The sequence below is a fragment of the Banduia mediterranea genome (assembly GCF_031846245.1).
In the GTDB taxonomy this organism is placed as follows: domain Bacteria; phylum Pseudomonadota; class Gammaproteobacteria; order Nevskiales; family Nevskiaceae; genus Banduia; species Banduia mediterranea.
Window position 1 is genome coordinate 1 of sequence record NZ_JAVRIC010000016.1, and the last position, 54188, is coordinate 54188.

The window sequence follows — 54188 nt, forward strand, 5'->3', positions numbered from 1 at the left end:
AATCGCGATGGAAGATGGCCTGCGCTTCGCGATTCGCGAAGGCGGCCGTACCGTTGGCGCCGGCGTCGTCGCCAAGATCCTGCAGTAGGCGCATTGCGCTTACCTGCAGACCTTCGTTCTTTAAGTAAAATCGAGTAGAGACGCATGGCCGCAACCAGCCAGTCCATACGCATCCGGCTTAAGGCCTTCGACCACCGCCTGATTGACAAATCGGCACGTGAGATCGTTGAGACCGCAAAGCGCACGGGTGCCGTCGTTCGCGGGCCGATCCCGCTGCCGACGCGCAAAGAGCGTTTCACCATCCTGGTGTCGCCGCATGCCGACAAGGATGCGCGTGATCAGTATGAAATCCGCACGCACAAGCGCCTGATGCAGATCGTCGACCCGACCGAAAAGACGGTCGACGCGCTGTCGAAGCTGGATCTTCCAGCCGGCGTCGAAGTGCAGATTCGCGTCAACTGAGGCCCGACGAAATGACGATTGCAATCATTGGTCGCAAGGTCGGCATGACCCGGATTTTCACCGAAGCCGGTCACTCCATTCCGGTCACGGTGATCGAATGCACGCCGAACCGCGTGACCCAGCTCAAGTCGCTGGAGTCCGACGGTTATCGCGCGGTGCAGGTCGCCGTTGGTGAACAGAAGGCCAGCCGGATCAACAAGGCCGCCACCGGTCATTACGCCAAAGCGGGTGTGCCGGCGGGACGTGGCCTCTGGGAAATCCGTCTGGTCGAGGGCGATCCCGATCTCGAGCCCGGCGCCGAGCTGAGCGTCGAGCAGTTTACCGACATCAAGCGGGTCGACGTGACCGGCACCAGCATCGGCAAGGGTTTTGCCGGCGTGCAGAAGCGCTGGAACTTCGGAGGTGGCCGTGCGAGTCACGGTAACTCGCTGTCGCACCGCGTCCCCGGCTCCATCGGTCAGCGCCAGAGCCCGGGCAAGGTGTGGAAGGGCAAGAAGATGGCGGGCCACATGGGGAACGAGCGTGTCACCACGCTGAACCTCGATCTGGTCAAGGTTGACGCCGATCGCAATTTGTTGCTGGTCAAGGGTGCCGTTCCCGGCTCCAAGAACGGTGACGTCATCGTCCGCGCGGCGGTGAAGTAAGGACGTGACAACGATGGATATCCAACTACATAACAGTCAGAACACGCTCGCCGTGTCCGACGCCGTCTTCGGTGTCGACTTCAACGAGGCGCTGGTTCACCAGGTGGTGACGGCCTACCTCGCGGGCGGCCGTGCCGGCACCAAGAAGCAGAAGACGCGCGCTGAAGTGCGTGGCGGTGGCCGCAAGCCGTGGAAGCAGAAGGGCACCGGGCGTGCGCGCGCCGGTACCATCCGCAGCCCGTTGTGGCGCACCGGTGGTGTGACCTTCGCGGCGCGCCCGCGCAGCTTCGAGCAGAAGGTCAACCGCAAGATGTACCGCGGCGCGATCCGCTCGATCGTGGCCGAGCTCAACCGCTCGGGTGTGTTGATGGTCGCCGACGCGTTCACGGTCGATGAGCCGAAGACCAAGTCGCTGATCGCCAAGCTCAATGAACTGGGTACGCAGAACCTGCTGATCGTGACCGAGTCGGTCGACGCGAATCTGGTGCTGTCCGCGCGCAACCTGCCGCACGTCGACGTCAGCGATGTCGAGGCGATCAACCCGGTCGCGCTGCTGTCCTTCGACAAGGTGCTGATGACCGAGGGCGCGATCAAGAAGCTGGAGAGCTGGCTGTCATGAACGTCGATCGTCTGCATTCCATCATCCTTGCTCCGGTGATTTCGGAGAAGGCCAACCGCGTCGCGGAAAAGCAGAACCAGGCTGTGTTCAAGGTGCTGCCGAATGCCGAAAAGGCGGAGATTCGCGAGGCGGTCGAGAAGCTCTTCAACGTCAAGGTCACTTCGGTGCAAACCTTGAACGTGAAGGGCAAGACCAAGCGCTTCGGCCAAATGATGGGCCGTCGTTCCGATTGGAAGAAGGCCTACGTGACGCTCGCCGAAGGTGAGCAGATCGACTTCCTGGGCCAGAGCTAACTAGAGCTATCGCCATGCCGTTGCAGAAAGCCAAACCGACATCCGCTGGCCGTCGCCACGTTGTCAAGGTCACACATCCGGATCTCTACAAGGGCCGTCCGCACGCGCCCCTGCTTGAGAAGAAGTCCGGCAATGGTGGCCGCAACAACGCCGGTCGCATCACTACCCGTCACCAGGGTGGTGGTCACAAGCAGCACTATCGTGTCGTCGATTTCAAGCGGACCAAGGACGGGGTGCCGGCCAAGGTCGAGCGGATTGAGCACGATCCGAATCGCAGCGCGCATATTGCTCTGCTGTGCTACGCCGACGGTGAGCGTCGCTACATCATCGCGCCCAAGGGCGTGAGCGCCGGCGATCAGCTGCAGTCCGGTCGTGATGCGCCGATCAAGCCGGGCAATGCCCTGCCGCTGCGCAACATTCCGCTGGGCTCGACGATTCACTGCATCGAGCTGCGCCCGGGCAAGGGCGCGCAGGTTGCGCGATCCGCCGGTGCGGCCGTGCAGCTCGTGGCCCGTGATGGTGAGTATGTGACGCTGCGTCTTCGCTCCGGCGAAATGCGCAAGGTGCATGGCGATTGCCGCGCAACGCTGGGTGAGGCCGCCAATGGCGAGCACAACCTGCGTTCCTACGGCAAGGCCGGCGCGAAGCGCTGGAAGGGCATCCGCCCGACCGTCCGTGGTGTCGTCATGAACCCGGTTGACCATCCGCACGGCGGTGGTGAGGGCAAGTCCGGTCAGGGCAACCCGCATCCGGTGTCGCCGTGGGGCCAGAAGGCCAAGGGCCTCAGAACCCGCAACAACAAGCGCACGGAGAAGTTCATCGTGCGTAGCCGCCACAAGCGCTAACAGTACTGCTTGGATTTAAGCCATGCCTCGTTCGATCAAGAAGGGCCCGTTCATCGACCACCATCTCGCAAAGAAGGTGAGCGATCTTCAGGGCGCCCGCGTCAAGAAGCCGATCAAGACCTGGTCGCGCCGCTCCATGGTGTCGCCCGACATGGTCGGCTTGACCATTCAGGTCTATAACGGCCGCCAACACATGCCGGTGTTCGTCACCGAAAACATGGTGGGCCACAAGCTCGGTGAGTTTTCGCCGACCCGCACCTTCAAAGGCCATGTGGCCGACAAGAAGGGTTGAGGAATAACGCCATGCAGACGCAAGCAGTTCTTCGTTTCGTGCGCCTCTCCCCGCAGAAGGCGCGGCTGGTCGCTGACCAGGTCCGTGGCCAGAAGGTTGAGCAGGCGCTCAATCTGCTGAAGTTTTCGAACAAGCGCGCCGCCGACATCATCCGCAAGGTGCTGGAATCGGCGATCGCCAATGCCGAGAACAACGATGGTGCCGACGTCGACGAATTGAAGGTCAAGGAGATCTTCGTCGATCAGGGCCCGGTAATGAAGCGCATCCAGCCGCGTGCCAAGGGCCGCGCGGATCGCATTCTCAAGCGGACGTCGCACATCACGATCCGCGTCGCGGACGAGTAAGCGAGAGCAAACGGAAACGATCATGGGTCACAAAGTACATCCCACTGGCATTCGCCTCGGTATCACCACGCGCTGGAAGTCCAACTGGTACGCCGAGCGCGCGACCTACCGTGAGAACCTCGGTACCGATCTGGAAGTGCGCACTTTCCTGCGCAAGAAGCTGGCGAACGCGTCGGTTTCGCAGATCTATATCGAGCGTCCGGCGAAGTCGGCACGCATCACCATTCATACCGCGCGTCCGGGCATCGTCATCGGCAAGAAGGGCGAGGACATCGAGAAGCTGAAGCGTCTCGTGGCCGGCAAGATGGGGCTGAAGCCCGACAGCGTGCACATCTCGGTCGAGGAAATCCGCAAGCCGGAACTCGATTCGCAGCTGATCGCTGAATCGGTGGCTCAGCAGCTCGAACGGCGCATCATGTTCCGCCGCGCGATGAAGCGCGCCGTGCAGAATGCGATGCGCCTGGGTGCCGGCGGCATCAAGATCCAGGTCAGCGGTCGTTTGAACGGTGCCGAGATCGCGCGCACCGAGTGGTATCGCGAAGGTCGTGTGCCCCTGCACACGCTGCGCGCCTATATCGATTACGGCTTTGCCGAGGCCAAGACGACGTACGGAATCATCGGCGTCAAGGTCTGGGTGTTCCAGGGTGAACAGTTCGAAGCCGACGGCAAGGCGGCTTCGAAAGCCGCAGAAGCCGCCTGAGGAGTTTCGACACCATGATGCAGCCCAAGCGCACCAAGTACAGAAAGCAGATGAAAGGCCGCAATCGCGGCCTGGCGACGACCGGCAACAAGGTCTCGTTCGGTGAGTTCGGTCTCCAGTCCTTGGAGCTGGGCCAGGTCACCGCACGTCAGATCGAAGCCGCGCGTCGAGCGATTTCGCGTCACATCAAGCGTGGCGGCAAGCTCTGGATCCGTATTTTTCCGGACGTGCCCGTAACCCGCAAACCGCTCGAAGTCCGTATGGGCAAGGGCAAGGGTAACGTGGAGTGGTGGGCCGCCAAGGTTCAGCCGGGCCGCATGCTTTATGAAATGGAAGGCGTTCCCGAAGAGCTCGCACGCGAGGCATTCCGCCTTGCGGCCGCGAAGTTACCGGTGAAAGTCCAGTTTGTTACCCGGACGATCATGTAATGAAGACCACGGATTACGTTAAGGAGCTGAGCGGCAAGAATGCTGAGCAGCTCAATGAAGAACTCGCGGCGCTGCGCAAGGAGCAGTTCAACCTGCGCATGCAGTCGGCGACGGGCCAGTTGACGCAGACTTCGCGAATCGGCGAAGTGCGCAAGAAGATCGCGCGCGTCAAAACGTTTATGCAGAAGCAGCAGGCGCAGGCCTGAACCGCAGGATATGGCGATGAGCGAGCAGACCGAAAAGACCCAGCGCATTGTTGTCGGACGCGTGGTGTCGAACAAGATGGACAAGACGATCACCGTGCTGGTCGAACGTCGCGTCAAGCACGCGATCTATGGCAAGTACATGCGTCGGTCGACCAAGATCAAGGCGCACGATGAAGCCAATACGTGCAACGAGGGTGATCTGGTGTCGATCACCGAATGCCGTCCCTTGTCCAAGGACAAGAACCACCGCCTGGTTGCAGTGCTTGAACCGGTCGCGGGCGTGACCACGGGAGCCTGAGGCCATGATTCAGCAAGAATCGATGCTGGCAGCCGCTGACAACAGCGGGGCCAAGACCATGCTGGTGATCCGTGTGGCGGGCTCGACCCATCGGCGTTACGCCGGTGTGGGCGACATCGTCAAGGTCACGATCAAGGACGCAATTCCTCGTGGCAAGGTCAAGAAGGGTGAGGTTCACAATGCAGTCGTGGTGCGTACGCGTCACCCGGTGCGTCGTCCGGATGGTTCCGCCATTCGTTTCGACAGCAACGCGGCGGTACTGCTAGACGGCAAGTTCGAACCGATTGGTACACGTATTTTCGGGCCGGTTACCCGAGAGCTGCGCGAGAAGTTCATGCGCATCATCTCGCTGGCCCCCGAAGTTCTTTGAACGAATTAGAGCGTTTGGACGGTCTTTACCGATGAACAAGATTCGCAAGGGCGACGAAGTCGTCGTCATTACCGGTCGCGACAAGGATCGCCGCGGCACCGTTTCGCAGGTTCTGGCGAATGGCAAGCTGATGGTCGACGGTATCAATGTCGTGAAGAAGCATCAGAAGCCGAACCCGAATTCGGGCGTGCCCGGCGGAATCGTCGAGAAGGAAATGCCGCTCGACGTGTCCAACGTGATGCTGTGGAACGCGGCCGCCGACAAGGGTGACCGGGTCGGATTCAGGTTCGAGGGCGAAGGCAGCGAGCGCCGCAAGGTGCGCGTGTTCAAGTCCAGCGGCGATGTCGTCGGCCGTTAAGCGAGAGGACTGAGCAATGTCAACGATGCAAAGCTATTACAACGATACGGTACGCGCGCAGCTGCAGGAAAAGCTTGCCTGCAACGTGATGTCCGTGCCGCGTCTGAGCAAGGTCACGCTGAACATGGGCCTGGGCGAAGCGGTGAACGACCGCAAGGTCATCGAACACGCCATGAAAGACCTCACGACCGTCGCCGGCCAGAAGCCGGTGGTGACCAAGTCGCGCAAGGCCATCGCGGGTTTCAAGATCCGTGAGGACTATCCCGTTGGCATGATGGTCACGCTGCGCTCCGTGCGCATGTATGAGTTCATGGAGCGTCTGATCAACATCTCGCTGCCGCGAATCCGCGATTTCCGCGGAATTTCGCCGAAGGGCTTTGATGGCCGCGGCAACTTCAATTTCGGCATTACCGAACAGATCATCTTCCCGGAAATCGATTACGACAAGATCGATTCTATCCGTGGCATGAACATTTCAATCACGACGACGGCGAAGAACAACGAAGAAGGTCGGGCCCTGCTCGACGCCTTCGGCTTCCCGTTCCGCAAGTGAGGCGCGAGTAACCCCATGGCCAAGACCAGCATGATCAACCGCGAGATTAAGCGTCAGAAGCTCGCGAACCGTTACGCCAAGAAGCGCGCCCAGCTCAAGGAGATCATCTCCAGCCATAACGCGGATTTTGACGACAAGGCAGCCGCCGTCGAAGCGCTGTCGAAGCTGCCGCGTGACTCGTCGCCGGCGCGTCAGCGCACGCGCTGCGCCATCACCGGCCGTCCGCGTGGTGTCTACAAGAAGTTCGGTCTGGCCCGTAACAAGCTGCGCGAGTCGGCGATGAACGGCGAAATTCCCGGCCTCAAGAAAGCCAGCTGGTAAGAGACTGTCGATATGAGCATGAACGATCCCATCGCCGATTTCCTGACCCGTATCCGCAACGGTCAGGCGGCGCGCAAGAAGACGGTCACCGGTCCTTCGTCGACGACGAAAGAGTCCATCGCCGCAGTGCTGAAGCAGGAAGGCTACATCAGCGACTATTCGGTGCAGACCGATGGCGTGAAGAAGACGATCACGGTGAATCTGAAGTATTTCGAAGGCAAGCCCGTCATTGCCCGTCTGGAGCGCTACAGCCGTCTGTCGCTGCGCGCCTATCGCGGCAAGGACGAACTTCCGCGGGTTCTCGGCGGCCTGGGCGTGGCGATCGTGTCGACGTCCAAGGGTGTCGTGACCGACAAGCAGGCGCGCGCGGCCGGTGACGGCGGCGAAGTGCTGTGCGTCGTGTCCTGAGGTGAATTGAAATGTCACGAGTTGCCAAATTTCCATTGACGTGGCCCAAGGGTGTCGAACTCAAGGTCAACGGTAGCGAGGTCACGGTGAAGGGCGCGAAAGCGCAGCTGTCGCTGAGGCTGCCAAACGGCATCGCGCTGGACCTGAACGAAAGTGGTGCGACGATCGCGTCTGAATCGGTCGAGAAGCAGCCGGCGATGTCGGGCACCACGCGCGCCAACATCAATAACCTGATCGTGGGCGTTTCGGAAGGTTTCGAACGCAAGCTGGCGCTGGTTGGCGTCGGTTACCGCGCCGCGGCGCAGGGCAAGAGCCTGAGCCTGTCGCTGGGCTTCTCTCACCCTGTCGACTATCCGGTGCCGGAAGGCATTACCGTCGAAACACCGACCCCGACCGAGATCGTGGTCAAGGGTGCCGACAAGCAGAAGGTCGGGCAGGTGGCCGCCGAGATCCGAGCCTACCGTCCGCCCGAGCCATACAAGGGCAAGGGCGTGCGCTATGTCGGTGAACGCGTGGTGATGAAGGAAGCGAAGAAGAAGTAAGGCCAGTTTAAAGCCTGCGGCCATCGGGCCGCGGTTGGACACATGAACTATGAACTCGAAGAAAGCAACACGCATCCGCCGCGCGACCAAAACGCGCGCCAAGATTCACGAACTGGGCGTACATCGCCTGTGCGTGAACCGTACGCCGCGCCACATCTATGCGCAGGTCATCGCGCCGGACGCGGGCAGCACGCTGGCGGCCGCCTCCACGGTGGAGAAGGTGCTGGTCGAGGGCCTGAGCTCGACGGGCGGCGTTGAAGCGGCCAAGAAGATCGGTGAAGAGATCGCCAAGCGGGCGAAGGCAGCAGGAATCACGACCGTGGCGTTCGATCGTTCCGGTTTCAAATACCACGGTCGCGTCAAGGCACTTGCCGACGCGGCGCGCGAAGGCGGTCTGGAGTTTTAAGAAATGGCGAATCCGAACAGAGCGAACTCGAATCGTAGCTACGACGACAACCAGGGTGGCGATTTCAAGGAAAAGCTGGTCACCGTCAACCGGGTCTCCAAGACCGTCAAGGGCGGCAAGCAGTTCGCGTTCACCGCGCTGACGGTGGTAGGCGACGGCGCCGGTAAGGTCGGCATGGGTTACGGCAAGGCACGCGAAGTGCCGGTTGCGATCCAGAAGGCGATGGAGCGTGCACGCAAGTCCATGGTTTCCGTGGCCCTGCGCGGCCAGACGCTGCAGCACGAAATCGAGGGCAACCACGGCGCCACGCGAGTCATCATTCGCCCGGCCTCCGACGGTACCGGCGTCATCGCCGGCGGCGCTATGCGCGCAGTGTTCGAAGTCGCCGGTGTGCATAACGTGCTGGCCAAGTCCTTCGGTTCGCGCAATCCGATCAATCTGGTACGCGCCACGATCGATGGGCTGAGCCGCATGAACCTTCCGGACGAGATTGCCGCCAAGCGTGGCAAGACCGTCGAAGAGATCCTGGGGTAAGCCATGGCTGATAAGAAGATTCGTGTCACCCTGATCCGTTCGCCGTTCGGCCAGCTCAAGCAGCACCGCAACAACGTCAACGGTCTCGGTTTGCGCAAGATGCATCAGAGCCGTGAACTCGTGGCCACGCCTGCGGTCATGGGTATGGTCAACGCCTCGGTCCATATGCTGAAGGTCGAAGAATTGTCGTAAGGCGTGCAGGGTGAGGGGGAAGGCGCAAAAGCTTTTACTCCACTCGCCGCATGTCTCACACCTCACCTGAGTCAACAGATGAAAAAGCTCAACGAAATCAAACCTGCCGATGGTGCCAAGACGTCGAAGAAGCGCGTCGGTCGCGGCATCGGCTCCGGCCTGGGCAAGACTGCCGGTCGTGGCCACAAGGGTCAGCGCGCGCGCTCCGGCGGTTATCACAAGGTCGGTTTTGAAGGCGGTCAGATGCCGATTCAGCGCCGCCTGCCGAAGCGTGGCTTTCGCTCGACGACCGTCAAGCAGACCGCCGAGGTTCGTCTGTCCGAGCTGGAGAAGCTGGGCGTGGACGAGATCGATCTGACGGTGCTCAAGGCGGCCAATGTGGTTCCGGCGACGGCGCTGCAGGCGAAGGTCATCAAGTCCGGTGAGTTGAGCCGCAAGCTGCAGCTCAAGGGTGTTCTGGTCACCAAGGGCGCGCGCGCGGCCGTCGAAGCCGCTGGAGGCTCGGTTACCGATATCGATACGACGCCGGCGGCAGATGCCAGCAGTCCGGCCTCCGACGCGAGCCCGGCGGAGTAATTCGAGAACATCATGGCGAGAGGCACACCACAAGTCGGCGCTGGCATGGATCTCACCAAGATTGGTGAGATCAAGAACCGTATCTGGTTCCTGCTGGGCGCGATTGTCGTGTTTCGCATCGGCACGTTCATTCCGGTACCGGGTATCGACCCGGTGCAACTTGAGCAGCTGTTCGATGCCAATCGCGGCACGATCCTGGACATGTTCAACATGTTTTCGGGTGGTGCGCTGTCGCGCCTGTCGATCTTCGCGCTCGGCGTGATGCCGTACATCTCGGCGTCCATCATTGTGCAGCTGATGTCCTCGGTGGTTCCCGCCCTGAAGGAACTGCGCAAGGAAGGCGAGTCCGGCCGGCGCACGATCACCAAGTACACGCGCTACGGAACGCTCGGGCTTGCAACGTTCCAGTCCATCGGTGCTGCGGTCGCGCTGCAGAACTCCGGCGTGGCGCTGGCCCCGGGTTTCGGCTTCCTGTTCACCGCTGCGGTGAGCCTGGTGACCGGAGCGATGTTCCTGATGTGGTTGGGCGAACAGGTGACCGAGCGCGGTATCGGCAACGGTATCTCGATACTGATCTTCGCCGGCATCGTGGCTGGACTTCCGACCTCGCTGGGCTCGATGGCGCAGCTGGTCAGTCAGGGCGAGATGAGTCCGTTCATGGTCATCGGCGTGGTCCTGTTGGTCGGCGCCGTGGTCTACGGCGTGGTTTACGCCGAACGCGCCCAGCGCCGCATTCCGGTGCACCATGCGCGCCGCCAGCAGGGCCGCAAGATGTTCGCCGCGCAGACCCAGCACCTGCCGCTGAAGCTGAACATGGCGGGCGTGATTCCCCCGATCTTCGCGTCGTCGATCATCCTGTTTCCAGCATCGATGATCCGTTTCTTCGGAGACAGCGGCCCTTCGTGGCTGCAGCAGGCGGCCAACGCCCTGTCGCCCGGGCAGCCGGTGTACATGCTGTTGTACGCCTCGATGATCATCTTCTTCTGCTTCTTCTATACGGCCCTGGTTTTCGACTCGCGCGAAACCGCGGACAATCTGAAGAAGTCGGGTGCCTTCATTCCCGGTGTGCGGCCTGGCATTCACACCGCCAAGTACATTGATCTGGTGCTGACGCGCCTTACCGTTGCCGGTGCGGCCTACATCACCGCGATCTGTCTGCTGCCGGAGATTCTGTACTCGCAGTTTTCCGTGCCGTTCTATTTCGGCGGAACCTCGCTGTTGATTACCGTGGTGGTGGTTATGGATTTCATGGCGCAGCTGCAGGCGCACCTGATGTCGCACCAGTATGAAAGCCTTCTGAAGAAGGCCAATCTTAAGTCGTTGAACCGGCCCGGCGTGGTCCGCTGACCCACTGGCCATTCAGAGGAACAAGTCATGAAAGTCCGTGCTTCCGTCCGCAAGATGTGCCGGAACTGCAAAGTCATCCGTCGCAATGGTGCCATCCGTGTGATCTGCACGGATGCCCGTCACAAGCAGCGCCAGGGTTGATCGGGTTTCGAGCAGGCTTGATTTCTGCTCAGAATCCTATAAACTTCCGCGCCTTTTTCGCGTCGCCCAGTTTCAGGAGTAGATAAGCGCATGGCCCGTATTGCTGGCGTCAATGTACCGGCGAATAAACACGCTGTGATCGCGATTCAGTCGATCTACGGCATCGGCTCGACTCGAGCCAGGAAGATTTGCGCCGCCGCGCAGGTCGACCCGGCCCAGCCGGTCAAGAATCTCACCGAGGCCGAGCTCGAACAGCTTCGCGCTCACATCGGGAAGTACACCGTCGAGGGCGATCTTCGCCGCGAGGTGTCGATGAACATCAAGCGCCTGGTCGATCTGGGTTGCTATCGCGGTCTGCGTCACCGTCGCGGTCTGCCGGTTCGTGGTCAGCGTACCCGTACCAATGCGCGGACCCGCAAGGGACCGCGTCGTCCGATCCGCGGCAAGTAATCGAAATCGAGAAGCAGCAGCTCTATGGCCACAACCCAGACCTCAACGAAGCGTAAGCGCGTCAAGAAGAACATTTCCGACGCGGTTGCCCATATTCATGCGACGTTCAACAACACGATCGTGATGATCACCGACCGGCAGGGCAACACCCTGTCCTGGTCCACGGCCGGCGCCTGCGGGTTCAAGGGCTCGCGCAAGTCGACGCCGTTCGCTGCGCAGGTCGCGGCGGAGCGCGCCGCAACCGTGGCTGCCGAGCACGGTGTGAAGAACCTCGAAGTTCGCGTGAAGGGTCCTGGCCCCGGCCGTGAGTCCGCCGTGCGTTCGCTCAACTCCGCCGGTTTCAAGGTGACCAATATCACCGACGTGACCCCGATTCCGCATAACGGCTGTCGCGCGCCCAAGCGTCGTCGCGTCTAAGGTTGAGATACAAAAATGGCTAAATACGTAGGACCCAAGTGCAAGCAGTCGCGCCGTGCCGGCATGGATCTGATGACCAAGGGGCGTGGCCGTTCGCTTGAGTCCAAGTGCAAGCTCGACTCGCCCCCGGGCCAGCATGGCGCGCGTCGCCAGCGTCTGTCCGACTATGCGCTGCAGCTGCGCGAGAAGCAGAAGCTCAAGCACATGTACGGTGTTCTGGAGCGTCAGTTCCGTAACTACTACGCCAAGGCATCACAGAAGAAGGGCTCAACCGGCTTGTTGCTGTTGCAGCTGCTCGAAGCCCGGCTCGACAACGTTGTGTACCGCATGGGTTTTGGGGCCACGCGTTCGGAATCGCGTCAGCTCGTGAACCACAAGGCCATCCTGGTCAACGGCAAGACGGTCAATATTCCGTCCTACCAGGTTCAGAGCGGCGACATCGTCGAAGTCCGTGAGAAGTCGCGCTCCCAGAACCGCATCGCGCAATCGCTGTCGATTGCCGCTCAGGTGGGATTCCCGGACTGGGTCGAGGTCGATGAGAAGGGCATGAAGGGAACATTCAAGTCGGTTCCAGATCGCGAGCAGTTCCTGCCCGACATCAATGAAAATCTGGTAGTCGAGCTCTACAGCAAGTAATTGCTGACCGTCGGCCGTCACAAACGGCTGACGAGGTGGCGCCGCGGACTCGGAGCTTGTTGAGCCAGCGAGTCACAAGAAGGTATAGGCCGCCTCGAAACATTCTTCGAGGCGGCAACACAAAGTTGAAGAATTGCGAGGTAATTGACCCATGCAAGGGTTCGTCGCTGATTTGTTGAAACCGCGGAATATCGATGTCGAGATGCAGGGCAGCAATCGTGCGCTGGTCTCCCTGGAGCCCATGGAGCGCGGCTTCGGCCACACGCTGGGCAATGCCCTGCGCCGCATCCTGTTGTCGTCGATTCCGGGTGCCGCCATTACCGAAGTTCAGATCGATGGCGTGGTGCACGAGTATTCGGCTGTCGAAGGCGTGCAGGAGGATGTCATCGACATCCTGCTCAATGTCAAGAACATTGCACTGCGGATGCATTCGCGGGACGAGGCCACACTGAGCCTGTCGAAGTCCGGTGACGGTCCGATCACGGCTGGCGACATCGAGCTCGATCACGACGTCGAGATCGTCAACCCGGACCTGGTCATTGCCAACCTCACGGGTGGCAAGCTCAACATGACGCTCAAGGTCACCCGCGGTCGTGGCTACCAGCCGGTGGTCAATCGCCTTGCTGCCGACGAGGATTCCATGTCTGTCGGCGTGCTGAAGCTGGATGCCAGCTACAGCCCGGTTCGTCGCGTCAGCTACAGCGTCGAGCGCGCCCGCGTCGAGCAGCGCACCGACCTCGACAAGCTGATTCTGGACGTTGACACCAACGGCGGTATCGATCCGTCGGAAGCGGTTCGTCTCGCTGCGCGCATTCTGCGCGATCAGCTGGCGGTGTTCATGGACCTCGAGGCCGAGGAAACCGCGAGCCCCGAGACCCGCAAGAAGGATATCAATCCGATCCTGTTCCGCCCGATCGACGATCTTGAGCTGACCGTGCGCTCGGCGAACTGCCTCAAGGCCGAAAACGTCTACTACATCGGTGATCTGGTGCAGCGTTCGGAAACCGAGCTGATGAAGACGCCGAATCTCGGCAAGAAGTCGCTGAACGAGATCAAGGAAGCGCTGCGCGCCCACGACCTCGACCTCGGCATGAAGCTGGAAAACTGGTCGCCGCCGAAAACGGCGACGGTCTGATCCAGCCAGATCTAGCTATCAAGGAATACCGCGATGCGTCATCGTAACGCCGGCAAGCGAGTTGGGCACACCAGTGCTCATCACAAGGCCAATCTGCAGAATCTGGCGAATGCCCTGTTCCGTCATGAGCTGATCCGCACCACGGTGCCGAGAGCCAAGGAACTGCGTCGTTTCGCCGAGCCGTTCATCACGCGTGCCAAGGAAGACAACCTGGCCAATCGTCGCCTGACGTTCAATCGTCTGCGTGATCGTGAAATGGTGACCAAGCTTTTCAACGAGCTTGGGCCTCGTTACGCGACCCGTCCGGGTGGTTACCTGCGGATCATGCGTTGCGGCTTCCGGCCCGGTGACAGTGCGCCGATGGCGTACATCGAACTCGTCGATCGTCCGGCCGCGGATGCCACGGACGACGCGTCCGAATAAGGTCCGCCTGCCAGCCAAGCCTGAAAGCCCCCGCGTTGCGGGGGCTATTTCGTTTCGGATACCCGAAACTGCCGGATGGAGCCGGTCAGTCGTGATGACTCGGCGTCTCCGTCGGCTTGCGCTAAAGTAGCGCACATGCAGATCGCACCCCAGCAACTGGTCTCCCAACTACAACGCGGATTGCAGGCGCTCTACGTGGTGGCGGGCGAGGAGCCACTGCTGATTCAGGAGTCCTTGGACGCAATCCGTACGACCGCCCGGGCGCTCGGTTACGATGAGCGCGAAGTCCACGACGTGGACCGCGGTTTTGACTGGTCGCAGCTGTTGGAAGCGGTGTCTTCCGGCTCGCTGTTCTCGAGCAAGCGGATCGTTGAGTTGCGCCTGCCCGGCGGTTCGCCTGGCGACGAAGGCGGCAAGCTGTTGCGGCGCATCGCCGAATCACCCCCACCGGATGTATTGCTGTTGCTGAGTGCCGGCCCGCTCGACGCGCGTCAACGCAAGTCCACCTGGTACACGGCGCTCGAAAGCGCTGGCGCCGCCGTGTATTGCTGGGGCGTGCGGACTGAGCAGTTCGGTGCCTGGATCGAGCAGCGCCTGCGTCAGGCCGGTCTGAGTGCCGATGCGCAGACGCAGCGTCTGCTCGCGGAGCGCACCGAAGGCAATCTTCTGGCCTGCGCGCAGGATATCGAGAAGCTCAAGTTGCTGTGCCCCGACCGCCGCGTCAGCGTCGAAGCCTTGGGCCTGGCGGTGGCCGACAGCGCACGTTTCGACGCCTTCGATGTCTTCGACAAGATCCTCGTCGGCGATGCGGAAGGGTCGGTGCGCGGCCTGTCACGACTGCGAGACGAAGGCGTGGCGCTGCCGGAGATCATCGGTGCCTTTGCATACAACCTGCGCAGCTGGGCGCTGGCGGCCGAATACTACGCTGACAGCGGGAATGTTCAGAGTGCCTGCAACAGCGCAAAAATCTGGCGTAATCGCCAAGGGCCGATGAGCGCTGCATTGACGCGCGTGCGCCTGGGCGCCGTGCGTGGCTGGTTTGCGCAGCTGTCGCGTATCGATCTTGGCTCGAAGACCGGCGCAGCAGAGGCGGCCTGGGACGAATTGCTGAGCTGGGCCCTGCTCGCCAGCGGCGCAGCTCCGGCGCGATTGCTGCCCCGCCGCTCCTGATTCGGCTCACGACTGCCCGACTCCGGCGGATTTCAATACACTTGACCGCGGTGCCACGACCGGCTCCGCTCATGGCTTCCTACGACAGAGTTTGCATACCTTGAAATCCGATGCACGCCGCAAGAGCGGCCCTTCACAGATGATGATGGAGCGTGGTCAGTTGGCGCGCCTGGCCGCGCGGCGGCTGGCCGTGGCCGAGACTGGCCAGAAGAATGCCGCGCTGTTCGCCCTCAGCGACATCCTCATCGAGGACGCCAAGTCGCTGCTGGCCGCCAATGCGCGGGACCTGTCGAGTGGCCGGGAGCGCGGCCTTGATGCCGCCTTGATGGATCGCCTGGAGCTGACGCCGCAGCGCATCGAGGCCATGGTCAGTGGCGTGCGCGAGATTGCCGAATTGCCGGACCCGGTGGGCGAGGTCTTCGACATGAAGACCCGGCCGAGCGGCATCCAGGTTGGTCGCATGCGTGTGCCGCTGGGTGTGGTTGGCATCATCTATGAATCGCGACCCAATGTGACGGCCGACGCCGCGGCGCTATGCCTGAAGTCCGGAAATGCGTGCATTTTGCGTGGCGGTTCCGAGGCCTTGAATTCCAATCAGGCGATCGCCCGCTGCATCGATCGCGCCCTGCGCAGCGTCGGTCTGCCGACGGACGCGGTGCAGGTGATCGACATCACCGACCGCGAGGTCGTCGGCGATCTGCTGAGCATGCCGCAGTACGTCGACGTGGTGATTCCGCGAGGCGGCAAGGGTCTGGTCGCATTCGTGTCGGACAATGCCCGTGTGCCCGTGATCAAGCATCTGGACGGCATCTGCCACGTCTATATCGACGCGTCGGCGGATGTGGAAAAGGCGCTCGCGGTCGCGGTCAATGCCAAGACCCAACGTCTGGGCACCTGCAACACCATGGAAACTTTGCTTGTCGATCGGACACTGGCTGCGGCCATCCTGCCGGAGCTGGAGAGGATCTATATCGAGCACGGGATCGAACTGCGCGGTTGTGAGCAGACCCGGCGGATCATCGGCTCGGCGCGGCCGGCCACCGCCCAGGACTGGGATACCGAATATCTGGGACCGATACTGTCGATTCGGGTGGTCGAAGGCCTGGACGAGGCGATTGAGCATATCGACCGGCACAGCTCCAAGCATACCGATGCGATCGTCACCGAGAATCTGTCGCATGCGCGCCGTTTCGTGCGCGAGGTCGATTCGAGTTCGGTGATGGTCAATGCGTCCACGCGTTTCGCCGATGGTTACGAGTACGGCCTGGGCGCCGAAATCGGAATCAGCACCGACAAGTTTCACGCGCGCGGTCCGGTGGGGCTCGACGGCCTGACCTCGGTCAAATGGATTGTGTTCGGCGACGGTCATGTTCGCTGAACGGCTTCGAATCCGGCCGTTGCCGACGCGTGCCGGGGCCTGAACTGAAAGCGCCGATTGGCATTTTCGGCGGTACCTTTGCGCCGATCCACAACGGTCACCTGCGGCTGGCGATCGAACTTCGCGAACAGCTGGGACTTGAACGTGTCCTCGTGCTGCCGGCCGGATCGCCGCCGCATCGGGCTGCGCCGTCGGTGCCGACGGCGCGCCGTGTCGAATGGACGCGGCTTGCGGTTTGCAGCGAGCCGGGTCTGGAGATCGATACCCGCGAAACCGCTCGCGGAGGGCCATCGTATTCCTATGACAGCGTTGCGGCCCTGCGCAGGGAGCTGGGCGCGGACCGTCCCTTGTGTCTGCTGCTCGGCGACGATGCCGCCAACCAGTTCCATACCTGGCATCGCTGGCGCGAGATGCTGGATCTGGCGCATCTGATTTTTGTGGAGCGCCCCTACGAGCCGCCGTCACCGTCGCCGGATCTCGTCGCCCTGCTGCGCGGACGCAGGGTCAGTGACGCGAAAGCGCTGGCGCAGGCTGCACATGGATGCTGGATGGCCTGTAGCATTCCGCCATTGGCGATTTCCTCGACACGCATCCGACGCTTGCTGGCCGCGGGCCGTTCGATTCGCGGACTGGTGCCGGACGCCGTGGCGGACTCCCTCAGCGTGGCCGATATCGATGCGCTGAGCCGGGATGAAGACCCGGCCTATGATTGAGTGCCGCCCATGAGTCGCCGGTTGGACATTTTTTTTCGTTGCGCGCAGGCTTGCAATCGTAGTGGCGCATTCCCGTCCGTTCCGGATTTACTGGCCCCGAGCCGCTGCCCAAGGAGTCCCGCGACCGCATGAACCAAGCCGAACTCGCCGCCGAAGTCGTTTCCGCGCTGGAAGACGTCAAGGGCCAGGACATCCGATTGCTGGACGTCCATGAGCTGACGACCATTACCGACTCGATGGTGTTTTGTACAGGCACCTCCTCGCGACATGTCAAGTCTCTGGCTGACAGCGTGATCGACCGGGTCAAGCAGTTGGGCCGCAGGCCGGCCGGTGTGGAAGGTGCGGAGACTGCCGAATGGGTGCTGGTGGATCTTGGTGATATCGTGGTTCACGTGATGCAGGCGCAAACGCGCGCGCACTATCAGCTTGAAAAGCTCTGGGACCTTCAGGACGCACCGCGCGAGTCCGCCCGCCCGGGCTGAGTCGCTGCCGTTCATCGAATGAAAATCCGTCTGATCGCGGTCGGCACCCGTATGCCGGCCTGGGTCGAGACGGCCTATGCCGACTACGCCAGCCGCCTGCCGCGCGAACTGCGTCTGGAGCTGACGCAGATTGCGGTCGCCACGCGCCGCAAGAACTCCGATATCGCACGGCTCAAGCAGCAGGAAGGCGAGCGCATGCTCAAGGCCGTTTCCGAGCGTGATCGCGTGATCGCGCTCGATGAGCGCGGACAGGCCTGGAGCAGCGAAGAACTGGCGCAGCGCCTCGCGCGCTGGCAGCAGGACGGCCTCGACGTCGATCTGCTGGTCGGTGGGCCGGACGGACTTGCCGACGGCTGCCTGCAGCGCGCCGAATCGCGTTGGTCGCTATCGCCGCTGACCCTGCCGCATGCCTTGGTCCGGGTGCTGCTCGCCGAGCAGCTTTATCGCGCCTGGAGCCTGCTCGCGAATCATCCCTACCATCGCGCCTGAGCCCGAACCGGGCGCAATCAGGCGGGCTTGGCGCAGGCGGCGATCCAGATTGCGGCAATGCGTTCCAGGCCCAGGCGGTCGGCTTCGTCGAAGCGATGGGCCAATGGACTGTCCAAATCCAGCACACCGAGCAGTCGCTCGCCATCCAGCAAGGGAATCACGATTTCGGAATTCGAGGCCGCATCGCAGGCGATGTGTCCCGGAAAGGCGTGCACGTCTGCCACCACCTGAGTCTGACAATGGCTCGCCGCCGTACCACAGACTCCACGCCCGAGCTGTATGCGAATGCAGGCCGGTTTGCCCTGGAAGGGTCCGAGCACGAGCTCGCGGCCATCAAAGAAATAGAATCCCGCCCAGTTGAGATCCGTCATGCCGTTGAACAGCAATGCCGACAGATTGGCGGCATTGGCGATCAGGTTTTGCTCACCGTCGAACAGGGCCTGCGCCTGTTGCGCAAGCAGCTCATAGCTCTCGGCCTTGTCCGCGCCACGGGCGGGCTTCGATGTTTCAAACATGGGCGCTCCGGCTGTTATCGATTGGGGCAATCGGACCCAAAAGAAAAGGCGATCGCTGGGGGGCGACCGCCTTTTACATGCCGCTCAGGGGGGGGAGGGGAAGAGCGGCGTGCCTGAATCCGCAGGGGAGAGGATCCGGCGAACAGAAGTATGAGCTGTCATGAAAGCGAAAAATAGCGGAAAGATTTGAGATCGAACATCAAATCACTTGAAGGTATTTTCGTGGCGCTTGCGTCCGGATTCAATGCGGCGCATGGCCACGTGGTAGCAGCAGGCTGTGGTTATAGCGGGCCACCTGAGCCAGTGCGGGCAGATGGAAACCGGCAGTTCCGGATGCCAGCGGTGTGGTCGCGGCCGCGGTAATGAGGCCGGCATAGCGCATTGCGTCGTCGGCGAAATCCCCAAGCGCATGGGCATTTTCGCGCCGCAGCCGATCGATTGCATCGACCAGCGCCAACATACGAGTCACGGCGTCGTCGCGCTGGCGATCGTCGCCGCTCAGCTCGTGGCGGATCGAGGTGGCTGCGGCGTCGATCGGATGACGATCGTCCGTGATGATCGCGGTCAGGCGGCCGTCGCGGCTCAGCGCGGCAACCGGCATGTCATCCGCCTGACGCTTGGAGACGTCCTCGACCATGCGCAGGAAATGATCATGAAATTTGTCCGGACGGATCACACAAGCCGGTGGCCGGGAGGCGGCGTCGGTGGTGCTCAGCAGCTGGGCGGCGGCATCGATGTGATTGATCAGGGCGCGCAGCGTCACCAGGCCACGCGCGCTGGCGGTCTCGTCCCCGTTGCCGAGCCCGGCGTAGAGTTCGTGGATCGAATCGGCCAGGCGGATTTCGGGGCGCTCGCCATCGTGTTCGGCCTCGGCCACGTAGGTTGACAGCCGGTCGGCGTGGCGAAACAGTGCCGCCGTGGTCTCGATCAACTCGGGATAGACCGTGATCAATACGTCGATCGCCTCGATCGGACTCGGCTCGTCGAGCAGACGTCGATAGGCATTGCAGGCCGCCCGTGTCAACAGCACCAGGATCGCACCGCGCAGGCCGCCGTCGCGAGCCGCTTTGACAATCAGGCCGCGTGCGTCTGCGCTCGGCATCTCGCCGTCGCTGAGTACGCCGTCGAGATCGGCCAGAAGCTGTGAAATCAACTGGCCGGAAAATTCGGCTGGGCTCGGAGTATCGTCCACCATGCGGCTCAGGCTGGGAATCGGAGCGCGAGTTTACGCCAACAGCTGGCTAAGGCCTGTCCGGAATGAATTGAGCAAGGAATTCCTGGGCATCGATGCGCAGCAGGGTTTCGGCGCTCAGCGAGCAGGCGTCCGCATCGTAGCTGATGGCCTGGACCACCCAAAGTCCAAGCGCCCCGTCCCAGTGCAGATCACAACTGTGTTCCGCGGCCAGGCTCATGGCGTCTGCGACTTGCATGGACCTAGCTTACGACGAGGCTGGCGTCCTTGCCACACAGTCCGCAAAATGCGCGTCCCATGCTCAAGCCTCTGAAAATCGGGCCGTATGTTATCGATCCGGCCCTGGTGCTGGCGCCGATGGCCGGGGTCACCGACCGACCGTTCCGTATCCTGTGCCGCGAGATGGGTGCGGGCATGGCCGTGTCCGAAATGACGATCGCCGATCCAAGCTTGTGGCATACCGACAAATCGCGCCTGCGCCTGGACCATCGCGGCGAGTCTGTGCCGGTCAGCGTGCAGATCGCCGGCTACGATGCGGCGATGCTGGCGCATGCGGCGCGTCATTGCGTGGAACACGGCGCGCAGATCGTCGATATCAACATGGGTTGTCCGGCGAAGAAGGTGTGCTCGCGCGATGCGGGCTCGGCCTTGATGCGCGACGAATCCCTGGTCGCCGAAATATGTCGCGCCGTGGTCTCGGCCGTCGAGGTTCCGGTGACGCTCAAGATTCGCACCGGTTGGGCGCGTGCGCATCGTAATGCCGTGGCTGTGGCGCGATTGGCCGAAGATGCCGGTATCGCCGCGCTGTCGGTGCACGGGCGTACCCGGGAAGACCTTTATCGCGGTGAGGCGGAGTACGCCACGATCGCCGCCGTGAAGCGGGCGGTATCGATTCCGGTGCTGGCCAATGGCGATGTCGATTCGCCGGACAAGGCGCTTGCGGTGCTGCGCGCCACCGGCGCGGACGGTCTGATGATCGGCCGTGCGGCGCAGGGGCGGCCGTGGATCTTCGGCGAGATCGCAGAGTTTCTGCGTAGCGGGCGAGGTCTCCCGTCGCCCTCGGCCGATCAGGTTCGTGCGGTGTTGCTGCGTCACGTGTCGCAGTTGCACGAGTTCTACGGCGAAGGCCGCGGCGTACGCGTGGCGCGCAAGCACATCCGCTGGTATTGCCAGGATCATTCCGGACGTGAGTGTTTCTGGAAGCGGGTGTCGCGCCTGGAGTCTGCATCGGCGCAGCTCGATGCGATCGAAGCGGAATTTGCGGCGCCCGAGCCCTTGGCGCTGGCCGGCTGAAACGAAAAGGCGGCCCGCAGGCCGCCTTTTCGTCATACCGTCGCCGGCCGCGCTCAGATGCGCGCTTCGATGCCGAACTCGGAGAAGCCCTTCTTCTCGAAGTTGGCGCGGAACATGTCGCGCAACTTCATCGCCGCCTGATCATAGGCATCTCGGTCGCCCCAGGTGTTGCGCGGATTGAGCATCTCGCTCGGTACGTCCGGGCAGGTCTTGGGCATCTTCAGGTTGAGGATCGGATGCACCTCGCAGTCCACCGCGTCGAGCTGCCCGTTCAGCGCGGCATTGAGCAGCGCGCGCGTCAGCTTGATCGAAATGCGCTTGCCGATACCGTAGGGGCCGCCGGTCCAGCCGGTGTTGAGCAGAATGCAGCGCGCCTGATGCTTCTGCATTTTGGTGGCCAGCAGCTTGGCGTACACGTTCGGCTTGTGCGACATGAACGGGCCGCCGAAGCAGGCCGAGAACGTTGGCTGCGGTTCGGTGACGCCGACTTCGGTGCCGGCCACGCGTGAGGTGAAGCCCGAGACGAAGTGGTACATCACGTCCTTGGGCTCCAGGATCGAGATCGGCGGCAGCACGCCGAAGGCATCCGCCGTCAGCAGCACGATGGTCTGCGGGTGCGGCCCCTGGCCGTTCGGCATCACATTCGGATTGGCCTCCAGCGGGTACGAGAAGCGCGTGTTTTCGGCGATGGAATTGTCGGTCAGGTCCAGCTCGTCGGGATGGCATTCGGCCATCGTCCTGCCGGGCAGCGGCGGCACGTTTTCAATGATGGTGCCGGGCTTGGACAGCGCCGCCGCGATCACGGGTTCGGCTTCCTTGTCGAGGTCGATCAGCTTGGCATAGCAGCCGTCTTCGAGGTTGCACAGGCCGTTGTCGGACCAGATTGTTTCATCGTCGCCGATCAGACGACGCTCGGGATCGGCCGACAGCGTGGTCTTGCCGGTGCCGGACAAGCCGAACAGAATCGCTGCATCGTCCTTGGCGCCGACGTTGGCGGAGCAGTGCATCGACAGACGGCCTTCGTTCGGCATCAGGAAATTGCCAACCGTGAAAATGGTCTTCTTGACCACGCCACAGTAGTCGGCGCGCCCGGCGACCAGACAGATACGGTTCTTGATGTCGATGATCACGGCGGCTTCGGAACGGCTGCCGTCGCGTTCTGGTTCGCAGAAGAAACTCGGCACGTTGAGCATGGTCCAGCGCCGCGCCTCGACGTCCTTCACGCCGTCGAGGTTTTTCGGGAACATGTTGTGCGCGAACATCGCATGGGTGGCGTACTCGCCGACGAAGCGGTACGGCACGGCGAAGTCCGGGTCGGAGCCCATGAACACGTCTTTGACATACAGCGTGGACTGCTTGGCGTTGACGTGCTCGACGACGCGCTTCAGCAGCCCTTCGTATTTGTCCGGATCGTAGGTATTGAGGTCGGGCTTGAACCAGACCTCGTCGGCGAGGCCGGGCCATTGCACGGCGTAGGTGTCCTTGGTGCGGCGGCCGGTGCAGTCCGGGTCGGTGTAGTAGACCAGCGGGCCTTTGTCGCCAAGGCTTGTGGCATAGGCCTTCTGCTCATCGGAAGGGCCATCGGAGCGCACGCGACCGCGGTCGTTGGCGATGGCTTCGGCAAAGAGTTCCTCCTTGCTCAGATTGTCCTTATAGTGGACGGTCGTCAGCCCGAACAGCGTTTCGAGATCGGCCTTTAAGCTCATGCGGAGGTCCTCGGGAATCAAAAAGAAGCGGGGGCCGCGCAAAAAATCGGCGGCAAATAGTCGGCTAGGATAGTTCGTGGCGAAATGGCACAGCAAGTCCGTCCGCCGGCAATTCTCGCCGATTGTGGCTAGGGCTGAATGACGCTGCGCTGTACGCGGAAGGCCCGTTGGGCGAGAATCAGGCCGTGAACAGACGCCATCAGCTTTGGGTTTTCGTCGCCAGTGCCGCGCTCTCCAGCGCGGCCACCGCGCAGATTGCGCCGGGCTCCACGGAGCAATACGGCGATCGTACACGCGGCCAATTCGGCGATCCCGCCGACGGCAATTTCGGCGACCCATCCAAGGGGTTCTTCGGTGGCCGTTTCCCGGCCGAACCACCGTGGGAACCGCGCCCGCCCTCCGATACCAGTGCCGTGGACAGTGCGCCTTATGTGGTGCTGCCGGGGCCTTCGGACCCGCGTACCGACCGTATCGACCGGCCGCCGGAGCGTGACCCGCGCGCGGACGGACCGTAGCGCCTCCGACGGCAGCGGCTATTCGATCTCCTTGGGCAATTTGAAGCCGCTGACCGACTGACGCAGCTTTTCCGACAGCACATTGAGTTCACCGACCGCTTCGGCGGTCCTCGCGGCGGAGCCGGAGGTTTCCGTCGCGATCTCGCGGACCACCTGCATGGTTCCTGAAACCACCTGAGCTTCGGCCGACTGTGCGCGCGCCGCCCGCGCGATTTCGCTCATCAGACGCGACAGTTCCTGCGAGGTCGATTCCATCTGGGTCAGCGCCTGACCGGCCTCCTCGGCGGCGCGGGCGCTGCCGACCACGTTGCCGGTGGAGCGCTCCATCGAGATGATGGCCTCATTGGTATCGGCCTGAATCGTCTTGACCAGGGTTTCGATCTGACGCGTTGCACTGGCGGCACGTTCGGCGAGCCGCTGGACCTCGTCGGCGACCACGGCGAAGCCGCGCCCGGCCTCACCGGCCATCGCCGCCTGAATCGAGGCGTTCAGTGCCAGCGTGTTGGTCTGTTCGGCGATGTCGTTGATCAGCTCGGTAATGTTGCCGATTTCCTGCGAGGACTCGCCGAGGCGTTTGATGCGCTTGGAGGTGTCCTGAATCTGTTCGCGCAGCGCGGCCATGCCCTGGATCGTGCGGCCGACCGTGGTGGCCCCGTTGTGCGCGACCTCGACCGAAGTCTGCGCCTGCGCCGAGACCTGTTCGGCGCGGCCGGCCACCTGCGACAGCGAGTCGCTCATTCGCGCGACGACGCTGCTGGCACTGGCGATCTCCCGGGTCTGGCGCTCGGAGGCGGCGTTCATGCGCCGCGCGGTTTCCTGGGTGCTGCTGGCGGCGGCCGCGATCTCCACCGAGGTATTGGTGATCGTGCCGACCAGCGATCGCATGTTGACCACGGTGTAGTTGATCGAGTCGGCGATGGCGCCGGTGAAGTCCTCGGTCACCGTCACGTCGACCGTGAGGTCGCCGTCGGCGAGGTTGGTGATTTCGTCGAGCAGTTCGAGAATCGCCTGCTGCTGCCTGGCGTCGCGGACGTCGGCGCGAGATGAGCGTCGGCGCACTGCCTCGAGGAACAGATAGACAAAAAGCGCCAGCAGCGCCAGCGCCGCGGCACCGGCTGCGTACGACAGAGTGGGCGGCCCGCTGTTGCGCTCGACTTCCTGGAGCACGCCCTGCTGCACGACGTTGGCGGCGCGTACCATGGGTTCCACCTGCCCAAGGAAGCTGGCGGCGGCGGCATTGAAGGCCGACAGTGCCGGCGCGTTGTCGACGATCAGATCGACCTGCGAGATCAGTGTGTCGAACTGTGTTGCCGCGGCGCTGGCCTGGGCGGCGGCATCGCCGCTGAGCCCGGCCTCGGCCAGCGCACGATGGCTGCGCAGGAACTCGTCGGAAAGGCTTTGCAGCGTCTGCACCAGCGGCGTGGTATCGACCGCGATGTCGGTGATGCCGCGCGCGGCCACGGCCATGCGCTCCAGACGCACCAGCTGGATCGTCGCGACCACGCTGCTGTTGGCGCTGCGTTGGCGCAGTTCGCCGACCAGCTGCTCGTAACTCGGCTTGAGCTGATCGAGCGTGGAGATCAACGAATTGGCGGCGTCAGCGGTGATGCGATAGGTGCCAAGGGTGCTTGCCAGGGTCGAGATCGTGGGGCTGATTTCGCTCCAGCTGGCGACGAGGCGGTCCACATCCGCTTGGAATTCATCGGAGATCGGTGCGATCCCGATCGAGGCGTCGCCCTCGCGCAGCGTCTGACTGAAATACTCGAAATCATTGCCAAGCGCCGTCAGCACGCGGCCATTCGGCTCAAAGCCTTGAGTGGTCTCGCGGGAAACCTGCGTCAGCGAGTCCGAAAAGCGTTCGATGCCGGCCGCCAGTCCGCGCCAGCCGTCGATGCGCGCGACCCGCTGCTGATAAACGAACAGACCAGCCACGGCGGTCGCGAGCGCGACCAGGGCCAGGACTAGAACCAGGGTCTCGCGTCCCGAAACGGCGGACACCAGTCCGCGGGCTTGCTTCGCCATGATGATCTCTAGATTTTTATCCGGGCGGTGTGTCTCGCCGTGATTGCGCTGCGATACGGTGTGAGCCTCAGTGACCCAGCACGTCGCCGACCTTGGACAGCAGCTCGGAATCGCGCAAGGGTTTGACGATGTAGTCCCTGGCGCCCTGGCGCATCGCCCAAAGCCGGTCCGTTTCCTGACTTTTGCTGCTGACCACGATGATCGGAATGTGCGCGGTGTCCGGGCTCTTGGACAGCGTACGTGTGGCCTGGAAGCCGTTGACGCCCGGCATCACCACATCCATCACGATGCAATCCGGATGCCGCTCACGGACCTGCGTGATCGCATCCTGGCCGCCGCTGGCCTCGATCACTTCGTGTCCGGCCTTGGACAACACAGTCTTCAGGTAAGCGACATCTGTAGGCGAATCGTCGACGACAAGTATCCGTGCCATATCCCCAATCTCCCCAATCACTTGGCGACGCAAGTTGGTCGAAACTATACACGCTAAACGGCAACGATAGTCTGCACCGAACGGTGCTGCGAATCGGGAGCTGCCGAAGTCTACCTTTCGAAAACGCGACGTCCCGAGAACCAGGTTCCGAGCACCCGGCCGCGCAGGCTGCGTCCCAGAAACGGCGTATTGCGGCCGCGGCTGAGCAGGGTCTGCGGACCGACGTCCCAGCGGGCCTGCGGGTCGAGCAGAACGAAGTCGGCGCGTGCGCCGGGCGTGAGCGAACCGCTGGCGCGGCGCAGAATTCGCGCGGGCCCCGATGTCAGCCGCGCCACCAGATCGATCGGCTCGATCACGCCCTGGTCGATCAGCCCCAGTCCCAGCGACAGCAGCGTGTCGAGGCCCGAGATTCCGGGTTCGGTCAAGGGGAACGGATTGGTCTTGGCGTCGCCTTCATGCGGCTGATGGTCCGAGCAGATCGCGCCGATGGCACCCGAGGCGACCGCGTGGCGCAGCGCTTCGCGATCGTCCGCTTCGCGCAGTGGCGGAATCACGTGACAGTGCGGGTCGAAACCTTCGAGATCGGCATCGCTCAACCACAGCGCGTGCATCGCCACGTCGGCGGTGACCGGCAATCCTGCGGACTGCGCCTGGATCAGCATGGTCGCGGCGCGGGCCGATGACAGACGCCCGAAATGCAGGCGTGCCCCCGTGGTTTCGGCCAGCGCCAGCCATTGCGCCATCGCGGTGGTTTCGGCCGCGACAGGAATTGCCGGCAGGCCCAGGCGCGTGGCCACCGCGCCTTCATGCGCGCAACCATTGCCGGCAAGCGCGCCCGACATCGGCACGATATGCACGCTCAGGTCCAGGGTCGCGGCGTATTCGAGCGCGCGGCGCATCAGCAGGCTGTCGTCGAGCGGCGCCGTCGCCTGACTCACGCCGACGCAACCGGCCGCCGACAGCGCCGCCATCTCGGCCAATACCCGGCCTTCGAGACCGCGCGTCAGCGCGCCCAGGGGCAGCAGCTCGAAATCGCCGAGCTCCGCAACCCGTGAGCGCAGCCAGTCGAGCACGGCCGGGGAATCGATCGCCGGGCGGGTATCCGGTGGCAGCACCAGTGTGGTGATGCCACCGGCCAGCGCGGCGCGCGATTCCGAACGCAGCGTGCCCTTGCCGGACTGCCCCGGTTCGCGCAGGCGCCCAGCCAGGTCGATCAGGCCCGGCATCAGCCATCGGCCTTCGGCGCCCAGCGTCTGATCGAAGTCGCCACCAGGACGCAGCCGTCCGCAGCTTTCGATGCGTCCCTCACGCACCGAGACGAAGCCTTCGCCGTCGAAGCCATTGGCCGGGTCGATGATGCGTGCGCCGCAGATCAGCAGGCTGGAGCCGTTCATGCGTCAGCACCCTGCGCGCTGTCGCGCAGACCGGCGGCGGTACTTCCTCGCGCGCCCAGAATCATCGCCATCACCGCCATGCGCACCGCAATGCCATGCTCGACCTGCTGGAGGATCAGCGAGCGCGGGCCGTAAGCCACATCACCTTCGATCTCGACGCCACGATTGATCGGGCCGGGGTGCATCACCAGCGCCTCGGGTTTGAGGCGGTCGAGACGCGCCTGGGTGAGCCCGTACAAACGATGGAATTCTCCGGGCGAAGCCAGGAAGTAGCCGGACATGCGTTCGCGCTGCAGGCGCAGCAGCATCACCACATCCACATCGTCCAGGCCGGCATCGAGATCGTGGTACGGCGCGGCGCCCATGGCTTCGATGCCGGTCGGGATCAGAGTGCGCGGACCGATTACGCGGATTTCCCTGGCACCGAGGATGCGCAGCGCGTGGATGTCCGAGCGCGCGACACGCGAATGCAGGATGTCGCCGATGATCGCAACCTTGAGCTGACCGAAATCCGGGCGATGGCGACGGATCGTGAACATGTCCAGCAGTGCCTGTGTCGGATGCGCATGGCGTCCGTCTCCGGCATTGAGGATCGCCACGCCCGGCGTGGCGTGCTGTGCGAAGAAATGCGCTGCGCCGCTGGCGTCGTGGCGCACCACGAACATGTCCACCTGCATCGCCTGCAGCGTGGCCAGGGTGTCGAGCAGGGTTTCACCCTTGGTGGTGCTGCTGCTTGAAGCCTGGATGTTGAGCACGTCGGCGGACAGTCGCTTGGCCGCCAGTTCGAAGGTGGTGCGCGTACGCGTACTGGCCTCGAAGAACAGGTTCATCACGGTGCGGCCACGCAGCAGCGGCACCTTCTTGATCGTGGATTCACCGACCGAGGACAGCGACTCCGCGGTATCCAGAATCTCGCTCAGCAGAGCCTGGGGCAGGCCCTCGATCGTCAGCAGGTGGCGCAGCCGGCCGTGTTCGTCGACTTGCAGGCTCATGCCGGCACCTCGATCACGCGCAGTGCATCGGGTGCCAGTGTCAGCTTGTGCCCGGCGGAGGCTTCCAGCGTGCGACCGGTGAGGTCCGCCGTGATCGGCAGTTCGCGGCCGGCTCGTTCCAGCAGCGTGACCAGCAGCACGCGCCGAGGGCGCCCCAGGTCGAACAGGGCATTCATCGCCGCGCGCGCCGTGCGCCCGGTGTGCAGCACATCGTCCACCAGCACCACGCAATGACCGTCCAGACTGAGCGGCATGCGCGAGGGCCGCGAGGCATGCAGGCCGCGTTCGCCGAAATCGTCACGGTAGAAATTGGCATCCAGTTCACCGCGTTCGATGGACTTCGCCAGGGACCCGGGCAGGCGTTGATACAAGGCTTCGGCGACCCGCACGCCGCCGGTTTCGAGTCCGACCCAGGTGATCGGCGCCTTTTCCCCGGTCAGGTGAATCACCAGCGCCTGCGCCATCTCATCGAGACAAGCGCTCAGCTCGGCGGTATCGATCAGGACGGTGGCGGACGCGGTGTTCAGGCCGGCGTTGAAGGAATCGGAGTCTGGTTCAACCATTGTTCGAGAATCAGGCAGGCGGCAACCGCGTCGATTTCGCTGGGGGCGCCTGCACGCCGACGCCCCTCGGCTTTGCGTAGTCTGATCGTTGTTTCGGCGGCAAGCGAGCTGTGTCGTTCATCACAGGTGTGAACCGGCAGACCGCTGCGCTTGCGCAGCGTCGCGGCGAACTGCAGGGCGCGTGTGGTCACGGGCTGGGTCTCGCCGTCGGCGGTCAGCGGCAGGCCGACGACACAGGCGCTCGGACGCCATTGCTCGATCAGGCCGATGATGCGCGGCCAGTCCTGAGCCAGGGTGGCCAGCGGGCGGGCACTGCGTGTGAACGTTTCACCGACGGCGACGCCGATGCGTTTGTCGCCGTAGTCGAAGCCCAGCACGGTTCCGCTCACGCGTGTCCGGCCTGGTCGCTGAGCTGGGTCACGTCCACGCCGAGCAGACGCGTCGCCGCCAGCCAACGGTCGACCGCCGGAGTGTGAAACAGGATGGCCTTGTCCACCGGCGTGTTGAGCCAGGCGTTGCCGAGAATCTCCTCCTCAAGCTGTCCGGCGTCCCAGCCGGCATAGCCGAGCGCGACGATGAACTCGGAGGGTCCATTGCCCTCGGTCATCGCCTTGAGAATGTCGCGTGAGGTGGTGATGTAGAGATCCTCTGCGATGCGCATCGAGGACTCCCAGGCGCCAGGCTGGCGATGCACCACGAAGCCGCGTTCCGGCTGGACCGGGCCACCCCAGAACACTTGGGTGTCCACGCCGGACAAGGCGCCGGCTTCCAGGCCCATGTGAGAGATCATGTCCCTGAGCTTGAGCTCGGTCGGTCGATTGACGATCAGCCCCAGCGCGCCCTCGTCGTTGTGCTCGCACAACAGCGTGACGGAATGATTGAAGTTCTCGTCATCGAGGCCCGGCATGGCAACGAGGAACTGGTTGCTGAAGTAGGGCGCTTCCATGTGCCAAGTATCCGCGTCGCGGCGACGGGGAACAAGCCGGACACGCCGCGCGGCCTATCGCGGAGCTTCGTCGCCGGCAGCCGACGGTGCAAGCGGCGGCAGGCGTGCCAGTATCCGCGAGGCGATCCAGCCGGTCACGGTGCCGAACAGCAGCGCCGCGCCCAGCAGAAGAGGCAGCAGCCGCAGCAGGCCGGGGTGCGGAATGAACAGGCGATAGGCGACGAAGAACTGCCCGCTCATGTGGGCCAGTGCGGCCAGCACCGACAGGCCTATGGCCGACAGTCGCGCAGCCGGCATCACACGGTTCCAGCCAGCGCCCAGGCACAGCGCCAGTATCGACAGCGTGGCGCCGCTGGCGGACAGCCAGAAGCTGGGCGTCATCAGGCTGCCGACCAGCAGGCTGCCGACCAGCACGCGCAGTGCGCCGACCCAGATCGCTGCGCGCAGGCCGTGGCGCAGCAGCACGATCAGCGTGACCGCGTTGGCCAGGCCGGGTTTGATGCCGGGCACCGGACTCGGGAAGCTCGCTTCGAGAATATGAATGGCGATCGCCAGTGCCGCGAACCAGGCAATCAGTCGGTCCTGCTGGTCCGGGACGGCATTCATGCTGGCCGCCGACTTCACTGGCTCACCGCATCGATCTCGGGCGCGCCGTGGCCGAGCAGGGCGATCGTCACACGGTTCGGCAGACAGGCCGTGGCATCGCCAGACATTGACAGCCAGCCGCTGTGGATGCACACCTTGTTGCGGCAGGGGCTGCTGACGAAGCGGATGCGTCCGTCCTCGATTTCCAGTATCGAGGTGCCGAGCGCGCCGTGCACCTCGATGTGTCGCTGCGCGTCCAGCGAATACACCTGCGGCGCCCCGTCGCCGACCTGCACTTCGACACGGTCGGCCACGGTCCTGGGTTGCCAGTAGGCGCCGGCGGCCACACCCACCAGCAGCGCGGCCAGCACGATCACGACCCGGTCCGCGCCGGTCACGGCACCACTTCGAGTGGCGGCTTTGCGGGCAGGGTGATCCGTGCGGCGAGTGTCTGCGTGGCTTGCAGCGCGCCGTCCGCTTTCACGATCAGGCTCTGTCCGACGCCGAGCTTGCGCGCGGTATCGCGCCAGTGCCCGGGGCCAGCCACGAACAGGGCGGTCGAGGCGGCATCCGCCAGTGTGCCGTCGGCGGACAGCACCGACACCGCCTGCAGGCCCTGAGCCGGTCGACCATCGCGCGGATCGAGAATGTGGTGATAGCGCCTGCCCTGGTATTCGAAATAGCGCTCGTAGTCGCCGCTGGTCACCAGGTTTTCGTTGTCCGGTTCCACGATCGCGAGCAGACGACCGATTTCGGGTCTAGGATGTCGCACGGCGATGCGCCAGGCGCGGTCGCCGCGCCGGCCCTGGGTGCGGACATTGCCGCCGGCATTGATCATGAAATTTTCAATGCCGGCCGCCAGCAGGCGTTCCCCCACCTGATCCACCGCATAGCCCTTGGCGATCGCGCCGAAGTCCAGCACGACGCCCGGCGCCGGGCCGTAGCAGTCCTGCTCCGCTTCGCCGGAACCGGGGCAGGCCTGCAGCGATTCGGGTGCTTCGCGCAGCGCTGCCAACGCGGTGTCGATCTCGGCCTGAGGCGGTGGTGATTCGCGGTAATGCGCCTCGTCGTCGAAGCCCCAGACACGCACCAGCGCACCGATTCTGGGATCGAACAGACCGCCGCTGATTCGGTGGATCTCGAACGCACGCCGGAACAGCGGCAGCATGTCCTGCGGCACGCGAATGCTGTCACCAGCGACGAGTTCGGCGTTGAGCCGGCCCAGCGTGCCGTCGCCAAAGGCACGCCATCGCGTATCGAAGTCGGCGAGTTGCTGAGCCACCTGGTCGAACGCCCGTTGCACGCGCGTCTGCAGGGCCGGATCCTCGGCGTAGGCGCTGAGCGTGACCCAGGTGCCGAGCACCGGCAGATTGCGTTCGACCAGTTCGGTCTCACGGGCGTCCTGCGGCGGCGGTCGCAGCGCCAGCCAGCTCAGCAGCGCCAGCAGCGCGGCACCGACCAGGATCCGTCTCAGCAGCATGCGGCCATGGCGTCTTCGAATGCCCGGATCGCGCGTCCGCCCAGATCCTCGCCGGTTTCGCGCTCGATCTCGCGCAGGCAGGTCGGACTGGTCACGTTGATCTCGGTGAGGTAGTCGCCGATCACGTCCAGGCCCACGAACAGCAGGCCGCGCTTCTTCAGTTCCGGGCCGACCTGCGCCGCCAGCCAGCGGTCGCGTTCGCTCAGCGGCTGCACCACGCCGCGTCCACCGGCGGCGAGGTTGCCGCGCACCTCGCCGACACTCGGAATGCGTGCCAGCGCGTAGTCCACCGGCTCGCCGCCGATCATCAGGATGCGCTTGTCGCCGGCGAGAATCTCGGGGAGATAGCGCTGCGCCATCAGCGAGCGCCGGCCCATCTCGCTGAGCGTTTCGACAACGGCGCCGATGTTGAGGCCGTCCTTGCCGATGCGGAACACGCCGGCGCCGCCCATGCCATCCAGCGGCTTGATCACGATGTCGCCCTGCTCCGCATGGAACGCACGAATCCGGGCCGGATCGCGCGTCACCAGGGTTGGCGCCGTGCACTGCGGAAACCAGGCGAGAAATCCCTTTTCGTTGCAGTCGCGCAGCGAGTCCGGCCGGTTGACGATAAATGCGCCCTCGGTCGACGCGCGCTCCAGCCAGTAGGTGGCGTAGATGTATTCCAGGTCGAACGGCGGATCCTTGCGCATCAGCACCATGTCGAAGTCGCCGAGCGCCGTGTCGGCCGCTTCGCCGGTGTAGTCGTACCAATCGTCCTTGCCGTCCTGAACCGTCAGCGGCCGAGTGCTTGCCGCGACGCGACCGTCGCGCAGATACAGGTCCGGCAGCTCCAGGTAGTGCAGCGACCAGCCGCGTCGCTGGGCGGCCAGCATCAGCGCCAGAGTGGTGTCCTTGTACGGCTTGATCGACCCGATCGGGTCCATGATCACAGCCAGTCGTTTGCTCATCGAGTGAAGTTCCAATCGGGCGCGGCGGTGACGGATGCCGCCGCGCGCTGCGTGCGGGTTCAGTCGCCCTGATGGGCCCGAGCGATCTCGCGCGCGGCCGCCAGCAGCGCCAGCCGTGCGACCACGCCATAGGCGTAGAACTTGTTGGGTTGGGCATCCGGGTCGCGCGAGGGGTCTGGCCGGGTGCAGGATTCCGAAAAGGCCAGCATCTGAAAGCGCGCGCCGGGTGCGTTGAGGTTCTCGTTGCGGCCACGACCATCATGCACCCGGTAGAAGCCGCCGACCACGTAGTGATCGATCATGTAGATCACCGGTTCGGCGCTGTCGGCCGGGTCGTTCCAGGTCTCGAAGGTGTAGACGCCTTCCTGGATGATCGCGCCGCTGACTTCGCGGCCATCCTTGGCGGAGGCCATTTTCTTGCGCGCATTGCGGTTGAGGCTGAGCACGTCGTCGGTGCTCTTGACCGTCATCACACCCATGCCGTAGGTGCCGGCTTCGGCCTTGACGATGACAAAGGGCTCTTCCTCGATGCCGTATACGCTGTACTTGGCGGTGATGTCCTCGAGCAGCATTTCCACGTTGCTGACCAGGCATTCCTCGCCTTCGCGCTTCATGAAGTTGATCTTGCCGCAGTTGCGGAACAGCGGATCGACCAGCCAGGAGTCGATGCCGATCAGTTCGGCGAACTCGGCGGCCACCTGCTGGTAGAGGCCGAAATGGTCCGACTTGAGGCGATTGCTCCAGCCCAGAATCGCCGGGGGCGTGACCGGCTGCCGGATCGCTTCGAGGATCGCAGGGCGGCCACCCGAGAGGTCGTTGTTGAGCACTACGGCGCACGGCGAGAAGCGATCCTCGCCTTCGCCGACATAGACCTCGTCGCCGCTGCGGCGCAGCGGTTCCAGGCGCAGCGTCCGGCCCGATTCCAGATCGTCGATGATCTGGTCCTGCTCCAGGTCCGGCATCGTCGAACCGATGCGCACATGGAAGCCGGCCTTGGCGATCAGATCGACCAGCGCCGCCAGACTTTCCAGATAGAAGCGATTGCGCGTGTGGTTCTCGGGCACCACCAGGATGCCGGCGGCGGTCGGGCAGATGCGTTCGATCGCGGACTGCAGCGCGTGTATGCACAGCGGATCGAAATCCGGATTGAGGTTGTTGAAGCCGGCCGGGAACAGGTTGGTATCGACCGGCGCCAGCTTGAAGCCGGCATTGCGCAGGTCGACCGAGGCGTAGAACGGTGCGGGCGTCTCCAGCCACTGACGGCGAAACCAGGTTTCGATATCGGCCTGACGCTCCAGCAGCTTGGCTTCGAGCTTCAATACGGGCCCGACGGGCGCGGTACATAGATTGGGAACGGTGCTGGTCATCGGCGGCATCCGTGGAGGGATGCCAATGTTAGCGCAGGCGCCGATGCGGCGATGTATGTGAAGCGTTCGGGGAGTGTGCTACAAAGTGCCGAAAGGCGCTTGCAGGCGTGGAGTACTTGAAATCACAAAGGGGACGGTGATCCGGCGCATTGGAACGCACGCTCACCGGCTCGACAACGGCCGCCGTCCTCGACCGCGCGGTCGGCGGGTCAATCGGGGAATCCGGGAGTTTGATGCGTGTCCGCCAAAGTCATGGTGATTGATGACAGTCAGACCATTCGGCGCACGGCCGAAACCTTGCTGTCCAGGGAGGGATATACCGTTGTCACAGCTCAGGACGGGTTCGAGGCGCTGGCGATGATCGCCGCCCATCGGCCGGACATCGTGTTCATCGACATCATGATGCCGCGTCTGGATGGTTATCAGGCCTGTGCCCTGATCAAAGGCAATCCGAAGTTCCGGTCCACGCCGGTGATCATGCTGTCGTCCAAGGATGGCCTGTTCGACCGTGCGCGCGGCCGCATCGTCGGTTCCGACGAATATCTCACCAAGCCGTTCACGCGCGACGACCTGCTCGGGGCCGTTCGTGCGCATGTGCGCGCCAGCGGATAAAGCCGGACGTGTCGGGGGACCTCAGGGAACTGCGTGGCGATCCGTTCGGCCTGTTGGCCGAACTGGACCGGCGTTTGCGCGCCATACGCCAGGAGGGCGCCTCGGGCGAGGCCGAATGGGAGGGGCTCGGTGTACGTGTCGGCTCCCTGTGGTGCGCCCTGCCGCGCGCCGATGTCCGCGAGGTGGTCACACCGCCGCCGCTGACGCGGGTGCCGGGCGCACGGCCCTGGCTGATCGGGCTGGCCAACGTGCGCGGCAAGCTGTTGCCGGTGTTCGACCTTGCGGTGCTCGCTGGCCTGCCGGCAGAGGAAGACACGCGCCGCGCGCGGGTGCTGGTGTTCAACTCCGATCAATTGCCGGCGGGATTCCTGGTCGGTGAAGTCGTCGGACACCGCCAGTTCGCGGTCGAGGACCAGGCGCCGCATCGCCTGCAGATTTTGAGCGGATCCGACTTCTCCAACTGGCTGCTCGGTGCCTTCGAGCGTGATGCTAAGGTCTGGCAGGTGCTGAGTCTGCATCGCCTGGTGGCGTCCGAGCAGTTCGTGAGAACGGCGGAATAAGCATGATCGCAAGCCGTCCAAGCCTGGCATCCGGCCTGCATTGGGTACGCCCGGAGATCGAGGCCTGCCTTCAGCGGGTACGAACCCAGCTCGAAAACGCGATGGAGAGCGCCGATGAGCGCGCCGGCCTATTGGCGGCTGTCGCCGAGTTGCGCCAGGTGCTGGGCACCACCTCGCTGATCCAGTGCGCGGGCGCATCGATTCTCGCCGAGGAGATGCTGGCGACCACGCAGCGCTTGAGTGAAGACGCGATTTCCGATCGCGAAACGGCCTGTGGCGCCGTGCTCGGTGCAACCCTGCAGCTTGCGGACTATCTGGATGCCTTGTCCGGTGGCGCCGAGGATTGCGTGCTGGTCCTGCAAGCGCTGATCAACGAATTGCGGCTGACGCGTGGCGTCGCCGTGCTGACCGAAGCCGAGCTGTTCGCGGCACAGATGAGGCTGATCGGTGTCGAGCTGCCCTTGCCGGGTGGCCGCGACGTGCAAACCGCCGGTATGACCGCCGCCAAGCTGCTGCCGGCCGCGCAGCAGTCGATGCTGCAGTGGCTCAAGGACGACGATATCCGCACCGCCGTGGCGCGTCTCGGCAAGGTCGCCGAGCACCTGAGGCAGGGCGCCACCGTGCCGGCGGCCGCGCAACTGTGGCGCATCGTCGCCGGCGTGGCCGAAGCGGTGCTCGGCCAGGGTCTCGAAGATTCGCTGGAGGTGAAGCGTCTCTGCGGCCGGGCCGTGCAGCAGATCAAGCGCACCGTCGAAATCGGCGAGGACGCGGCCGCCGCGCAGTTCGACGAACTGGCCTATCAACTGTTGTTTCATGTCGGCCGTTCGCGTGCGCGCGGGGCGCGCGTGACCTTCCTGCGTCGCGCCTTTGCGCTGGACCAGCGGCTGCCGTCGAGTTCCGCGCTGGAGGCGATGGCGCGCAAGCTGCGCGGGCCCAACACCCGCTTGCTGCAGAAACTGTCCGACGAAATTCGCGCCGACCTGGCCAAGGTCAAGGACACCATCGACCTGGTGGTGCGCGCTGGCGAGCGTGCCAGCGTCGATCTGTCGCAGACCGCAGCGCAGTTGCGCGGCATTGCCAACACCCTGGGCATGCTTGGTCTGGTGACGCTGCAGCGCGTTGCGCAGAACCAGTCCGACGCGGTGGTGCGTCTGCGTTCGGCCGATGGCGCGGGCGCCGGTTTGTGGATGGATGTCGCTACGGCGCTGTTGCGTATCGAAAATTCCTTGGACGCCGCCTTGTTCCGTCAACTGCGGCGCAGCGATCCGGAGCTGGCATCGGCGTCGCAGTACGACGAAGGCACGCCACCATCCGCGGATTTCGACGAAGGTTTCGGTGCGCTGCTGCGGGAATCGCTGGTCAATCTTTCGAAGTTCAAGAATGCCGCCGACCTCGCGCTGCGGCAGGGCTCGCGTGATGGTCTGCCCTCGGCGCAGACCCTGCTCGGGGAGATTCGGGCAGGATTGAGAATTCTCGACGATGAGCGTGCCGCCGGCCTGATCGGCGAACTGTTGCGCTATGTCGAGCAGGACGGATTCCCCGCCGGGATTCTGGTGCAGGCCCAGGCCGAACGCTTTGCCGACGCGGTGGCGTGCACGGAGTTCTACCTGGAGGCTTTGCAGTCGCGCTCGCCGGACAGCGCGCGTCTGCGGGACGATCTGGCCGCCTACATCGAGCGCCTGGAATTCGCCGATGGCGCCGCCGACACCGACCAGGCGGAGCTTGAGTCATCACCGTTAGTTGCGTCGCAGGTGCTCGATGAGGTCGACCCCGAGATTCGCGAGGTTTTCGTCCAGGAAGCGGGCGAAGTGCTCGAAACCCTGCGCAGCCAGCTTGCGCCGTGGCAGCGCGAACCGGGTGACGTGGCCCACTTGTTGGAAGTGCGGCGAGCCTTTCACACACTCAAGGGCAGCGGCCGCATGGTCGGCGCCGATCTCATCGGCGACTATGGATGGGCCTGCGAGAACCTGCTGAATCGATGTCGTGACGGCGAAATGAAGGTCGACAGTGAAGTGCTGGACCTGATCGCTCGCGCTGTCACGCTGTTGCCCGAGTTGATCCACAGTTTCCGTGAACAGCGCGAGCCGCCTGCTACGGCGGCGGAGCTGATCGCCGCTGCGCAGGAGCTGACCGAGCGTGCGGTCAATGATGCTGCTGCGATGCGCTCGGTGTTTCACGACGACGCGCGCAGGCACCTGCAGCGAGTGCAGAACTGGATGGATCAGCAGGACGCCGATGCCGGCGCCCACACGGTGGATCCCGAAGTCGTCCGGGCGCTGCATACCTTGCGCGGCAGCGCGGCGGTGGTCGGTTACGGCGCGATCAGCCAGCTCGCCGGCTTACTCGAACGAGGCCTTGATTTCACTGGTCTTGGTGCCAGCGAACAGCCGGTGGAGCGCCTCAAGCTGATCGCCGATGCGGTGCTTCAGCTCGGACAATGGCTGGATCAGCAGCCCCCTGCGCCGGCCGAAGCCGCGTTGCCATGGCAGTCTCGCGTCATCGACATACTCGGCATGCCGAGCGAAGTCGCTGACGGTGAGCCTGACGATCAGCAGTTGGCCGAGCTGTTCACGCACGAAGTGTTCGATTGCCTGCAACAGATCGAGGCATGCATCGAAGCCTGGCGCCAGCAGCCCGATGCCGCACACCACGCGGCTCAGGCAGCCGCCCTGTTTCGCACCGTGCGCGACGCCGCGCAGGCGGCGCACAGCTCCGCGCTGGAATCGGCGGCGACGGCATTCGAGGCCCGACTCGGACACGCGGAGTTTCGCGAGGCCCGCAAATCGCGACGCGATGCGCCGTTCTTCAGTGCCGTCAGCGAAGCGATCGAAGGGATCTATCAGTTGCTCGATGCAATTCGCGACGGTCGAGCGCCGGATCGTGACGACGCTCTGATCGGGCGGATCCAGGCACTGGGCGGCAGCGCGATCGAGATCGAAGAAGCCACGTCCGTCGCCGATGAGGCCGGGGCCGATGCCCCGTTCGAAGCGGTGCCGGTCGGTGATCGCGATCCGGCGCTGACGGACATCTTTCTGTCAGAAGCCGAGGAGTTGCTGGCGCTTGTCGAAGGCGGATTCGACGAATGGCAGGCCACGCCGCTGCGAGACGCGCCGGATGCCGAGGTGATGCGTGCCCTGCACACGCTCAAGGGCAGCGCGCGAATGGCGGGTTTCGAATCGCTGGGCGAAGTCGGACACCGACTCGAAAGCTTCGTCGAGGCCGCTGCGCAGTCCCCCCGGGTGGCGCGCGATGCCAGCTATTTCGGGCGGCTCGCCAATGTCGTGGACGGCTTGCACCGAGCGGTCGACCAGATTCGCCGCGGCTACGAGCCCGAAGTCGAGCCTTTGTTTGTGGAACTGGAAATCCAGCAAGCGGAGCCGGCCTCCGCCGCCGACTGGACGGTTCCGGAGAGCGACGCCGGGTTTGTCGAGGCTGCATCTCGGGAATACGAGGTTCGAGACGAGCTGATCGTCGAGATTCCCCGGTTTGCCGAACAGCGTGACGACGCGGCTGACATCGGGCTGCCCGCTGCGCCGGCGGCGCAGCCCTTTGTCCCGCTGCCGGCGCACCCGGCGCCCAGCGCCGAGGATGACGACGCAGAGCTGCTGGCCATCTTCAGCGCCGAGGCGGCCGAGCTGCTTGAACAGATGGAGGCTGCACTCGTCACCTGGCGCACGCAGCCGACCGATGCCGCGCCGCTACAGGACCTGCAGCGGATTCTGCACACGCTCAAGGGCGGCGCGCGCATGGCGGGCCGCTATGCGATGGGCGCGGCCGTGCACGAAATGGAGTCGCTGGTCGATGACATGGCCAGCACCTATCTGCCGACCGACGATCTGGCCTTCGATCAGTTGCATACGCGTTTCGAGCAGTTGCAGCACATGCACGACCGCCTGGTGCGCGGCGACGAGTCGTTCGACGACGAAGAGGATCAACCGATCGAGGCGCCGTACGATTGGTCCCCTCCACCGGCGCCAGAAGCACCCGAAGCGGGGTCGGCCGCCGCCGAATTGCCGGAGCCGGTACCACCGATCGAGTGGAATGACGCGCCGCCAGAGTCGCCGACCGAGACCGGTCCGGAACCCGTCTTGGCCACTGGTCTGCCGGACGAGCGGCCGCCGCCGATGCGGGTCTGGGACCCGCAGCTGTTCTGGCGGCCAGAGGACGACAGCGGGCTCTGGCCGCAGCAGCGTCGGGAACTGGCACGCGTGCCCGTGGAGCGGCTGGACAGCCTGCTCAACGCCGCCAGCGAAATGTCGATCTATCGCTCGCGCCTTGAGCAGCGCAACCTCGAGACCGGCAGCCAGCTCGCGGAAATGGAGTCCACGGTCAATCGCATCCGCGAGCAGCTTCGGCAGATGGATATCGAAACCGAGGCGCAGATTGCCGCGCGCGGCCTGATACAGACTCCGTCGGAGTCTGGGGACGACCGCTACAGCGCCGAGTTCGATCCGCTGGAGCTGGATCGCTATTCGCGCATGCAGGAGCTGTCGCGCGCGCTGTCCGAATCCGTCGGCGACCTCGGTTCGCTGCATGATTCGCTGTATCAGGTCACGCAGGATGCCGGCAGTCTGCTGCAGCAGCAGGGTCGCATCAATACCGAGGTTCAGCAGGGCCTGATGGGCACCTTGATGGTGCCGTTCTCGCGTCAGGTGGCGCGCCTGCAGCGCGTGGTCCGGCAAACTGCTGTGGAAGCGGGCCGGCTTGCCGAGGTCAGCTTCCTCGGCGTCGAGGCGGAACTCGATCGCAATGTGCTGGAACGCATGACCGCGCCGCTGGAGCACTTGTTGCGCAACGCCATCGTCCACGGCATCGAGCCGGCGACGGTGCGAACCGGTCTTGGCAAGCGCGAAGTCGGCGAGATCGTGATCAGCCTGCAGCGCGACGGCACGCAGCTGGTGATCGAGATTCGTGACGACGGACAGGGTCTGGACATCGATGCGATTCGTGATCAGGCCATCGCCCGCGGACTGATGCCGCCGAACCTGGAGCTGAGCGAGCTTCAGGTGGCCCAGTTCATTTTCGAACCCGGATTTTCGACTGCGCATGAGCTGACGCAGAACGCTGGCCGTGGCGTCGGCATGGATGTCGTGGCCTCGGAGGTGAAGCAACTCGGCGGCACGCTCGATCTCGAAACCGAACGCGGCGGCGGCACCTGCTTCGCGATCCGGTTGCCGCTGACACTGGCGGTTTCGCAGGCGCTGTTGGTCACGGTGGGCACCGAGCTGTACGCGATTCCGCTGTCGAGCATAGAAGGCATCGCCCGCGTTCCACGCGCCCAGCTTGACCAGTATTTCGGCGACAGCGACGCCACGCTGTCCTACGGCGGTGCGGATTATCCGCTGCGTTACCTCGGTGACTATCTCGGCGTCAGCCGCCTCGAAACGGATGAAAGCCGCACCGTACCGACGATTCTGGTGCGGATCCCGGAGGGCATCGGCGGCGGCGAGCGCCGTATGGGCCTGGTGGTGGACTCGATGCAGGGCAACCGCGAAGTGGTGTCGAAGGCGGTCGGCCCGCAGGTCAGCTCGATTGTCGGCGTGACCGGCGCCACGATCCTCGCCGATGGCGCGGTGGTGCTGATTCTGGACGCACCGGCGCTGGTGCAGGATCGCACGCGCCGCGCGCTGCTGGCGGAGGCACAGAGCGCCGCCGCGCCGCGCGCTGACGATCGCGCGATGATCATGGTGGTGGACGATTCCATCACCATGCGCCGCGTTGCCGAACGTCTGCTGACGCGTCACGGCTACCGCGTGCTGACGGCGCGTGACGGACTCGATGCGATTGCCCAGCTCGCCACCGAATCGCCGACCGCGATTCTGCTGGACATCGAAATGCCGCGTGCCGACGGATTCGAGGTGGCCGCCCACGTGCGCAACAGCGAACGGATCAGCGATGTGCCGATCATCATGATCACCTCGCGCTCCGGCGACAAACATCGTCAGCGTGCGCGCGAGCTGGGAGTGAATCGCTATCTGATCAAGCCCTATCAGGAAGACCAGTTGTTGTCCGAGATTCGCGGGGTATTGGTGTCGTGAGCGAGCCCGCCGAAATTCACGCGGTGCTGATCGCGCTGGCGCGCGACAGCCTGTTGCTGCCGAACGTGGCGGTGGTGGAGACCATGCCACTGGAAGGCCTGCAGGCTGCGGTCGACGCCCCGGCCTGGCTTGCCGGGCATGTGCAGCGCGAGGCTCAGCGTCTACCGGTGTTGCGGCTGGAGCGGCTCAATGGCGACATGGGCGAGCCCGACCTGCGGCGCGCGCGCGTGATCGTGGTCAATCTGCCGGATCCGGTTGACGGGCTGACTGCAATCGGCGTGCTGGCCCAGGCCTATCCGCATCTGGTGACGCTCAATCGGGCCGCGATGCGGGCCGAGGCGCTGCGTGATTCAGACCGTTCCGATCTGGTGCTGGCACGGGTTCGTCTGGGCAACCAAGTAGGCTGGATCCCGGACTTCGGCATCGTGATGGCCGAAATCCGGACATTGTCCCGAGCGGCCTAGCTCGATCGGTTCGCAGTGCCACGTCGTGGTGTCGCCCGAATCAGACGCCGGGCTCCAACATCACTCAATTCACGTCACAAGGAGTGCGAGATGGTCGAATCCGATGACGCCCTGATTCGCACGCTTTATTCGCTCGCAACACTGCACGAAAGCACCGAAGTCCGTGAGCTGCTGCTACGGGCGTTCAGGACACACCATGGCGCTCCTGTGGCCGCCTGGCTGACGCAGGGGCAGACCGGTGTGTCAGGCGAATTCACGGTGGAGCCCGACGAAGGTTCATTGACACCGCTGCATCTGATCGGCGGCGCCAGCGAAGCGGCCAGCCTGCCGCGCGTATCCGGCCTGATGCACCCCCTGATCGTGACCTATCGTCATCCTGTCGGACATCTGACCAGCATCATCGCGCTCTGGTTCGCCGGCCCCCCGTCGCCGCACGACATCGGCCGGGTCGAACGCGGCGTGAGCCACTTGGTCGCTGCCGATTCGCTGGGGCAGCAACTCCATGTGCAGCGCGACGAATGGCTGATGTCGCTGGGCCGCGCCAATCGCGGCTCCACCGCGCTGATCGACGCCAGCGGCGTCGTGCATACGGCGAGCCCGCAATTTCGTTCGCTGGTGGCCGAGGTCTACGGCGACCCGGATTTCGATCGCCTGCCGATTCCCCTGCCCGGCGACATCGAGCGCAACACCCGCTTCGGTGACCGTGAGCTGCGCTTTCGGCTTGAGCCGCATGGTCAGTTGTTCACGCTGTACGCGCGCCGCGCGCTGCCGCTGGACGATCTGTCCCCGCGCGAGCAGGAGATCGCCCGCGCCCTGGGCGAGGGCAAGACCTTCAAATCGGTTGCACGCGACAAGGGTATTGCCGTCAGTACGGTGGCCAATCATGCGTCGCGGATTTATCGCAAGCTCGGCATCTACCGGCGCGAGGATCTGGTCGAGATCGTGCGCGCGCCGCGGGGCGCCACGCCCTCGTCCCGGTAGTGCCGCAACCCCGGAGTCCGTTCGACTCGTTACGGTCGACAGCGCATCGCCGCCTTGTCGTCGGTGCTAATCTCCTGTGCGGAAATCGACGATGGAGAGAGCCCCGAGGATGGACACGCAGCCGACGCCGACAGTCGCGCCAGTCGAAGTACTGGACCATGGAATTCTGTGCATCGACACCCTCCAGGAGCGGCGCCGGCTGGCCTGCTGCTATCTGATCGAGCGCGACGGTGAATACGCCTTCGTCGAAGCGGGTACCTCGCATGGTGTGCCGCGCCTGCTGGCGCTGCTGGAGGCGCGCGGCATCGCCCCGGAGCGGGTGCGTTACGTACTGCCCACCCATGTGCACCTGGACCACGCCGGCGGTGCCGGCGTGCTGATGCGCGCCCTGCCCGAAGCGAAGATGGTGGTGCACCCGCGGGGTGCGCGGCACATGATCGATCCTTCGAAACTGATCGCCGGCGCCGAAGCCGTCTACGGCGCCGAAGCGCTGATGCGCATGTACGGAGAGATCGCGCCGGTCGACGAAACGCGCGTGATCCAGGCGCGGGATGGCCTGCGCTTGAGCCTTGGAGGTGGCGAGCTCGAATTCATCGACACGCCGGGGCACGCCCGGCACCACTACAGCATTTGGGACACCGTCAGCGAGGGCTTCTTCACCGGCGATACCTTCGGCCTGTCGTATCGAGACTTCGACGGACCCGGCGGGCCGTTTCTGATGCCGACCACCACGCCGGTGCAGTTCGATGCACAGGCCTGGCTACAGACCATCGACCGCTATTTGAGCTACCGACCGAAGCGCATGTATCTCACGCACTACAGCGCGATTGAAGACGTGGCGACGCGCGCTGCGGAACTGCGCGCCGGCATCGGGCGCTACGTGCAGATCGCGCGGTCGCTGGCCGACGCGCCGGAGCGGCATTCCAGATTGCGCGAAGCGCTGCTCGACGATGCCTTGTCCGCGCTGCATCGTCTCGATGCCCCGGTCAGCGACGCACGGGCGCGCGAGCTGCTTGAGTTCGATATCGAACTCAATGCCCAGGGGCTTGGCGTCTGGCTCGATCAGGCTGCATGAGACTGGCTGTATCGAGCCTGCTCACGCTGTCGCTGAGCGCCTGCAGCAGCCTCGGCTACTACGCCCAGCTGTTGGACGGGCAGATGGCAGTGTTGCGCGCGCGCGCGCCGATCGATGCGCTGATTTCCGATGTCGACACCGATCCTGCCCTGCGCGCGCGCCTGGAGACCGTGAAGGCCGCGGTTTCCTTCGCCGAGGAGACACTGGCCTTGCCGAATCACGGCAGCTATCAGCAGTACGCCGATCTCGGGCGGCCTTATGTGCTGTGGAACGTCTTCGCCACACCGGAGTTCGATCTGGCGCCGATCGAATGGTGCTATCCGCTGGCCGGTTGCTTCTCCTATCGCGGGCACTACGACCTGGAGGACGCCCGGGCAGAAGCGCAGCACCAGCGCGAACTCGGACATGACGTCTACATCGGCGCAGTGCCGGCCTATTCGACCTTGGGCTGGTTCAAAGACCCGGTGCTCAACACGATGCTGCGCTGGAACGATCAGGAGCTGGTCGGCACCCTGTTTCACGAACTCGCGCACCAGCGTGTCTTCGTCAAGAGCGACACCGCGTTCAACGAATCCTTCGCCAGCTTCGTACAGGAGGAGGGTTTGCGGCGCTGGCTCAAAGCACGCGGAGAGACGCCGCTGGATGTGACCGAGCCGCGTCGTCGCAACCAGGACTTCGTGGCGCTGGTACAGGCGACACGCGAACGTTTGCAGGCGCTCTACCAGTCCAGCCAGACGCCGACCGCAATGCGCGCCGCCAAGCGACAGGTATTCGAGCAGATGCGCGAGTCCTACCAAGCGCTGCGGGACGGGCCGTGGCGTGGCTATGCCGGCTACGATCAATGGTTCGAGCAGGATCTCGACAACGCGGCCTTGCTGCCGGTCGGGCTCTACAACACCTGGACGCCGGCGTTCGGACAGCTCTTCGCGCAGGCGCGGGGCAAGTGGCCACAGTTCTATGACACTGTGGAACGGCTCGGCGAAAGCAGCGCGGATGAGCGCAAGCGCATGCTCGATGCCTTGCTCGAACAGGCGCAGGGCGATTGAGATGCGCGCTGCTCGAACGCGTGTAGCGCTACTGCCACTGATCCTGCTGTGTTGTGCGTGGACCGCGAATCGCGCCGGGGACAGCCGCAGTGATGCGATGCGTTTCATCCTTGAAAAGCTCGACGTCCGCGCGGGCGAGTCCTGGGTTCGCAGCGGCCGTTTCTTTCTGTGGCACTTCGCGTTTTCGCCGGACGGTTGCGCGCTAACCGTCGAGCGCAGCGCGACCAATGAAGAAGCCGTCTATACCCAGACCGTGCCGCTGGCCGAGGTCAACGTGCAGTGGGACGGTCGTTCCTCATTGCGCTTCAGCTGCCTGCGCGGCGATGCCTGCATTCGCTACGAGGATCTGCGCGACCGCAAGCTGCGTCGCGGAGATCGCACCCAGGGCGAGTTGTTGGTGATGCAGCCGGACGACCTGCCGAAACTGTTCGACGCCTTCGGCGAGCTGCATCGCCTGTGTGACGACCCCTATCAGCGATAAACACCTCGCTCCCTCGCCCGCTTGCTCGCCCGCCGTTCAGCATCACCTCCATCAACTCCCCAGTAAACTCCCCACTGCCGGCTGGAGTCGCAGTCGTGGAATGTTCATCGGTACGTCTCAGCGATTGACGCGCGGTTCCGGCGCCACGCATAGTGGCAGCGGCGCGGTACAGGTTCCGGCGGCTTCCCCTGGCACTCCTCGCGGCGGCCGGCCGGTCCTGGATGGTGCGGGTATGGAGAAAGGATGCAGTCCTGCGAGTGATCGCCGGCACTCATTTTTTGTGGCAGGGGTCTGGGCATGGCGTGGATATACATTGATCCGTTGACCGGGCGTTCCCGTATCAAGCGGCGCTATCTTTGGGCGACCTATGGCGTGGTTGCAGGAATGCTGGCCGGCTTTTCGATCCACGCCCTGTTCAGCTGAAGCCTGTCCATTCAGCTGATCGATTCGGGACTTTGCGGCGCGCTGTCGGTATCCTGCGCGGGATTTTGATCCCGCCCGAATTCGATGCAACTGCACAATACGCTGACCGGCCGCAAGCAAGAGTTCGTCCCGCAGGATTCGTCGCGGGTCACGATGTATGTCTGTGGCCCCACGGTCTATTCCTATGCGCACATCGGCAACATGCGACCGCCGGTGGTGTTCGATGTGCTGGCGCGGCTGTTGCGGCATCGGTACGAGCGCGTGGTCTACGTCCGCAACATCACCGACATCGACGACAAGATCAATGCCGCCGCCGAGCGCGAAGGTGTCTCGATCGCTGTGATCAGCGACCGCTATGCCGCCGCCTACCACGAGGATCTTGAGGCCCTGGGCGTGGCGCCGACCGATCACGAGCCGCGAGTCACCGAGCATCTGCCGCAGATCATTGCGATGATCCAGCGCCTGATCGACAGCGGGCATGCCTACGCAGCCGAAGGACATGTTCTGTTCAACGTCGGTGCCTATGACGATTACGGAATGCTGTCCAAGCGCGATCGGCGCGAGATGCTGGCGGGGGCGCGTGTGGAAGTGGCGCCGTACAAGAAGGATGCTGGCGATTTCGTGCTGTGGAAGCCCTCCCGCGACGAGCAGCCCGGCTGGGACTCGCCCTGGGGCCGTGGCCGACCCGGCTGGCACATCGAATGCTCGGCGATGGCGGAAACCCTGCTCGGAGACACCATCGATATTCATGGCGGCGGGCACGATCTGGTGTTCCCGCATCACGAAAACGAGATTGCACAGTCGCGCTGCGCCCACGGCGGTGCGCCGTTCGCGAACTACTGGGTGCACAACGGATTCGTCACCGTCAATCGCGAGAAGATGGCCAAGTCGGTCGGCAATGTACTGCGCGCGCGTGAGTTGCTGGAGCAGGCGCCGGGCGAGGCGATCCGTCTGGCGCTGTTGGGCGGCCACTATCGTCAGCCACTGGACTGGACAGACGAAACCCTGGTGCAGGCAAAGCGCCAGCTCGATCGTCTTTACGGCGCCCTGCGTGAGGTTGCAGATATCGAGCCGGCAGCTTGCGTGGAGGCGCCCGACGGATTCTTTGCCGCACTCGACGACGATCTGAACACCCCGGCCGCACTGGCGGAAATGTTCGAACTGGTGCGCGCGCTGAACAAGGCAGAGTCGAACGAAGACAAGGCCAGGGTCAAGGGGCAGCTGCTGGCCGCCGCGAAACTGATGGGCCTGCTGAGTCAGACGCCGCAGGACTGGTTCGGAGCCGGTAACGATGATCCGGAATCGGCGGAGATCGAAGCCCTGCTGGAGCAGCGTGCCGCCGCACGCAAGGCCCGGGACTTCACCAGCGCCGACCGTATCCGTGATGAACTCACCGCGCGCGGTATCGTGATTGAGGACTCGGCGCAGGGAATACGCTGGCGGCGCGCCTGAGTGGTTTTCCGAGCGTCGGAAACGCGGATTTTCGCGCCAAGGCGCAAAGAAAGGCCATGCAGCAGGCGATTCATTCTGTCTGATGCTGCTTGCGGCATGGCCGTTAGACGCTCAGCTCCGCATGTCTCGGGCAGCTCAGCAAATGGTCGTTGACCATGCCGGTGGCCTGCATGAAGGAATAGACGATCGTGCTGCCGACGAAGCGAAACCCCGCCTTTTTCAGGTCCCTGCTGATGCGGTCGGACAATTCCGTCGTCGCCGGAACGTCCCCCATCGTGCGGAACCGGTTCACGATCGGCTTTCCGTCCACGTAACGCCACAGAAACTCGTCAAGACTGGTGCCTGAATCGCGCAGCCGCAGACAGGCGCGCGCATTGCTGATCGCGGCGTCGATCTTGAGTCGGTTACGCACAATGCCGGCATCCGCCAGCAGGCGAGCGCGGTCCTTGTCATCGTAGGCGGCGATGCGTTCGGCATCGAACTGATCGAAGGCGCGTCGGTAGTTGTCGCGCTTCTTCAGGATCGTGATCCAAGACAGCCCGGCCTGCGCGCCTTCCAGAATCAGAAATTCGAACTGTCCTCGGTCTTCGCGCAAGGGCACGCCCCATTCGCTGTCGTGATACTGCTGATACAGCTCCGAGCCGTGGCTCCAGGGGCAACGTGGGTTCTCGTTCATGGCCGCTCCGTGCTGCATCGGCGCCCGGCGGGACTGCCGAATTGCGCGGGTGGCTATGGTAGCCTCGAACCTGCGGTCCAGCCGCAGTCCTATCGTTGACCTGAGGAGGCAAACCCATGCGCTTCGTATCCCCTGTGTTGCTTGCCGGACTGGTCGTCGTCGCCTGTTCCGCGTCGGCGGCTTCCGATGACGATCTCGTTGAATATCGCGAAGACGCCATGCATGTGCTCGGTGGGCACATGGGCTCCATCGGCGCGATCGTCAAGGGCAAAGTGCCCTTTACCGATGACCTCGCAACGCACGCCCGAGGTCTCGCCGCACAGTCCAAGCTCGTCAAGGGCGCATTCAAGGACAAGGCGATGAACGGCGACTCCGAGGCCAAGTCCGATATCTGGGAGAACTGGGACGACTTTGCCGCCAAGGCCGATGATCTGGAATCTGCCGCCGCCGAGTTCGCGGACGCCGCTGGTTCCGGCGACATGTCGGCGATCCGCGCCAAGGTCGGCGCCGTCGGCAAGGCCTGCAAGGGCTGCCACGACGATTACAAGGAAGACTAGTGTCGCGCCACAGTCGTACTGCGGCATTCGAGCGCGACTGCATCACCGCTGAGGCACTCGGCCTGACTCGCCATGGTGCCCGCGGTGTCACGCTCGACGGCGCACCTCAGCGGGGCGCCGCCACGCTCCCGGTGCGTCGCCAAACTTCCGTGCCACGACGCTAGCGTTCTGAGGGCACCGATGTCTAGCTCGTCAAGTGTCCGCATCTGGGATCTGCCAGTGCGTCTTTGCCACTGGCTGCTGGTGATCCTGGTTGCGGGTCTTTATCTCACCGGCGAGATCGGTGGCTTCGATCTTGAACTGCCCTGGCCGGGTGGCAATACGATCTATCTCGGCAACATGGACGTTCACGCGCTGCTGGGCCAGGCGGTATTGGGGGTTCTGGTATTTCGGGTGCTTTGGGGATTCTTCGGTTCGACCACCGCGCGATTCTCCGATTTCGTGCGCGGACCGGCGTCCGTCATCCGCTATCTGCGCGAGCTCCTGTCTGGCCGAATTCCCGAGGCGCGCGGGCACAATCCGGCGGGCGCCGTGATGGTCCTGTTGCTGTTGCTGCTGTTGGCGGCGCAGACCGGGACCGGCCTGTTCGCCAGCGACGACTTCTTTTTCGAGGGGCCGCTTGCCCATCGCGTCGATAGCGATACGTCGCAGACACTCACGCGTCTGCACAAGCTGAATTTCAATGGCCTGCTTTTCGCGATCGGCTTGCATGTGCTTGCGTCCGTCTACTATCTGATTCGCGGCAAGAACCTCATCGGGGCGATGGTTCATGGTCGAAAATCCGAAGACCAGCTCGCGGGCACGGAGGCTCGTCCGCAGTTTGCAGGCGCCTGGAAGGCCTGGCTCGTTGCGGTACTGGCAGTCGCCGCGGTCTGGGGCTTGCAGGAACTCTGATTTTTAGCGTGGGCGCTTTTTTGTCACCTCCAGGCCCACGAAAATCATGGATTCATGGCATGTTCGGTCGCTTCCAGGCCGAATTGATGGCACTTGACCGCTTCATGATGGCCTTATGGGGTCGGATCGAAGCAGGTCGACGACGTGGTCGTGACGCGCGAGCACTACCATGGCGATCACGTCCATGCTAAGTCCGACAGGCTGCTAGTTCGGCCTTTGTTGCGTCAGCCAGGGCAGTTGATCCAGATCGACGTTGCCGCCGCTGAGAATCACACCGACGCGGCGGCCGGCGAAGTGCTCGCGGTGCCGCAGAATCGCGGCCAGCGCGACCGCGGACGAAGGTTCGATCACCAGCTTCAGGCGTGACCAGGCGAGCTTCATTGCCGCGATGATCTCGTGTTCGTCCACGCACAGCACGGCTGCGAGCCCGCCGCGCAGGATCTCGAAGTTGCGTACGCCGACCGTGGTACGCAGCCCGTCGGCGATCGTGGCGGGCAGCTGCTCGGTGACGCGCACACCGCTGCTGAGCGAACGCCAGGTGTCGTCGGCGCCCCTGGGCTCGGCCGCGTAGACCAGCGGTGTCGGTGAGCCGATGCCGGCGGCAAGTACGGTTCCGGCCGCCAGGCCGCCGCCGCCGACGGGCGCGACCAGGCATTCGAGCCCTGGAACGTCCTGCATCAATTCAAGTGCAGCCGTGCCTTGGCCGGCGATGACCCGCGCATCATCGAACGGTGGAATTGGAACGGCGCCGGTCTGCGCCAGTACCAGCGCCAGGCCTGCTTCGCGCGCGTGCTGGTTGGCCGCGCAGCGATGAATCGTGGCGCCGTTCGCGGCGATGTTGTCGAGCTTGCTGCGCACCGCGCCTTCCGGCACCACCGCATGACAGGCGATGCCACGGGAGCGCGCGGCCAGCGCCAGGGCGGCGCCATGATTGCCCGAAGAATGGGTCGCCACGCCGGCGGATGCCTCGGTCTCGCTCAGGGACCACACCGCATTCATCGCGCCGCGCAACTTGAACGCGCCACCGTACTGCAGGTTCTCGCACTTGAAGTGCAGGCGCGCGCCGCTCCGTTCGTCGAGATGGACATCGTCGAGCACCGGTGTGCGTCGCACGCGATTCTCGATGCGCCGCGCCGCGTCGAGCACATCTTTTGCGGCAGGAATGTCCAGTGGGTTCACTGCCTGAAATGCAGACGTTGTCCGCGAGCCTGCGTTGCGAGCTGATTCAGATGATAAGCGGCCTCGCCGTTGACCCAGGTGGTGACGACGCGATGCGAGAACGCCTGGCCTTCCAGCGGCGACCAGCCACACTTGTAATAGAGCTTGTCGACCTCGACGTGCGTCTGCACCTCAGGATCGACCAAGACCAGGTCGGCGTACTGGCCTTCGGCGATATGACCGCGATCGATCACGCCGTAACGTGCCGCCGGCGCATGGCTCATGCGTTCGACCGCTGTGGGCAGATCGAGCACCCCCTGCTTGACGAGTTCCAGCACGATCAGCACCGCATGCTGAACCAGCGGCAAGCCGGCCGGCGCCGCGAAATACTTGCGCGCTTTTTCGTCGGCAGTATGCGGCGCGTGATCGGTGGCAATGATGTTGAGCCGGCCGTCGGCCACAGCTTCACGCAACGCCGCGCGGTCCGCGGCGGTCTTGACGGCCGGATTGCACTTGAGCTGCGCGCCGAGCGCATCGTAGGCCTCATCCGAAAACCACAGATGGTGCACACAGGCCTCGCCGGTGATCTGCTTGCCGGCGACCGGGCCCGGTTCGAAGAATTCCAGCTCGCGCGCCGTGGTCATGTGCAGCACATGCAGCTTGCTGCCGTATTGGCGCGCCAGACCGACCGCGAGTTCGGTGGACTTGTAGCAGGCCTCGGCCGAGCGGATCAGGGGGTGCGCGGAAAACGGCACATCATCGCCATAACGTTCGCGATACACCTGCTCCTGCGCCAGGATCATCGGCGTGTCCTCGCAATGGGTGGCGATCAGATAGGGGCACTGCGAGAAAATCGAGGCGAGGATCCTGGGATTGTCGACCAGCATGTTGCCGGTGGAGGCGCCCATGAACACCTTGACGCCGCAGGCCTCACCCGGCTGCAGGCGCAGCAGCTCTTCGAGGTTGTCGTTGGCGGCGCCGAAATAGAATGCGTAGTTGGCATGCGCGCGTCCGGCCGCCAGGTCGTACTTGGCGGCGAGCGCTTCGCGCGTGGTCGCGGGCGGCTTGGTGTTCGGCATCTCCATGAAGCTGGTGATACCCCCGGCGACCGCGGCGCTCGATTCGGTGGCGAGGTCGCCCTTGTGCGTCAGTCCCGGTTCGCGGAAATGGACCTGATCATCGATCATCCCCGGCAGCAGCCATTTTCCGCGCGCATCCACCACCTTGGCGCCGTCCGGCGCCGACAGGCCGCTGCCGACCTTCTCGATGCGTTCACCGGAAATCAGTACATCGCCGTGGCTGGCGCGGCCGTCGCTGACGACGAGGGCGTTGCTGATCAGAATCTGGGACATGGACTCGAGCTCGGAGGGCGGGCTGGTGAGGCAGTTTAGTACGGACTGGGTGAATCATGGCCGCACGGTGGCGCGCAAAAGCCGGCCCTGCGCTCAGAGATCACCGAATCGGGCCTGCAATACGGCGATGGCAGTCAGCGCGGCGGTTTCGGTTCGCAGCACGCGTGGACCGAGTTTCAGCCGGTCGAATCCAGCCTGGGCGGCGAGCGCCACTTCCTTGTCGGACAAGCCGCCTTCCGGACCGATCAGCAACTCCGCCGATGGCGGCTCGCCGACGAATGAGTCCAGTGTCCGTTCGGCCGTGGGGTCCAGCACCAGAGCCAAAGGCCGCCGGGGCCGGCTCAGCCAGTCGCGCAGCGGCATGACGCCGTCCAGCTCGGGCAGCCGTGCCCGCCCGGACTGTTCGCAGGCCGAAATGACGACGCCGCGCCAGTGATCCAGCTTCCTGTCCCAGCGCTCGGCATCGAGCTTGACGTTGCAGCGCTCCGTGATCACCGGCGCGATGCGCGCGACCCCCAGTTCCACGGCTTTCTGGATCGCCCAGTCCATGCGTTCGCCCTTGGACACGCCCTGCACCAGCGTGAGACTGAGCCTGGATTCGTTGCTGCGCGGAATCGATTCCAGGATTTCGGCCTGCGCCGCGCGTTTGGTAACCTTGCCGAGTCGCGCCAGATAGTCTTGACCGTCTCCGTTGAACAGGGTCAGCGGATCCGCTTCGCGCAGGCGCAGTACCTGCACTGCGTGGCGGAAGGCGGGCGCGGGCAGGTCCACGCGCACGCCGGAGGCTAGCGGTATGTCGGCGAAGAATCGGGTCATACACGTATTGTGCCGATTGGCCGGTCGCGCCGTCAGTCTGGCTCAGCGGCTTACCTGAAGTCACCACGCAAGCGCAGGACCGGATGGCGAAACCGCAAACGCGGGAGGCGCAGCGCGTTAAGGATTGGCACTATTGGTTGGCACAGGGATACGAGTTCGGATGAAATCAAGTCCGATGCGGTCCAGCGTCAAGCCAAGGCCAGATCGTCGATCAGCGTCTCGACCACCGTCTCCTCGTCGAGCGCGTAGCCGCAGTCCAGCATCGCTAGACTCAGTCGGACATCCCAGTCGGCGGTGACCGCGGGCCCTTCCAGCGTTCGGCCCTGTCGCGGTGCGTATTGCCGGTAGTCCGGCGCGCCGAATCGCCACGGCACGGCGCCGAAGCGGCGCATCACGAAGTTGCCGATGCGCAGGCCGGCCCAATCGAAATCGCCGTGGTAGCGCAGGCGCGCGCCGGTGCGGGCAAGCTGGTCGAGCAGCGTGCGCTGGGCGGCGGCTGGCATGCCGTCGGTGCAGACCATGGGCGGACAGCGTTCGCCCAGGCGTTCGGCGGCGAGCGCGACGATGGTCGGGTTTTCACAGACGTGGATGGACACATTGTCGACGCACCAGTTCGGTGGTTGACGCAGCAGCGTGCGCAGCGTCAGGTGCAGCGGTTCGCCGGATTCGCCGGCCAGGGCTGCGAGGCGGCCGCCGGGAGTGTCCGTATGCGCCGGCAGGTTGAGCGCCAGGGCCGGCGCGGACAGTTCGCCGAGGCTGACGCCGAGTTGCGCCCAGCGGTTGCGCAGCCGCGTTTCTTCGGAATCCACGGGCGTGTCGCTGTCGTTGGCGCAGGCGGCCAGCACCAGGCTGCCGAGCGCTCGCCCGGCGTCCAGGCCGTGGGCGTCGCCACAGGTATCGGCCGCAAGCCGGGGTAGCGGGATGCCGCCGCCCGGCAGCCGCTGCAGCACGCAGGCCGCTTGCGACAGCAGTTGTGCCGCCTGTTGCGGATCCGAACCCGACAGCCGTTTGAGCAGTCCCTGGCCGGCGCCGTTCGTCAGCAGGGTCTGCAGGCGGACATCGGTTGCCGTCGCAAAACACGCGGTCCATTCGCGGTCACGCGCCAGCCGCTCCCGCTTGCGGCGCGGGATCGGCCCATCCAGCGCTTCGAGCGCACTTTCCAGGTTGGGTGCGACCTCGGCGCGCGCCAGCGCGGCATCGAGTTCGGTCTGCGAGACGCGCATGGAATCGCCACGCGCGGCGCGGCGGCCGAGCAGGCCTTCGAGCGCTGCGCGTTCGGCGGGCGTCAGGCGCGCGAGCGTGAACGCATCCGCGTCGGCTTCGCGCGCATAGCGTTCGCGCAGCCGTTGCCGCAAGGCGGCGAGGGCTTTGCCGCCGAGCAGCCGTTGCAGGCGCTGCGCGTCGATGGCGCCGCCGGCGTTCATGATTCCGCGAGGCCGGCGTCGGCCGGAAAGCGCCGCCCCGGATCATCCTGCGCG

At 64.2% G+C, this 54188-nt stretch carries 70 protein-coding genes (1 of these 70 running past the window's edge); 48 read left to right on the forward strand and 22 right to left on the reverse strand.

Translation table 11 applies throughout. The annotated features are described in order from the left end of the window. The 34 genes from RM530_RS11440 to rlmH form a co-directional block, all read left to right on the forward strand. On the forward strand, positions 1–88 hold an 88-nt coding region (locus RM530_RS11440), incomplete at its 5' end, for an EF-Tu C-terminal domain-related protein (RefSeq protein WP_311364051.1). Between the two features lie 56 nt (positions 89–144). Further along, positions 145–462 (forward strand): 30S ribosomal protein S10, encoded by a 318-nt coding sequence (rpsJ, locus tag RM530_RS11445; protein ID WP_311365364.1) that lies wholly within the window; start codon positions 145–147, stop codon positions 460–462. A gap of 11 nt (positions 463–473) precedes the next feature. Beyond that, entirely contained in the window at positions 474–1106 is a 633-nt protein-coding gene (gene rplC, locus RM530_RS11450; protein WP_311365365.1) for a 50S ribosomal protein L3, read from the forward strand. Positions 1107–1119: 13 nt separating this feature from the next. Continuing rightward, positions 1120–1725: a 50S ribosomal protein L4 gene (gene rplD / locus RM530_RS11455; protein WP_311365366.1), complete on the forward strand. Its 606-nt coding sequence runs from the start codon at positions 1120–1122 to the stop codon at positions 1723–1725. Then, the gene (rplW, locus tag RM530_RS11460) at positions 1722–2018 is read left to right on the forward strand and encodes a 50S ribosomal protein L23 (RefSeq protein WP_311365367.1); all 297 of its coding nucleotides are present in this window, start codon (positions 1722–1724) and stop codon (positions 2016–2018) included. Before rplD ends, rplW begins: the two co-directional genes overlap by 4 nt. 14 nt (positions 2019–2032) lie before the next feature. Next, positions 2033–2863 carry a 50S ribosomal protein L2 gene (gene rplB, locus RM530_RS11465; RefSeq protein ID WP_311365368.1) on the forward strand — a complete coding sequence of 277 codons (831 nt, stop codon included), beginning with the start codon at positions 2033–2035 and terminating at the stop codon, positions 2861–2863. A gap of 22 nt (positions 2864–2885) precedes the next feature. Next, positions 2886–3155: a 30S ribosomal protein S19 gene (gene rpsS, locus RM530_RS11470; protein ID WP_311365369.1), complete on the forward strand. Its 270-nt coding sequence runs from the start codon at positions 2886–2888 to the stop codon at positions 3153–3155. An 11-nt stretch (positions 3156–3166) separates the two neighbouring features. Next, entirely contained in the window at positions 3167–3499 is a 333-nt protein-coding gene (gene rplV / locus RM530_RS11475) for a 50S ribosomal protein L22 (protein WP_311365370.1), read from the forward strand. A 22-nt stretch (positions 3500–3521) separates the two neighbouring features. Then, positions 3522–4199, forward strand: a complete 678-nt coding sequence (gene rpsC / locus RM530_RS11480; protein ID WP_311365371.1) for a 30S ribosomal protein S3 — start codon at positions 3522–3524, stop codon at positions 4197–4199. Positions 4200–4213: 14 nt separating this feature from the next. Then, a complete protein-coding gene (gene rplP / locus RM530_RS11485; RefSeq protein WP_311365372.1) occupies positions 4214–4627 on the forward strand; it encodes a 50S ribosomal protein L16 in 414 nt (137 codons plus the stop codon). Then, a complete protein-coding gene (gene rpmC, locus RM530_RS11490) occupies positions 4627–4833 on the forward strand; it encodes a 50S ribosomal protein L29 (protein WP_311365373.1) in 207 nt (68 codons plus the stop codon). The genes rplP and rpmC overlap by 1 nt, the downstream gene beginning before the upstream one ends. Positions 4834–4849: 16 nt before the next feature. Then, positions 4850–5131, forward strand: a complete 282-nt coding sequence (gene rpsQ, locus RM530_RS11495) for a 30S ribosomal protein S17 (RefSeq protein ID WP_311365374.1) — start codon at positions 4850–4852, stop codon at positions 5129–5131. Positions 5132–5135: 4 nt separating this feature from the next. Next, positions 5136–5501: a 50S ribosomal protein L14 gene (rplN, locus tag RM530_RS11500; RefSeq protein ID WP_311365375.1), complete on the forward strand. Its 366-nt coding sequence runs from the start codon at positions 5136–5138 to the stop codon at positions 5499–5501. Between the two features lie 31 nt (positions 5502–5532). Continuing rightward, positions 5533–5859 carry a 50S ribosomal protein L24 gene (rplX, locus tag RM530_RS11505; protein WP_311365376.1) on the forward strand — a complete coding sequence of 109 codons (327 nt, stop codon included), beginning with the start codon at positions 5533–5535 and terminating at the stop codon, positions 5857–5859. Positions 5860–5875: 16 nt separating this feature from the next. Further along, entirely contained in the window at positions 5876–6412 is a 537-nt protein-coding gene (gene rplE / locus RM530_RS11510) for a 50S ribosomal protein L5 (protein WP_311365377.1), read from the forward strand. Between the two features lie 15 nt (positions 6413–6427). Then, positions 6428–6733: a 30S ribosomal protein S14 gene (gene rpsN / locus RM530_RS11515; protein WP_311365378.1), complete on the forward strand. Its 306-nt coding sequence runs from the start codon at positions 6428–6430 to the stop codon at positions 6731–6733. A gap of 12 nt (positions 6734–6745) precedes the next feature. Next, positions 6746–7141, forward strand: coding sequence for a 30S ribosomal protein S8 (gene rpsH / locus RM530_RS11520; RefSeq protein WP_311365379.1), 396 nt, complete (start codon positions 6746–6748; stop codon positions 7139–7141). 11 nt (positions 7142–7152) lie between these two features. After that, positions 7153–7683, forward strand: coding sequence for a 50S ribosomal protein L6 (rplF, locus tag RM530_RS11525; RefSeq protein WP_311365380.1), 531 nt, complete (start codon positions 7153–7155; stop codon positions 7681–7683). A gap of 49 nt (positions 7684–7732) precedes the next feature. Continuing rightward, positions 7733–8089 carry a 50S ribosomal protein L18 gene (rplR, locus tag RM530_RS11530; RefSeq protein WP_311365381.1) on the forward strand — a complete coding sequence of 119 codons (357 nt, stop codon included), beginning with the start codon at positions 7733–7735 and terminating at the stop codon, positions 8087–8089. 3 nt (positions 8090–8092) lie between these two features. Beyond that, complete coding sequence (gene rpsE, locus RM530_RS11535) at positions 8093–8623, forward strand: 30S ribosomal protein S5 (RefSeq protein ID WP_311365382.1); 531 nt, start codon at positions 8093–8095, stop codon at positions 8621–8623. A 3-nt stretch (positions 8624–8626) separates the two neighbouring features. After that, positions 8627–8815: a 50S ribosomal protein L30 gene (gene rpmD, locus RM530_RS11540; RefSeq protein WP_311365383.1), complete on the forward strand. Its 189-nt coding sequence runs from the start codon at positions 8627–8629 to the stop codon at positions 8813–8815. Positions 8816–8893: 78 nt separating this feature from the next. Further along, positions 8894–9391, forward strand: coding sequence for a 50S ribosomal protein L15 (gene rplO / locus RM530_RS11545; RefSeq protein ID WP_349256225.1), 498 nt, complete (start codon positions 8894–8896; stop codon positions 9389–9391). Positions 9392–9436: 45 nt separating this feature from the next. Continuing rightward, positions 9437–10738, forward strand: a complete 1302-nt coding sequence (secY, locus tag RM530_RS11550) for a preprotein translocase subunit SecY (protein ID WP_311365384.1) — start codon at positions 9437–9439, stop codon at positions 10736–10738. A gap of 27 nt (positions 10739–10765) precedes the next feature. Continuing rightward, on the forward strand, positions 10766–10879 hold the full coding sequence (gene rpmJ, locus RM530_RS11555; protein WP_311365385.1) for a 50S ribosomal protein L36: 114 nt from the start codon (positions 10766–10768) through the stop codon (positions 10877–10879). A 90-nt stretch (positions 10880–10969) separates the two neighbouring features. After that, complete coding sequence (gene rpsM, locus RM530_RS11560) at positions 10970–11329, forward strand: 30S ribosomal protein S13 (protein ID WP_311365386.1); 360 nt, start codon at positions 10970–10972, stop codon at positions 11327–11329. 24 nt (positions 11330–11353) lie between these two features. Continuing rightward, on the forward strand, positions 11354–11746 hold the full coding sequence (rpsK, locus tag RM530_RS11565; protein ID WP_311365387.1) for a 30S ribosomal protein S11: 393 nt from the start codon (positions 11354–11356) through the stop codon (positions 11744–11746). 15 nt (positions 11747–11761) lie between these two features. After that, positions 11762–12382: a 30S ribosomal protein S4 gene (gene rpsD / locus RM530_RS11570; RefSeq protein WP_311365388.1), complete on the forward strand. Its 621-nt coding sequence runs from the start codon at positions 11762–11764 to the stop codon at positions 12380–12382. A gap of 151 nt (positions 12383–12533) precedes the next feature. After that, complete coding sequence (locus RM530_RS11575) at positions 12534–13517, forward strand: DNA-directed RNA polymerase subunit alpha (RefSeq protein ID WP_311365389.1); 984 nt, start codon at positions 12534–12536, stop codon at positions 13515–13517. A gap of 33 nt (positions 13518–13550) precedes the next feature. Further along, positions 13551–13940, forward strand: a complete 390-nt coding sequence (gene rplQ / locus RM530_RS11580; RefSeq protein WP_311365390.1) for a 50S ribosomal protein L17 — start codon at positions 13551–13553, stop codon at positions 13938–13940. Positions 13941–14075: 135 nt separating this feature from the next. Continuing rightward, entirely contained in the window at positions 14076–15110 is a 1035-nt protein-coding gene (holA, locus tag RM530_RS11585) for a DNA polymerase III subunit delta (RefSeq protein ID WP_311365391.1), read from the forward strand. 142 nt (positions 15111–15252) lie between these two features. Next, entirely contained in the window at positions 15253–16488 is a 1236-nt protein-coding gene (locus RM530_RS11590) for a glutamate-5-semialdehyde dehydrogenase (protein WP_311365464.1), read from the forward strand. Between the two features lie 29 nt (positions 16489–16517). Further along, positions 16518–17201 carry a nicotinate-nucleotide adenylyltransferase gene (gene nadD / locus RM530_RS11595; protein ID WP_311365392.1) on the forward strand — a complete coding sequence of 228 codons (684 nt, stop codon included), beginning with the start codon at positions 16518–16520 and terminating at the stop codon, positions 17199–17201. 128 nt (positions 17202–17329) lie between these two features. After that, a complete protein-coding gene (gene rsfS / locus RM530_RS11600) occupies positions 17330–17683 on the forward strand; it encodes a ribosome silencing factor (protein ID WP_311365393.1) in 354 nt (117 codons plus the stop codon). Positions 17684–17701: 18 nt separating this feature from the next. Then, the gene (rlmH, locus tag RM530_RS11605) at positions 17702–18172 is read left to right on the forward strand and encodes a 23S rRNA (pseudouridine(1915)-N(3))-methyltransferase RlmH (RefSeq protein ID WP_311365394.1); all 471 of its coding nucleotides are present in this window, start codon (positions 17702–17704) and stop codon (positions 18170–18172) included. 17 nt (positions 18173–18189) lie between these two features. On the opposite strand, the gene RM530_RS11610 is transcribed toward rlmH, so the two are convergent. The 3 genes from RM530_RS11610 to RM530_RS11620 form a co-directional block, all read right to left on the reverse strand. Continuing rightward, positions 18190–18687 carry a GAF domain-containing protein gene (locus RM530_RS11610; RefSeq protein WP_311365395.1) on the reverse strand — a complete coding sequence of 166 codons (498 nt, stop codon included), beginning with the start codon at positions 18685–18687 and terminating at the stop codon, positions 18190–18192. A 241-nt stretch (positions 18688–18928) separates the two neighbouring features. Beyond that, complete coding sequence (locus RM530_RS11615) at positions 18929–19879, reverse strand: hypothetical protein (protein WP_311365396.1); 951 nt, start codon at positions 19877–19879, stop codon at positions 18929–18931. 49 nt (positions 19880–19928) lie between these two features. Continuing rightward, positions 19929–20099 (reverse strand): hypothetical protein, encoded by a 171-nt coding sequence (locus tag RM530_RS11620; protein WP_311365397.1) that lies wholly within the window; start codon positions 20097–20099, stop codon positions 19929–19931. A gap of 89 nt (positions 20100–20188) precedes the next feature. Here RM530_RS11620 and dusB point away from each other — a divergent pair, with 89 nt between their 5' ends. Further along, positions 20189–21172 (forward strand): tRNA dihydrouridine synthase DusB, encoded by a 984-nt coding sequence (gene dusB, locus RM530_RS11625; protein ID WP_349256226.1) that lies wholly within the window; start codon positions 20189–20191, stop codon positions 21170–21172. A gap of 53 nt (positions 21173–21225) precedes the next feature. Here the strand turns inward: dusB and RM530_RS11630 are convergent, their stop codons facing one another. Beyond that, positions 21226–22878 carry a phosphoenolpyruvate carboxykinase (ATP) gene (locus RM530_RS11630; protein ID WP_311365399.1) on the reverse strand — a complete coding sequence of 551 codons (1653 nt, stop codon included), beginning with the start codon at positions 22876–22878 and terminating at the stop codon, positions 21226–21228. Positions 22879–23063: 185 nt separating this feature from the next. On the opposite strand from RM530_RS11630, the gene RM530_RS11635 reads away from it, so the two are divergent. Then, positions 23064–23393: a hypothetical protein gene (locus tag RM530_RS11635; RefSeq protein WP_311365400.1), complete on the forward strand. Its 330-nt coding sequence runs from the start codon at positions 23064–23066 to the stop codon at positions 23391–23393. 18 nt (positions 23394–23411) lie between these two features. Here RM530_RS11635 and RM530_RS11640 read toward each other — a convergent pair whose 3' ends face one another. The 12 genes from RM530_RS11640 to gshA form a co-directional block, all read right to left on the reverse strand. Continuing rightward, complete coding sequence (locus tag RM530_RS11640; RefSeq protein WP_311365401.1) at positions 23412–25415, reverse strand: methyl-accepting chemotaxis protein; 2004 nt, start codon at positions 25413–25415, stop codon at positions 23412–23414. Between the two features lie 67 nt (positions 25416–25482). Next, positions 25483–25848 (reverse strand): response regulator, encoded by a 366-nt coding sequence (locus RM530_RS11645; RefSeq protein ID WP_311365402.1) that lies wholly within the window; start codon positions 25846–25848, stop codon positions 25483–25485. 110 nt (positions 25849–25958) lie between these two features. After that, positions 25959–27242 (reverse strand): dihydroorotase, encoded by a 1284-nt coding sequence (locus RM530_RS11650; protein WP_311365403.1) that lies wholly within the window; start codon positions 27240–27242, stop codon positions 25959–25961. Continuing rightward, complete coding sequence (locus RM530_RS11655) at positions 27239–28234, reverse strand: aspartate carbamoyltransferase catalytic subunit (RefSeq protein ID WP_311365404.1); 996 nt, start codon at positions 28232–28234, stop codon at positions 27239–27241. Before RM530_RS11655 ends, RM530_RS11650 begins: the two co-directional genes overlap by 4 nt. After that, entirely contained in the window at positions 28231–28797 is a 567-nt protein-coding gene (gene pyrR / locus RM530_RS11660) for a bifunctional pyr operon transcriptional regulator/uracil phosphoribosyltransferase PyrR (RefSeq protein WP_311365405.1), read from the reverse strand. The genes RM530_RS11655 and pyrR overlap by 4 nt, the downstream gene beginning before the upstream one ends. Beyond that, positions 28758–29186 (reverse strand): Holliday junction resolvase RuvX, encoded by a 429-nt coding sequence (ruvX, locus tag RM530_RS11665; protein ID WP_311365406.1) that lies wholly within the window; start codon positions 29184–29186, stop codon positions 28758–28760. The genes pyrR and ruvX overlap by 40 nt, the downstream gene beginning before the upstream one ends. Then, positions 29183–29743 (reverse strand): YqgE/AlgH family protein, encoded by a 561-nt coding sequence (locus tag RM530_RS11670; protein ID WP_311365407.1) that lies wholly within the window; start codon positions 29741–29743, stop codon positions 29183–29185. Before RM530_RS11670 ends, ruvX begins: the two co-directional genes overlap by 4 nt. Before the next feature lie 54 nt (positions 29744–29797). Beyond that, positions 29798–30349 (reverse strand): Gx transporter family protein, encoded by a 552-nt coding sequence (locus RM530_RS11675; protein ID WP_311365408.1) that lies wholly within the window; start codon positions 30347–30349, stop codon positions 29798–29800. 14 nt (positions 30350–30363) lie between these two features. Further along, the gene (locus RM530_RS11680; RefSeq protein ID WP_311365409.1) at positions 30364–30726 is read right to left on the reverse strand and encodes a NusG domain II-containing protein; all 363 of its coding nucleotides are present in this window, start codon (positions 30724–30726) and stop codon (positions 30364–30366) included. Next, positions 30723–31808, reverse strand: a complete 1086-nt coding sequence (locus RM530_RS11685) for an FAD:protein FMN transferase (protein ID WP_311365410.1) — start codon at positions 31806–31808, stop codon at positions 30723–30725. Before RM530_RS11685 ends, RM530_RS11680 begins: the two co-directional genes overlap by 4 nt. Continuing rightward, the gene (gene gshB / locus RM530_RS11690) at positions 31799–32758 is read right to left on the reverse strand and encodes a glutathione synthase (RefSeq protein WP_311365411.1); all 960 of its coding nucleotides are present in this window, start codon (positions 32756–32758) and stop codon (positions 31799–31801) included. The genes RM530_RS11685 and gshB overlap by 10 nt, the downstream gene beginning before the upstream one ends. 59 nt (positions 32759–32817) lie before the next feature. Beyond that, complete coding sequence (gene gshA, locus RM530_RS11695; protein ID WP_311365412.1) at positions 32818–34125, reverse strand: glutamate--cysteine ligase; 1308 nt, start codon at positions 34123–34125, stop codon at positions 32818–32820. Between the two features lie 252 nt (positions 34126–34377). Between gshA and pilG the strand changes: the two genes are divergently transcribed. From pilG to cysS, 10 genes are all read left to right on the forward strand, one after another. Next, positions 34378–34737, forward strand: a complete 360-nt coding sequence (pilG, locus tag RM530_RS11700) for a twitching motility response regulator PilG (RefSeq protein WP_311365465.1) — start codon at positions 34378–34380, stop codon at positions 34735–34737. Between the two features lie 8 nt (positions 34738–34745). After that, complete coding sequence (locus tag RM530_RS11705; protein WP_311365413.1) at positions 34746–35297, forward strand: chemotaxis protein CheW; 552 nt, start codon at positions 34746–34748, stop codon at positions 35295–35297. A gap of 2 nt (positions 35298–35299) precedes the next feature. Further along, entirely contained in the window at positions 35300–41335 is a 6036-nt protein-coding gene (locus tag RM530_RS11710) for an Hpt domain-containing protein (RefSeq protein ID WP_311365414.1), read from the forward strand. Then, positions 41332–41799: a chemotaxis protein CheW gene (locus RM530_RS11715; protein ID WP_311365415.1), complete on the forward strand. Its 468-nt coding sequence runs from the start codon at positions 41332–41334 to the stop codon at positions 41797–41799. The genes RM530_RS11710 and RM530_RS11715 overlap by 4 nt, the downstream gene beginning before the upstream one ends. Before the next feature lie 90 nt (positions 41800–41889). Then, positions 41890–42780, forward strand: coding sequence for a helix-turn-helix transcriptional regulator (locus RM530_RS11720; protein ID WP_311365416.1), 891 nt, complete (start codon positions 41890–41892; stop codon positions 42778–42780). A gap of 109 nt (positions 42781–42889) precedes the next feature. Next, positions 42890–43855, forward strand: coding sequence for an MBL fold metallo-hydrolase (locus RM530_RS11725; protein ID WP_311365417.1), 966 nt, complete (start codon positions 42890–42892; stop codon positions 43853–43855). Next, positions 43852–44901, forward strand: a complete 1050-nt coding sequence (locus RM530_RS11730) for an aminopeptidase (RefSeq protein ID WP_311365418.1) — start codon at positions 43852–43854, stop codon at positions 44899–44901. The genes RM530_RS11725 and RM530_RS11730 overlap by 4 nt, the downstream gene beginning before the upstream one ends. A gap of 1 nt (position 44902) precedes the next feature. Then, positions 44903–45382, forward strand: coding sequence for a hypothetical protein (locus tag RM530_RS11735; protein ID WP_311365419.1), 480 nt, complete (start codon positions 44903–44905; stop codon positions 45380–45382). A 297-nt stretch (positions 45383–45679) separates the two neighbouring features. Then, positions 45680–45805, forward strand: a complete 126-nt coding sequence (locus tag RM530_RS11740) for a hypothetical protein (RefSeq protein ID WP_311365420.1) — start codon at positions 45680–45682, stop codon at positions 45803–45805. A gap of 84 nt (positions 45806–45889) precedes the next feature. Then, positions 45890–47257, forward strand: coding sequence for a cysteine--tRNA ligase (cysS, locus tag RM530_RS11745; RefSeq protein ID WP_311365421.1), 1368 nt, complete (start codon positions 45890–45892; stop codon positions 47255–47257). Positions 47258–47360: 103 nt separating this feature from the next. Here the strand turns inward: cysS and RM530_RS11750 are convergent, their stop codons facing one another. Beyond that, positions 47361–47933: a DNA-3-methyladenine glycosylase I gene (locus RM530_RS11750; protein WP_311365422.1), complete on the reverse strand. Its 573-nt coding sequence runs from the start codon at positions 47931–47933 to the stop codon at positions 47361–47363. A 116-nt stretch (positions 47934–48049) separates the two neighbouring features. On the opposite strand from RM530_RS11750, the gene RM530_RS11755 reads away from it, so the two are divergent. Together RM530_RS11755 and RM530_RS11760 are read left to right on the forward strand one after the other, a co-directional pair. Beyond that, complete coding sequence (locus RM530_RS11755; RefSeq protein ID WP_311365423.1) at positions 48050–48490, forward strand: c-type cytochrome; 441 nt, start codon at positions 48050–48052, stop codon at positions 48488–48490. Positions 48491–48670: 180 nt separating this feature from the next. Further along, positions 48671–49384, forward strand: a complete 714-nt coding sequence (locus RM530_RS11760; RefSeq protein ID WP_311365424.1) for a cytochrome b/b6 domain-containing protein — start codon at positions 48671–48673, stop codon at positions 49382–49384. 204 nt (positions 49385–49588) lie between these two features. Here RM530_RS11760 and RM530_RS11765 read toward each other — a convergent pair whose 3' ends face one another. The 5 genes from RM530_RS11765 to RM530_RS11785 form a co-directional block, all read right to left on the reverse strand. Beyond that, a complete protein-coding gene (locus RM530_RS11765; protein WP_311365425.1) occupies positions 49589–50563 on the reverse strand; it encodes a threonine ammonia-lyase in 975 nt (324 codons plus the stop codon). Further along, on the reverse strand, positions 50560–51894 hold the full coding sequence (locus RM530_RS11770) for a dihydroorotase (protein WP_311365426.1): 1335 nt from the start codon (positions 51892–51894) through the stop codon (positions 50560–50562). Before RM530_RS11770 ends, RM530_RS11765 begins: the two co-directional genes overlap by 4 nt. A gap of 93 nt (positions 51895–51987) precedes the next feature. Next, entirely contained in the window at positions 51988–52710 is a 723-nt protein-coding gene (locus tag RM530_RS11775; protein WP_311365427.1) for a 16S rRNA (uracil(1498)-N(3))-methyltransferase, read from the reverse strand. A gap of 188 nt (positions 52711–52898) precedes the next feature. Then, entirely contained in the window at positions 52899–54134 is a 1236-nt protein-coding gene (locus RM530_RS11780; RefSeq protein ID WP_311365428.1) for a TIGR02679 family protein, read from the reverse strand. Beyond that, positions 54131–54188 carry the 3' end of a TIGR02680 family protein gene (locus tag RM530_RS11785; protein WP_311365429.1) on the reverse strand. It continues 4058 nt past the right edge of the window, so 58 of the gene's 4116 nt are visible here — the last part of the coding sequence; its start codon lies beyond the right edge, outside the window; the stop codon is at positions 54131–54133. The genes RM530_RS11780 and RM530_RS11785 overlap by 4 nt, the downstream gene beginning before the upstream one ends.

Excerpts from the sequence above, each read along its gene's own strand:
- rpsC (WP_311365371.1), top strand. The coding sequence starts at position 3,522 with ATGGGTCACAAAGTACATCCCACTGGCATTCGCCTCGGTATCACCACG.
- RM530_RS11730 (WP_311365418.1), top strand. The coding sequence starts at position 43,852 with ATGAGACTGGCTGTATCGAGCCTGCTCACGCTGTCGCTGAGCGCCTGC.
- rplQ (WP_311365390.1), top strand. The coding sequence starts at position 13,551 with ATGCGTCATCGTAACGCCGGCAAGCGAGTTGGGCACACCAGTGCTCAT.
- RM530_RS11620 (WP_311365397.1), bottom strand. The coding sequence starts at position 20,099 with ATGAGCCTGGCCGCGGAACACAGTTGTGATCTGCACTGGGACGGGGCG.
- rplO (WP_349256225.1), top strand. The coding sequence starts at position 8,894 with ATGAAAAAGCTCAACGAAATCAAACCTGCCGATGGTGCCAAGACGTCG.
- cysS (WP_311365421.1), top strand. The coding sequence starts at position 45,890 with ATGCAACTGCACAATACGCTGACCGGCCGCAAGCAAGAGTTCGTCCCG.
- rpsK (WP_311365387.1), top strand. The coding sequence starts at position 11,354 with ATGGCCACAACCCAGACCTCAACGAAGCGTAAGCGCGTCAAGAAGAAC.
- rpmC (WP_311365373.1), top strand. The coding sequence starts at position 4,627 with ATGAAGACCACGGATTACGTTAAGGAGCTGAGCGGCAAGAATGCTGAG.
- RM530_RS11735 (WP_311365419.1), top strand. The coding sequence starts at position 44,903 with ATGCGCGCTGCTCGAACGCGTGTAGCGCTACTGCCACTGATCCTGCTG.
- RM530_RS11650 (WP_311365403.1), bottom strand. The coding sequence starts at position 27,242 with ATGAACGGCTCCAGCCTGCTGATCTGCGGCGCACGCATCATCGACCCG.
- rpsH (WP_311365379.1), top strand. The coding sequence starts at position 6,746 with ATGAGCATGAACGATCCCATCGCCGATTTCCTGACCCGTATCCGCAAC.
- RM530_RS11750 (WP_311365422.1), bottom strand. The coding sequence starts at position 47,933 with ATGAACGAGAACCCACGTTGCCCCTGGAGCCACGGCTCGGAGCTGTAT.
- rpsM (WP_311365386.1), top strand. The coding sequence starts at position 10,970 with ATGGCCCGTATTGCTGGCGTCAATGTACCGGCGAATAAACACGCTGTG.
- holA (WP_311365391.1), top strand. The coding sequence starts at position 14,076 with ATGCAGATCGCACCCCAGCAACTGGTCTCCCAACTACAACGCGGATTG.
- rplP (WP_311365372.1), top strand. The coding sequence starts at position 4,214 with ATGATGCAGCCCAAGCGCACCAAGTACAGAAAGCAGATGAAAGGCCGC.
- rplV (WP_311365370.1), top strand. The coding sequence starts at position 3,167 with ATGCAGACGCAAGCAGTTCTTCGTTTCGTGCGCCTCTCCCCGCAGAAG.
- rlmH (WP_311365394.1), top strand. The coding sequence starts at position 17,702 with ATGAAAATCCGTCTGATCGCGGTCGGCACCCGTATGCCGGCCTGGGTC.
- rplW (WP_311365367.1), top strand. The coding sequence starts at position 1,722 with ATGAACGTCGATCGTCTGCATTCCATCATCCTTGCTCCGGTGATTTCG.
- rpsS (WP_311365369.1), top strand. The coding sequence starts at position 2,886 with ATGCCTCGTTCGATCAAGAAGGGCCCGTTCATCGACCACCATCTCGCA.
- RM530_RS11760 (WP_311365424.1), top strand. The coding sequence starts at position 48,671 with ATGTCTAGCTCGTCAAGTGTCCGCATCTGGGATCTGCCAGTGCGTCTT.
- rsfS (WP_311365393.1), top strand. The coding sequence starts at position 17,330 with ATGAACCAAGCCGAACTCGCCGCCGAAGTCGTTTCCGCGCTGGAAGAC.
- rplB (WP_311365368.1), top strand. The coding sequence starts at position 2,033 with ATGCCGTTGCAGAAAGCCAAACCGACATCCGCTGGCCGTCGCCACGTT.
- rpsJ (WP_311365364.1), top strand. The coding sequence starts at position 145 with ATGGCCGCAACCAGCCAGTCCATACGCATCCGGCTTAAGGCCTTCGAC.
- pilG (WP_311365465.1), top strand. The coding sequence starts at position 34,378 with ATGGTGATTGATGACAGTCAGACCATTCGGCGCACGGCCGAAACCTTG.
- RM530_RS11755 (WP_311365423.1), top strand. The coding sequence starts at position 48,050 with ATGCGCTTCGTATCCCCTGTGTTGCTTGCCGGACTGGTCGTCGTCGCC.
- gshA (WP_311365412.1), bottom strand. The coding sequence starts at position 34,125 with ATGACCAGCACCGTTCCCAATCTATGTACCGCGCCCGTCGGGCCCGTA.
- rpsQ (WP_311365374.1), top strand. The coding sequence starts at position 4,850 with ATGAGCGAGCAGACCGAAAAGACCCAGCGCATTGTTGTCGGACGCGTG.
- rplX (WP_311365376.1), top strand. The coding sequence starts at position 5,533 with ATGAACAAGATTCGCAAGGGCGACGAAGTCGTCGTCATTACCGGTCGC.
- rplE (WP_311365377.1), top strand. The coding sequence starts at position 5,876 with ATGTCAACGATGCAAAGCTATTACAACGATACGGTACGCGCGCAGCTG.
- RM530_RS11780 (WP_311365428.1), bottom strand. The coding sequence starts at position 54,134 with ATGAACGCCGGCGGCGCCATCGACGCGCAGCGCCTGCAACGGCTGCTC.
- RM530_RS11725 (WP_311365417.1), top strand. The coding sequence starts at position 42,890 with ATGGACACGCAGCCGACGCCGACAGTCGCGCCAGTCGAAGTACTGGAC.
- rpmD (WP_311365383.1), top strand. The coding sequence starts at position 8,627 with ATGGCTGATAAGAAGATTCGTGTCACCCTGATCCGTTCGCCGTTCGGC.
- RM530_RS11645 (WP_311365402.1), bottom strand. The coding sequence starts at position 25,848 with ATGGCACGGATACTTGTCGTCGACGATTCGCCTACAGATGTCGCTTAC.
- RM530_RS11770 (WP_311365426.1), bottom strand. The coding sequence starts at position 51,894 with ATGTCCCAGATTCTGATCAGCAACGCCCTCGTCGTCAGCGACGGCCGC.
- rplN (WP_311365375.1), top strand. The coding sequence starts at position 5,136 with ATGATTCAGCAAGAATCGATGCTGGCAGCCGCTGACAACAGCGGGGCC.
- RM530_RS11630 (WP_311365399.1), bottom strand. The coding sequence starts at position 22,878 with ATGAGCTTAAAGGCCGATCTCGAAACGCTGTTCGGGCTGACGACCGTC.
- RM530_RS11675 (WP_311365408.1), bottom strand. The coding sequence starts at position 30,349 with ATGAATGCCGTCCCGGACCAGCAGGACCGACTGATTGCCTGGTTCGCG.
- RM530_RS11775 (WP_311365427.1), bottom strand. The coding sequence starts at position 52,710 with ATGACCCGATTCTTCGCCGACATACCGCTAGCCTCCGGCGTGCGCGTG.
- rpsN (WP_311365378.1), top strand. The coding sequence starts at position 6,428 with ATGGCCAAGACCAGCATGATCAACCGCGAGATTAAGCGTCAGAAGCTC.
- RM530_RS11740 (WP_311365420.1), top strand. The coding sequence starts at position 45,680 with ATGGCGTGGATATACATTGATCCGTTGACCGGGCGTTCCCGTATCAAG.
- rpmJ (WP_311365385.1), top strand. The coding sequence starts at position 10,766 with ATGAAAGTCCGTGCTTCCGTCCGCAAGATGTGCCGGAACTGCAAAGTC.
- secY (WP_311365384.1), top strand. The coding sequence starts at position 9,437 with ATGGATCTCACCAAGATTGGTGAGATCAAGAACCGTATCTGGTTCCTG.
- gshB (WP_311365411.1), bottom strand. The coding sequence starts at position 32,758 with ATGAGCAAACGACTGGCTGTGATCATGGACCCGATCGGGTCGATCAAG.
- rplR (WP_311365381.1), top strand. The coding sequence starts at position 7,733 with ATGAACTCGAAGAAAGCAACACGCATCCGCCGCGCGACCAAAACGCGC.
- rpsD (WP_311365388.1), top strand. The coding sequence starts at position 11,762 with ATGGCTAAATACGTAGGACCCAAGTGCAAGCAGTCGCGCCGTGCCGGC.
- pyrR (WP_311365405.1), bottom strand. The coding sequence starts at position 28,797 with ATGGTTGAACCAGACTCCGATTCCTTCAACGCCGGCCTGAACACCGCG.
- RM530_RS11610 (WP_311365395.1), bottom strand. The coding sequence starts at position 18,687 with ATGTTTGAAACATCGAAGCCCGCCCGTGGCGCGGACAAGGCCGAGAGC.
- RM530_RS11575 (WP_311365389.1), top strand. The coding sequence starts at position 12,534 with ATGCAAGGGTTCGTCGCTGATTTGTTGAAACCGCGGAATATCGATGTC.
- rplF (WP_311365380.1), top strand. The coding sequence starts at position 7,153 with ATGTCACGAGTTGCCAAATTTCCATTGACGTGGCCCAAGGGTGTCGAA.
- RM530_RS11710 (WP_311365414.1), top strand. The coding sequence starts at position 35,300 with ATGATCGCAAGCCGTCCAAGCCTGGCATCCGGCCTGCATTGGGTACGC.
- RM530_RS11685 (WP_311365410.1), bottom strand. The coding sequence starts at position 31,808 with ATGCTGCTGAGACGGATCCTGGTCGGTGCCGCGCTGCTGGCGCTGCTG.
- RM530_RS11640 (WP_311365401.1), bottom strand. The coding sequence starts at position 25,415 with ATGGCGAAGCAAGCCCGCGGACTGGTGTCCGCCGTTTCGGGACGCGAG.
- RM530_RS11590 (WP_311365464.1), top strand. The coding sequence starts at position 15,253 with ATGATGGAGCGTGGTCAGTTGGCGCGCCTGGCCGCGCGGCGGCTGGCC.
- rplD (WP_311365366.1), top strand. The coding sequence starts at position 1,120 with ATGGATATCCAACTACATAACAGTCAGAACACGCTCGCCGTGTCCGAC.
- RM530_RS11655 (WP_311365404.1), bottom strand. The coding sequence starts at position 28,234 with ATGAGCCTGCAAGTCGACGAACACGGCCGGCTGCGCCACCTGCTGACG.
- rpsE (WP_311365382.1), top strand. The coding sequence starts at position 8,093 with ATGGCGAATCCGAACAGAGCGAACTCGAATCGTAGCTACGACGACAAC.
- RM530_RS11670 (WP_311365407.1), bottom strand. The coding sequence starts at position 29,743 with ATGGAAGCGCCCTACTTCAGCAACCAGTTCCTCGTTGCCATGCCGGGC.
- rplC (WP_311365365.1), top strand. The coding sequence starts at position 474 with ATGACGATTGCAATCATTGGTCGCAAGGTCGGCATGACCCGGATTTTC.
- RM530_RS11720 (WP_311365416.1), top strand. The coding sequence starts at position 41,890 with ATGGTCGAATCCGATGACGCCCTGATTCGCACGCTTTATTCGCTCGCA.